Genomic DNA, 55,722 nt, shown 5'->3' on the forward strand with positions numbered 1-55,722 from the left:
GTGGGTGTAGGGGTCGAGGGCGAGGGGGGTGGCGGTGCGGAGGGTGAGGTGGCCGATGTCGTTGGCGGTGAGGTGTGGCTCTCCCCCGGCCCGGGCCGCCGCACGCGCCGTCGCGCGGTCCGGTGCCGACAGCGCGGCGCCCTCCGTACTCAGGTCCGCGGCGGCTGGTCGCCCGTGCCGTACTGCCCCTTCAGCTTGTCCTGCGCCTGGTCGACCTGGCCGCTGTACTTGCCCTGCGTCTTGGCATCGGCGGCGTCTCCCGCCTTGTCGACCGCCTTGTCGGCCTGGGCCTCGTGGCCCTTCAGCATCTGCTTGAGCTTGTCCATGACGGACATGGGGTCACCCTTTCGCCGCTTTGCTCCCCCGTCAGTTCCAGGGTCACCGCACCCGGCCGGATCCGCATGTCGACAGGACGACTCGGAGGGGAGCGGTGGGCGTCAGGGCTTGTGGGCGACGAGGGCGTAGAGGTTGATGTCCGCGTCCGTCACGTCGTCGATGCCCTGGTACTTGGTCCGGTCGACGTCCTCCAGACCGTCGACGTACGCCTGGTCCGCCTCCAGCACCTTGGCCCGGTCGACCAGGTCGGTCGGGCGCCAGCGGTGCACGGGGACGATGCCGGGCTCGGCCAGCTCCAGCCCGTTGTCGGCGACGAACCGCCCGATCTCGGCCCGGGGCCGCCGCACCATCGAGAAGCCCCGCTCCTTGAACGCCTTGGCGACGTTCCCGACCTGCACCGGGTTCAGGTCGTCCGTCAGATGGCTGAGCACCAGCGCGCTGCCGGACGGCAGGGCGTCCAGGAGCCCCGCCGTGACGGCGTGCGCCTCCTCGCCCGGCACGAAGTGCAGTACGGCGGCGAGCACCAGCGCCACCGGCCGGTCGAAGTCGATCGTCCGCGCGGCCTCCGCGAGGATCGCCTCCCAGTCGCGCAGGTCGTACTCCATGTAGTCGGTGCGGCCCTCCGGCCCGGTGGCGAGCAGGGCGCGGGCGTGCGCGAGGACGACGGGGTCGTTGTCCACGTACACCACCCGGGACTCGGGGGCGATGCGCTGTGCGATCTGGTGCACGTTCTCCTGCGTGGGCAGCCCGGTGCCGACGTCGAGGAACTGCCGGATGCCGGCCTGTGCCGTCAGGTACGTGACCGCGCGGCGCAGGAAGTCCCGGTTGTGCCGCACGTTCAGGAACCCGCGGGGCTCGGCGGCGAGCGCCGCCTTCGCCGCCTCCCGGTCGGCGGGGAAGTTGTCCTTCCCGCCGAGGAAGAAATCGTAGACACGGGCCGGATGGGCCCTGCTGGTGTCGATCCGGCCGATCCCCCCGGCCCCCTCGCGGCTCTGCTCGGCGGAGTCGACCTGGTGCGCGTCAGCGCTCATCGGACCGTCCTCGGGGTCGGGGCGCTCACGGCGCGCACGCGTGCTCGTACGGATCAGCACCCCGCATTAGACCATCCGGGGTCGCCACCGGACCGCCATCCCGGCCCCAAACGCCCCTCCACTGACGGAACTTGACGTGCCCCCTCAGCTCAGGACGTCGTCCTCGCGCCCCGCCACCCGCAGCGCGAGTCCCAGCTCCACGTGATCGCGGATGGCGGCGTTGCCCGTGCCGCGGAAGCCCCGCGGGCCGGCCCGCCCCCTGAAAGTCGGCTGGCAGCACTCCGGCCAGGGGCGGCGCCACGCCGTCCGCGTCCACACACCGTCCCCGTGGAATACATCGAAAGATGCACCCGACCTTGTACCTGGGAATGAAATTTCCAGGCACCACATCAAGGCCACCCCTCTCCCCCGCTTCTCACTTGTACGGTATTTCTGCAACCTTGGTGCGGCATGAGCAGTGAGGCGACATGGGGGGCGGGAACAGCGATGATTTCCCTGGGCATTGGATCCCTTGCCGTGAACACAAAGGGGAGGAATGCACCTTTCTCGACCGGCCTGCAAGCTATCAGCCACGAGCTGACCATCTGCCCGCCGGTGCCGGTTGCGCCCTAGCAGTGATTCACTGACACAGGGAGTTCAAGGGAAGATGACGAAGAGAGTTTTCACCTTTGGCGCCGCAATCATGGGAATGGTCATCATGACTGCCTGCGGCACAACCGATGGCGAGTCCGGCCCATCGGGCCGTGCAACGACCAGCGCCTCCAGCATCAATGAACTGATCGGAGCCAGACAAAAGATCTTCTTCGACCTCCTTGAGAACACCAGGAACAAGCCCTCCGAAGTCAGCGACGAGGAACTCGTCAGGCAGGGCAACGCGATCTGCACCGCCGATGACAACGGCGGTGTGGGCGGTGTCATCAGCGGCGTCTTAGATGTCACGCGAGAGACCAAGGAGAAGCTCAAGATCTCATACAAGGATGCGGTCGCCGTGGTCGGCGCAGCCCGCGCAGCCTGCAAGGCGGAACCTTAAAGGAATCATTCGCTTTCACGGGGCGGCCTGCCCAAATGGTGATCGCGAACACGGAAAGCTCCAGCGACCGGTCCCGCCCGCCGCATCAGCATGGAAGCACTTCGACCTGGGCTTACAGCACAGGAAGGTTCTTGCGCAGTTCGAACGCGGTGACCTCGGAGCGGTACTCCTCCCACTCCTGCTTCTTGTTGCGCAGGAAGAAGTCGAAGACGTGCTCGCCCAGCGTCTCGGCGACCAGCTCGCTGCGTTCCATCAGGGAGATCGCCTCGCCCAGGTTCTGCGGCAGCGGTTCGATGCCCATCGCGCGGCGTTCGGCGTCGGAGAGGGCCCAGACGTCGTCGTCGGCGCCGGGCGGCAGTTCGTAGCCCTCTTCGATGCCGCGCAGGCCGGCGGCGAGCAGCACCGCGTACGTCAGGTACGGGTTGGCGCCCGAGTCGATGGAGCGGACCTCGACGCGGGAGGAGCCCATCTTGCCCGGCTTGTACATGGGCACCCGGATCAGTGCGGAGCGGTTGTTGTGGCCCCAGCAGATGTACGAGGGGGCCTCGCCGCCCGCGCCGGCGCTGCGGGCGGAGCCGCCCCAGATGCGCTTGTACGAGTTGACCCACTGGTTGGTGACGGCGGAGATCTCGGCGGCGTGGCGCAGCAGTCCGGCGATGAAGGAGCGGCCGACCTTGGAGAGTTGGTACTCGGCGCCGGACTCGTAGAAGGCGTTGCGGTCGCCCTCGAAGAGGGAGAGGTGGGTGTGCATCCCGGAGCCGGGGTACTCGCTGAACGGCTTCGGCATGAACGTGGCCTGCACCCCCTGCTCCAGCGCGACCTGCTTCATCACCAGACGGAAGGTCATCACGTTGTCCGCGGTGGACAGCGCGTCCGCGTACCGCAGGTCGATCTCCTGCTGGCCGGGAGCACCCTCGTGGTGGCTGAACTCCACCGAGATGCCCATGGACTCCAGCATGGTGATGGCCTGGCGGCGGAAGTCCATGCCGACGTTCTGCGGGGTGTGGTCGAAGTAGCCGGAGTTGTCCGCGGGGACCGGGCGGCTGCCGTCGGTGGGCTTCTCCTTCAGCAGGAAGAACTCGATCTCGGGGTGGGTGTAGAAGGTGAAGCCCAGGTCCGAGGTCTTGGCGAGGATGCGCTTGAGGACGTAGCGGGGGTCGGCGAAGGAGGGCGAGCCGTCGGGCATCAGGATGTCGCAGAACATCCGGGCCGTGCCGGGGGCCTCCGCGCGCCACGGCAGGATCTGGAAGGTGCCGGGGTCGGGCTTGGCGATCATGTCGGACTCGTACACCCGGGCGAAGCCCTCGATGGCGGAGCCGTCGAAGCCGATCCCCTCATCGAACGCCTGTTCTAGCTCGGCGGGGGCGACGGCCACGGACTTCAGGAATCCGAGCACGTCGGTGAACCACAGGCGCACGAAGCGGATGTCGCGCTCCTCCAGCGTACGGAGGACGAATTCCTGCTGCTTGTCCATTTCCACTTCCACCCAATCCTTGCCGGCCGAGCCAGACCTGCTTCCCGGAGCATCGCATCCACGGGTTTCCGGCACGTTGCGAACCCCCGACTGAGCCCCATTGTGTGTCAGCGGGCACCGTGAGACGAGTCCGAGGCCCCTGCGTCGAGCAGTGCGACGAGCCGATTGCCGCCCCGTATGACGTACGGGGCGGATGCGCTCGCTACGATCTGCGGACATGGGGGGTCAACGGCTCGGCCGCCTCGCGCGCACCACGCGTCCCGTGGCACTGCTGAGTGCCGCGGCGACGCTCCTCGGCGCGCTCTTCCTCTGTCTGAGCGTCCCGGCCGACGAGCACGCGCCCGTCGCGGACCGCGCCGTGCCGACGTACTCCTGTCCGCACGACGGCGGCGCCTGCGGACTGCGGCCGGCGATCGGGCCCGCAGTCCTCACCGCGCCGCCGCTGGACGCCCCTCCCCTCGCCGGGGAACTGCCCGCGGAGCCGCAGGCACCCGCCGCCGTCGGCGGGCGCCCGCACTCGGACGCCCTGCCGCGCGCCCCCGGCCTGCACGTCCTTCAGGTGCTCCGGATCTAGGACGCGTCCTACGACCCGGCGCACCGCACCCTTGCCCCATCCCCCAGAAGGTCGCAGCCTCTTGGCAAGGCGATCACCCCACGACGAAGGACGCACTCCCATGGCTTCCCGTAAGACCTCCAGGCCCTCCTCGAAGAACGCCGCCGCCCACGACCGCCGCGCCCGAATAGAGGCGATGCGCAAGATCGAGGCGGCGCGCGAGCGGCGGAACCGCATCCTCACCATCGGCATCAGCGGCATCGTGGTGGCCGGTCTGGTCGGCTTCGGCGTCTACGTGATCAACAACGAGAACGAAGAGGACGCGAAGAAGGTCGCCGCGAGCAAGGACCCGATCACCGGCGTGAAGGAGTGGGACGCGAAGAAGCTCGGCCGCACCCACGTCGACGGCGCCGTCAGCTACCCGGACAAGCCCCCGGTCGGCGGCGACCACCACCAGGCGTGGATGGACTGCGACGCCAAGGTCTACAAGGAGGCCGTCCCCAACGAGAACGCGGTGCACTCGCTGGAGCACGGCGCGGTCTGGGTCACCTACACGGACAAGGCGTCCAAGGACGACGTCTCCACCCTGGAGAAGAAGGTCAAGAAGACCCCGTACTCCATGATCAGCCCCTACAAGGACCAGGCGGGCGCCATCATGCTGTCCGCGTGGGGCAAGCAGCTCACGGTCGACTCCGCGAAGGACGACCGGGTGGAGAAGTTCTTCGACAAGTACGTCCTCGGTGAGCAGACCCCCGAGAAGGGCGCCTCGTGCGCGGGCGGAGTGACCGGCAAGTGAACTCCCTGACCCGTACGCACTGGGTGGCGGTCGCCGCGGTCGTCCTGGCGCTGCTCTTCGCCGGCGCGGCGACGGTGGCCTCCGCGGGCGACGGCGGCGGGCCGAAGACCCCCTCCACCGACTCCGCGGACGCCGGATTCGCCCGCGACATGTCCGTCCACCACCAGCAGGCGGTGGAGATGTCGTTCATCGTGCGCGAACGCACGCGGGACGAGGACGTGCGCCGGCTGGCGTACGACATCATCAACACCCAGGCCAACCAGCGCGGCATGATGCAGGGCTGGCTGGACATGTGGGGCCTGTCGCAGATCGCCACGGACCGCGAGCCCATGGAGTGGATGGCGAAGGAGGGCGGCGACCACGCCGGCCACGGAGCCCCCGCGGGCGACGCGATGATGCCCGGCATGGCCACCTCCGAGCAGCTGGAGCAGCTCGGGAAGCTCAGCGGCAAGGCCGCGGAGATCGAGTACCTCCAGCTGATGATCACCCATCACAACGGCGGGGTCGCGATGGCCCAGGGCTGTGTGGACCTGTGCGAGCCCGGCGCGGAGCAGGAGCTGGCGAAGGGCATGGTGACCGGGCAGCAGTCCGAGGTGGAGCTGATGGTGAGCATGCTGAAGAAGCGGGGCGCGCAGCCCCGGACCTGAGGTCCCCGCGGGGGTTGTGGTGGGCTCCGCGCCCCCACAACCCGCGGGCGGGCGCCCGACGGCGTGCACGTTCACCCGTTTGGCCTACACCCGGTTCGCACCGGTCGCGCCCCCGCTGCCGGCCCCCGACCATGAAGTGGCGTACGGGTCCGGCCGTCACGTGGGCGTCGGGCCGCCGTCGGCCGTCAGGAGGACCGAACGCCATGACCACCGCGAAGGACATCATGCACGCCGGGGCGCAGTGGATCCCGGCGCACGAAACGCTCGACCGGGCCGCGCAGCTGATGCGTCAGCTGGACGTGGGCGCGCTGCCCATCGCGGACTCCCGGGAACGTCTCTGCGGCATCCTCACCGACCGCGACATCGTCGTCGGCTGCGTCGCGCTCGGCCATGACCCCGCGCAGGTCACGGCGGGCGACATGGCCCAGGGTACGCCCCGCTGGATAGACGCCGGCTCGGACGTGGACGAGGTGCTCCAGGAGATGGAGGTGCACCAGATCCGCCGGCTGCCGGTGATCGAGAACAAGCGGCTGATCGGGATGATCAGCGAGGCGGACCTCGCGCAGCACCTGTCGGACGAGCAGCTCGCGGCGTGGATGGAGCACGTGTACGCACGCGGCTGACGCGCTGCGGCTTGCGGTTGCTTGAGCGGGCGCGGTCACGCCGTGGTGGCCAAGCAGCCTTGGCGTCTGCGGCCCGTCTGTGGCTGGTCGCGTAGTTCCGCCCCTACGCCCCGAGGGCGTGGTGGCACCCCCCAGCGCCCCTGACAGCACCGCCGTAGCCATACGGGAGCGTTGGTCTCCGCGGGCCGGTGGGGCTTGTTCGCGCAGTTCCGCCCCCTACGCCCAGAGGGCGTGGGGGGACCCCCAGCGCCCCTGATGTGCTCCCCCTGCCGTTCCAAGTGCTGGCTGTTGAACCCAAGGGCCTCGGGCACGGGTACCCAGGGGCGCGGGGAACTGCGCGACCAGTCACCCACCGGGCCGCAGAGACCAGCGCAGCCGCAGGGCTACGGCGGTGTGGTCAGGGGCGCTGGAGTCCCCCGTGCCCGCAAGGGCAAGGGGGCGGAACTGCGCGAGCAAGCCACCACCGGGTCGCAGACGCCAAGGTTGCCAGGCCGCCACGGCGACGCCGCGCCCGCTAAGGCGCCCGCAGGGCTACCCGCAGCACCGCGCGGGCCACCGCCTCCGGGCGGTCCAGCATCAGGAGGTGGCCCGCGGCGGCGATGGCCTCGAAGCGGGCGCCGAGCAGGAGGGCGAGTTCTCGTTGGCGGGTCGTCCAGCGTCGGCCGCCGGCGGTCGCCGCGAGCACGGTGAGCGAGGCGTCCGCGGGCAGCGGGTGGCGCTGGCGCAGCGCCAGCAGCTGCGCCGCGACGTCCAGGTAGTGCGCGTTCTCCAGGAGCGCGCCGCGCAGGACGCGCGAGGTCCCGTAGACGCCGCGCACCAGCTCCGCGGGGGCGGGATCGGCCCCGTGGGCGCGGGAGAGCCGGACGGCGAGCCGTCGCGCCGGCGGCCCGAAGGTCGCGGGGACGCCGGCCGCGCTCAGCACCGCCGCCGCGGCGCGGGCCGCGGTCGTACGGGCGCGGGGCGCGGCGGGGGTGCGGGCCCGTTCCTCCACGCTGGAGTCGACGAGGACGACCCCGCTCGTACGGTCGGGGTACAGCCGGGCGAACGCCTCCGCGTGGAATCCGGCGACGGAGTGCCCGACGACGGTGACGGGACCCTCGCCGCAGCCGAGCGCGTCGAGCAGCCGGGCGATGCGACGGGCCTCCCCCGCCGCGGTGGGCGGTGCGTCCGCGGTCGCGCTGAGCCCGTGCCCGGGGCGGTCGAAGCGGACGACGGTGCGGTGCGGTGCGAGCAGCGGTACGACGGGGTCCCAGTCGAACCAGCCGAGCCCGAGCCCCGCGCTGAGCACGCAGACCGGCCCCGTGCCTTCGACGACCACGTGGTGCGCCACGCCGTCGACCCGTACGAACATCACCGTGCCACCGCCCTCGGCTCCTTCGCCGCCCGCGCCATCGACAGGGCGAGCAGACCCAACCAGACTGCCACGAGGAGGACTTGCAGCCGCTGTCCCGCACCGAGGGCCCAGGTGCCGCGCCCCGCTTCGAAGGCCGCGACGGACGCCAGGGTCCACCCGGTCGCGATCAGTTCCAGCGCGACCAGCGGGGGTCCGAAGCGGGCGAGTGCGGGCCACCAGCCGTACCGCCGCGCGGCGACGGTGAGCCCCACGATCCCTATCAGCGCACCCGTCATCGCCAGCGAGCTGCTCACGGCGTGCGCGGTGTGGGTGGCGGGCACGAGGCCCGCGGTCTCGCGGGCGGCGCACTCGGGGTCCGCGGTGGGGGTGCAGCTCAGGGGCAGTCGGGAGTCGACGGCGGTCGCGGCGCCGAAGAGCGCCACCCCGCCCCAGCCGATCAGCGCCCACGGTCTGCGCGGCGTCCGCGCCAGCGCCAGGACCGCCCCGACGAGGACGAGGGAGCCGGCGGCGAGGTCCGTGGCGCGGAAGAGGCCGCCGAGCGGTTGATCGGCCGCCGCGAGTTCGCTCACGTACGTCTGGATCGGGTCGAGCCCGGTCGACAGGACGACTTCGAGCACCCAGGCGGTGTAGGCGAGGGCGCCGATGGCTATGAGGGCGGCGGCGATCATCACCCCATGATCGCGCACCCGACACCGCCCCTCCCGGGACGGATACCCGGTGGGGGTAAGATGCGGATCATGGTGAAGCGTTCGGGCACGCGGAGGGGACAGCTCCTGCTGTTCCTCGCGCTGCTGTTCGGCATCACCACGATGCACACCGTCGGCCACCCCGCTTCGGGGCACTCGGGCCCGGGCGCAGTCGCCCACGCGGCGTCCACCGGACACGGCAGCGCCCCCGCGACCCACGTCGCGGACCGTGCCGCCCCGCCCCTCGTGCAGGACTCGACACCCGAGCCCGGTGTGATGGACCCCACGCTCGTGTGCCTCGCCGTCCTCGGCGCCTGGGGCCTGGCCCTGCTCGTGGCCGCCGCCGCGTGGCTGCGCCGGCGCGCCGGTCACCTCACCGCCCGCCTCAAGGCCGTCGGCGCCGCCCTGCCCCAAGTGCGGGCCGGTCCGCCCCCCGAGCGCATACGCCTCGCGCAGTTGTCGGTGCTGCGGATCTAGGGGCTTCTTTCGGATCAGGCTGGATCAGCGTGGGGGTCCCCCCACGCCCTCCGGGCGTAGGGGGAGGGGTCTGGTGCCGTGGATCTCAAGGCGGAGGAGGGAGTCGACGCGGAGCGTCGGCGACCGACGACAACGCGGCGAGGCGCGGCACCAGGGCACGGGAGCCCAGCAAGATCCGTAAGACAGCCCCTGGGAGCGTGCGTGCCGCCCGAGGGGCGGCAGGCGCGACGGATCCGCACGACTTCCAGCCGGTACGAGCCGGCTCTCACCGACTTCACACAGCACGAGGTGCTTGCATCATGACGACTCACATCACGCGCCGCTCCATCCTCGGGGCGTCGCTCGCCGTGGCCGGGACGGGCGTCCTGGCGGCCTGCTCCAGCTCCGACGGCGGCAGCGGCGGTCACGCCGGGCACACCGGCGGCGGGGGCGGCGCGAAGGCGCAGCCGGCCGGGTTCGTGGAGCCCGACGGCAAGGAGGTCCAGGACGCCGAGGCCAAGCGCCGCGGCGGCCCCGAGCGCAAGGTCAAGCTGACGGCCACCGCCGCCACGCTGGACCTGGGCGGCGGCCTGGCCGTGAAGACCTGGGCGTACGACGGCCGGCTGCCCGGCCAGGAGGTCCGGGTCACCGCGGGCGACACGCTCGCCCTCACCCTGGCCAACAACCTGCCCGAGACGACATCCCTGCACTGGCACGGGCTGGCCCTGCGCAACGACATGGACGGCGTCCCCGACCTCACGCAGAAGCCGATCAAGGCGGGCGGCACCTTCGAGTACCGCTTCGCCGTCCCGCACCCGGGCACGTACTGGTTCCACCCCCACTCGGGCGTCCAGCAGGACCGCGGCCTGTACGCCCCGCTGATCATCGAGGACCCCAAGGAGCCGCTGAAGTACGACAAGGAGTGGGTCATCGTCCTGGACGACTGGGTCGACGGCATCGAGGGCTCCACCCCGGACGCGGTGCTCAAGGAGCTGAGCAAGGGCATGTCCGGCGGCGGGCACGCGGGCCACGGCGGCATGAGCACGGTGTCCGCGAAGTCTGCGAAGTCGACTGCTTCCCCCGGCCCCCAGGGCCCGTCCCGGATGATGATGGGCGCGAAGAGCGACCTGCTGGGCGGGGACGCGGGTGACGTGGCGTACCCGCACTACCTGGTCAACGGTCGCACGCCGCAGGACCCGGCGTCCTTCGCGGCCAAGCCCGGCGAGCGGATCCGGCTGCGGATCATCAACGCGGGCGGGGACACCGCCTTCCGCATCGCCCTCGGCGGGCACGAGCTGACCGTGACCCACACCGACGGCTTCCCCGTCCAGCACGCGAAGACGGACGCCGTGCTGTTGGGCATGGGCGAGCGGTACGACGTGCTGGTGACGGCCGGCGACGGGGTCTTCCCGCTGGTCGCCCTGGCCGAGGGGAAGAACGCGACCGCGCTGGCGGTGCTGCGCACCGGGAGCGGGGCGGCGCCGGCGGCCACCGTGCGTCCCGCGGAGCTCACCAAGCGGGTGCTGACCGCGGACAAGCTGCGGGCGGACGCCTCCGTCGCGCTGCCGGCCAAGAAGCCCGACCGGGAGATCAAGATCAAGCTCTCGGGCGGGATGGCCAAGTACGACTGGGCCTTCGACGGCAAGCCGTACACGCCCGACCAGCGGCACGAGGTCCGGGCGGGCGAGCGGGTGCGGCTGGTCTTCAGCAACCCGACCGGGATGTGGCACCCGCTGCACCTGCACGGCCACACCTTCGGGCTGGCGAACGTGGCGAACGGGCCGCGCAAGGACACCGCGGTGATCCTGCCGAACGGCACGCTGACCGCGGACTTCGACGCCGACAACCCGGGCCTGTGGATGATCCACTGCCACAACGTGTACCACGCGGAGGCCGGCATGATGACCGTGCTGGGCTACCGCAAGTAGGACCCTGACGGGCCGGGTGCGGGGCGCCCCCGCAGCGCTCTCACGGGGCGTCCCGCACCCGCACCCCAGGACATCGCGTCAGAAAGACGATTAGACTGGGGACGTGCCCCAACTTCGTCTCGCCCTGAACCAGATCGACGCAACCGTCGGCGACCTCGCCCAGAACGCCGAGGCGATCGTGCGCTGGACCCGGCACGCCGCCGAGCAGGGCGCCCACCTGGTCGCCTTCCCCGAAATGGTGCTCACCGGCTACCCGGTCGAGGACCTCGCCCTGCGCTCCTCCTTCGTGCACGCGTCCCGGGCGGCCCTGCGCGAGCTGGCCGTGCGCCTGGCCGACGAGGGCTTCGGCGCGCTGCCGGTCGTCGTCGGCTACCTCGACCGCAGCGAGAGCGCCCGGCCGGCGTACGGCCAGCCCGCGGGCGCGCCCCGCAACGCGGCGGCGGTGCTGCACGGCGGCGAGGTGGTGCTCACCTTCGCCAAGCACCACCTGCCGAACTACGGCGTCTTCGACGAGTTCCGCTACTTCGTCCCCGGCGACACCCTGCCCGTGGTCCGGGTGCGCGGCGTGGACGTGGCGCTCGCGATCTGCGAGGACCTGTGGCAGGACGGCGGCCGGGTGCCGGCGACCCGGACCGCCGGGGCCGGGCTGCTGGTCTCCATCAACGCGTCCCCGTACGAGCTCAACAAGGACGACACCCGGCTGGAGCTGGTGCGCAAGCGCGCGCAGGAAGCCGGGTGCACGGTGGCGTACTGCGCGATGATCGGCGGCCAGGACGAACTCGTCTTCGACGGCGACTCGATCGTCGTGGACGCGGCCGGCGGGGTCGTCGCGCGGGCCCCGCAGTTCGCGGAGGGCTGCGTGGTGCTCGACCTGGAGCTGCCGGCCGCCGGCGAGGCGCCCTCCGGCATCGTCGACGACGGGCTGCGCGTCGACCACGTCGTGATCAGCGAGGAGCCGGTGCCGACGTACGACCCGGAGCTGACCGGCGGGTACGCCGAGCGGCTCGCCGACGACGAGGAGGTGTACTCGGCGCTCGTCGTGGGGCTGCGCGCCTACGTCGCGAAGAACGGCTTCCGCTCGGTGCTGGTCGGGCTCTCCGGCGGCATCGACTCGGCGCTGGTCGCCGCGATCGCCTGCGACGCGGTGGGGGCAGGGAACGTGTACGGAGTCTCCATGCCGTCGAAGTACTCCTCCGAGCACTCCAAGGACGACGCGGCGGAACTGGCCTGCCGCACCGGGCTGAACTACCGCACGGTGCCGATCGAGCCGATGTTCGACGCGTACATGAACGCGCTGGGCCTCACCGGGCTCGCCGAGGAGAACCTCCAGTCCCGGCTGCGCGGCACCCTGCTGATGGCGCTCTCCAACCAGGAGGGCCACCTCGTCCTCGCCCCGGGCAACAAGTCCGAGCTGGCGGTGGGCTACTCGACGCTGTACGGCGACTCCGTCGGCGCGTACGGCCCCATCAAGGACGTCTACAAGACGGCGGTGTACCGCCTCGCCGCGTGGCGCAACGCGGCGGCGCGGGACCGCGGCCAGACCCCGCCGATCCCGGAGGCGTCCCTCACCAAGCCCCCGAGCGCGGAACTCCGCCCCGGCCAGGTCGACACGGACTCCCTGCCGGACTACGACGTCCTGGACCGGCTGCTGGAGCTGTACGTGGACCGGGACCAGGGGAAGGAGGCGATCGTGGCGGCGGGGTTCGGGGAGGAGCTGGTGGTGCGGACGCTGCGGATGGTGGATGCGGCGGAGTACAAGAGGCGGCAGTATCCGCCGGGGGCGAAGATCTCGGCGAAGGGTTTCGGCAAGGACCGTCGCCTGCCGATCACCAACCACTGGCGCGAGCACGCCCCGTAACCCGCGCCTTGGCGCTCGCGCGCCTTGCGGGAATCCAGCGCCGTTCCCCTGCGGGAGCGTTGGTCTCTGCGGCCCGGTGGTGGGCTTGTCGCGCAGTTCCCCGCGCCCCTGTTTCGCTGCCCCCGTCGTCCCAAGTGCCGGCTGGTGGATCCAAGCACCTCGGGAACCTAGGGGCGCGGGGAACTGCGCGACGAGCCACAGACAGGCCGCAGAGACCAACGCTCCCGCAGGGGCACGGCGGACGGATCAGCCGCCGAGCCCGCCGCATGGCGAACCGTCAGAGCCGGATGCTCGCTGCCACCGGCAAGTGGTCGCTGTTCGTGCGAGGGAGGGTCCAGGAGGAGACCGGTTCGACATCCCGCACCAGGATCTGGTCGATCCGCGCCATCGGGAACGACGCCGGCCAGCTGAAGCCGAAGCCGTCCCCCGCAGCGCCCTGCGTCGACCGCATCTGCGACGTGACGGACTTGAGCGCGCGGTCGTTCATCGTGCCGTTGAGGTCGCCCAGCAGCACGACCCCCGCCACCCGCTCCCGCGAGATCGCCTCGCCGAGCGCGTCCGCGCTGCGGTCGCGTTCGCTCGCGGTGAAGCCCGCGCGCATCTTGACCCGTACGGACGGCATGTGGGCCACGTACACCGCGACCTCGCCCTGGGGCGTGACGACCGTGGAGCGCATCGCGCGGGTCCAGCCGAGGCGGATGTCGACGGGGGCGACGTCGGTGAGCGGGTACTTGCTCCACAGGCCCACCGTGCCCTGCACCGCGTGGTACTTGTACGTGTCCGCGAGCGCGTCGCGGTACGCGGAGACCTGGCCCTGGGCCAACTCCTGGAGCGCCAGGACGTCCGCGCCCGACGCGGCGACGTCCTTCGCGGTGCGCTCCGGATCGGGGTTGTCCGCGTTGACGTTGTGCGAAGCGACCGTCAGATCGCCGCCCCCGGTGGACTTGTCGGTGATCAGACCGCCGAAGAGGTTGAACCAGACGAGGACGGGCAGCAGCAGGGCGATCAGCGCGGTCGCCGACCGCCGCCACAGCGCCCCCAGCAGCAACAGCGGCACGGTCACCACCGTGAGCCACGGCAGGAACGTCTCGGAGAGGCTGCCCAGGTTGCCGATCCGGTTGGGCACGTGGGCGTGAAGCCCCGTCAGGAGGGCGACGAGGACAGCGCACACGCCGAGGACGACGCCGCGCCGCCAGATCCCCGGGTCCCCGCGCCAACTGCGGAACGGCCCCAGGCCACGGAGCCGGGATCGGGTTGGGGTGACCGGGTCCTTCGGGTCGCCGCTCTCCGTCTCAGCTTCGTACGCCTGCACCATAAGAGCTTTTCCTCACTGCCTTGCGCCGCCACACACCAGCTTCGGCCCCGACACTAGGCGATGACGGTACTTCCCGTGCCGCCCCGGGGCGGCCGTACGCTCCGGATGACGGTCGCGGGGCGCGTCCCGGTTCCTCGTATCGGCGCAGGTGGTGCCGGTGTGACGGACGCATCACACCGGGCCCGGACCCCATCGGGTGCGGGCGGGTCGGGCACATGACGTCACGGGGCGTCACCGAACGGCCCCCGGTCTTTTCACGGTGCGGCACGAAGTGCCACCATGGGAGGTGATCCGGGGACGCCGTCAGGGCGCCACGAGATGACGTTAGGAGCCGCAGCCATGACGCTTCAGGCTGCCCAGAAGCCCGCAGACAGCAGCAAGGCGCTGTACGGGGGCAAGGGCACTCGTCGCATCACCGTCCACGACATCGCCGCCGCCAAGGCCCGCGGCGAGAAGTGGCCCATGCTCACCGCCTACGACGCGATGACCGCGTCCGTCTTCGACGAGGCGGGCATCCCCGTCGTCCTCGTCGGCGACTCCATGGGCAACACCCACCTCGGGTACGACACCACCGTCCCGGTCACCATGGACGAGATGACGCTGCTGGCCGCCGCGGTGGTGCGCGGCACGCAGCGCGCCCTCGTCGTCGGCGACCTGCCGTTCGGTTCGTACCAGGAAGGGCCGGTGCAGGCCCTGCGCAACGCCACCCGGCTGGTCAAGGACGCCGGCGTCGGGGCCGTGAAGCTGGAGGGCGGCGAGCGCTCGCTGCCGCAGACCGAGCTGATCGTGCAGGCCGGCATCCCCGTCATGTCCCACCTGGGCCTGACCCCGCAGTCCGTGAACACCATGGGCTACCGGGTGCAGGGCCGCGACGACGAGGCCGCGCACCGGCTGCTGCGGGACGCCAAGGCCGCCCAGGACGCGGGCGCCTTCGCCCTCGTGCTGGAACTGGTCCCCGCCGAGCTGGCCGCCGAGGTCACCCGCTCGCTGCACATCCCGACGATCGGGATAGGCGCCGGCCCCGACACCGACGCCCAGGTCCTGGTCTGGACGGACATGGCGGGCCTGACCGGCGGCAAGGTGCCCCGGTTCACCAAGCAGTACGCCGATCTGCGCCGCACCCTGGGCGACGCCGCGAAGGCGTTCGCCGACGACGTCGTGGGCGGCGCCTTCCCGCAGGAAGAGCACACCTTCCACTGAGGCCCGCGGCTGAATCCCGCGGCACCCCGAGGCCACCCCCGGCACAGACGACAGCCCGCCGATCTTCCCCCGTCGGCGGGCTGTCGGCCGTCCACGGCCCCTGCCGGCGGCATGTCGGCGGGCTGTCGGTGAGCTGTCGGCGGCTGCCGGCACCGTGGACCACATGAAGCGAAACGACAAGAACCCGCACCGCACCGGGGGCTCCGCCGTCGAGGTGCGGGGGCTGGTCAAGCACTACGGGGAGACGAAGGCGCTGGACGGGGTGGACGTCGACGTCCGCGAGGGCACCGTGCTCGGTGTGCTCGGCCCCAACGGAGCCGGCAAGACCACCCTCGTGCGCTGCCTGTCCACCCTGATCGTCCCGGACGCCGGGACCGCGACCGTCGCCGGCTACGACGTGGTGCACCAGCCCCGGGCGCTGCGCCGCGTCATCGGGCTGACCGGCCAGTACGCCTCCGTCGACGAGAAGCTGTCCGGCTGGGAGAACCTGTACATGATCGGCCGGCTGCTCGACCTGTCGCGCAAGGACGCACGGGCCCGCAGCGACGCGATGCTGGAGCGCTTCTCCCTCACCGAGGCGGCGAGGCGGCCCGCCGCCCAGTACTCCGGCGGCATGCGGCGCCGGCTCGACCTGGCCGCGTCGATGATCGGGCGGCCCGCGGTGCTCTATCTCGACGAGCCGACCACCGGTCTCGACCCGCGGACCCGCAACGAGGTGTGGGACGAGGTCCGCTCCATGGTCTCCGAGGGCGCCACGGTGCTGCTGACCACGCAGTACATGGAGGAGGCGGAGCAGCTCGCGCACGAGCTGACCGTCATCGACCGGGGCCGGGTCGTCGCCAGCGGCGGCGTGGAGGAGCTGAAGGCCAAGGTCGGCGGACGGGCGCTGGTCGTCCGCCCGAGCGACCCGGCCGACCTGCCCGAGATGGCGCGGGCGCTGGCCGAGACCGGCCTCGACGGGATCGGCGGGGTGCGGACGGTGCCCGAAGAGCGCCAGCTGTACGTACCGATCCTGGCCGACGTGCAACTGACCGCGGTGATCGGTCTGCTGGCCGAGCGCGGCTTCGAGATCGCCCACATCGGCACGCACCTGCCGAGCCTGGACGAGGTGTTCCTGGCCATCACGGGAGAGAAGACGAGCGGGTCGCAGACGACCCTTGAGGAGGTCGCGGCGTGAGCGCCACCACCACCAGCAAGCCCGTGCGCCCCGAGGGCGGCGCGAAGGTGACCGGGGCGGCGCCCGCCGCGCCCCGCCCCAAGGGCGAGGGCCGCATCGGACTGCGCGCCAATCTGCGGCACATCGGAGCGCTGGCCCGCCGCAACACCATGCAGATCAAGCACGACCCGGAGTCGATGTTCGACGTCCTGCTGATGCCGATCATCCTCACGCTGCTGTTCGTGTACGTCTTCGGCGGCGCGATCTCCGGCGTGGGCAACCAGGAGGGCTACGTCAACTACGTCGTGCCCGGGCTGATGGCGATGATGGGCCTGACGATCGCCATGGCGGTCGGCTCGGGCGTCAACGACGACTTCAAGAAGGGCGTGATGGACCGCTTCCGGTCCATGCCGATCGCCCGTTCGTCCGTCCTGATCGCGAAGGTCGTGATCGAGGCCGGCCGGATGCTCGTCGCCATGGTCATCCTGCTGGGCATGGGCTTCCTGCTCGGTCTGGAGGTCGGGGGCTCCTTCCTCGCGCTGCTGGCCGCCATGGCGCTGTCGCTGCTCTTCGGGGCGTCGCTGATGTGGATCTTCATCCTGTTGGGGCTGACCCTGCGCACCGCGCAGGCCGTCCAAGGGATCGGGATGCTCATCCTGATGCCGCTCCAGTTCGGCTCGTCGATCTTCGCCCCGCCGGACACGATGCCCGGCTGGCTGGAGACGTTCACCGACTACAACCCGCTCTCCAACCTGGCGGACGCGGCCCGCGCCCTGATCAACGGCACCCCCGTCGGCAACTCGGTGTGGATGACGCTGGCCTGGACGGCGGTGATCACCGCGCTCACCGCACCGCTCGCGGTCCGCAAGTTCCGCACCAAGACGTGAGCGGCACCCCCGGCACGGGGGCCGGGGGGGGGAAGCTCACCCGAGGGCGACGGCCTCTTCGAGGGGGAGGCCGGCGCCCTCGGCGTGCGCGGCGGAGAACGCGTCGTCCCCGAGCAGGGCCCGCAGCCGCGCCACCACCGCCTCGTGCTGCTCCGCCTCGTGGCGCGGCATGGCGTAGTCCGGCATCCGCTGGGCGTCGGCCGCGCCGAGGATGCGGGCGGCGTCCGCGGCCCGCTCGGGGTGGAGCGCGGACAGCGCACCCGCGGTCGTGACGAGTTGGGGCGCGACCATGTGCGGGGCGACCACCCGGCACAGCGGTGTCAGCGCGCCGTCCAGGGCCCGGCGGGCGCCGGTCAGGGCCCGCTCGTGGTGGCCTTCGAGGTGGTCCAGCCAGGCGAGGAAGCCGCTCACCATGTCCTCGAAGGCGACGAGCACGCTGGCCTGGAACTGGCCCAGCACCTGGGTCATCAGCTCCCGTGACTCCGCGGTCCGGCCGGTCCTGCCGAGCCACAGCCCGAGCACGATCCGGGCCACGGCGCTGGCCTCGTGGAAGTCGACGTCGTGGCCGGCGACGACCTCGCGGAGGATCGCCTCGCCCCGGGCGCCCTCCTCGGGGCCGAGCTCCATCAGCGCGCCGCCGAGCCGGGCCCGCAACACCGCGACCTGGCCGCTGGCGCCGATCCGCTCGGCGCGCTCGACGGCGGCGGCGAAGTCGGCGGCGGCTTCGGCGTAGTCGCCGCGCCGCTCCCGTGCCTCCGCGCGGGCGGACAGCGCCTCGGCCAGGCCCCAGGAGTCGCCGAGCCGGTGGAAGATCTCCAGCGCCTCGTCCGCGTCGCGGATGGCGTCGCCGGCCCAACGGGTCCGGTTGGCGAGGACGTTGGCCCGGGTCTCCAGCGCCGACGCCAGCTCCCACTCGTGTCCGGGCAGGGCCCGGCAGGTCCGTACGGTGCCGTTGAGCACCGCTTCGAGGGCTGCCAGGTCCCCGGTGAGCAGGACGGCGAAGAACCACATGGACGCCGGGTGGCGGCAGATCTGCGGCAGGCCGTCGTGGTAGACGCGGGTGACCCGGCGCAGTCGGTCCATGCCGTCGGGCGAACTCCACACCTCCATGTCGCGGTTGATCACCACCATGCGCAGCATGTCGTTGCTGCGGCGGGCCTCGGCGAGCAGGTGGGGCGGCCACGGCGGGGGGAGGTCGGTGGGGCGTTCGTGGACGGGCTCGGCGGGGCCGCAGTCCGGGCCGAAGGGGTCGGGGCCCAGTTCGCGGGCGGCCCCGGTCCAGTGGCGGGTCTCGGTCCGCAGGTCCTTCATCTGCCAGTACCAGGTGAGGGACAGCACGAGGGAGAGGACTTCTTGTTCCTCGCGGGCGGCGACGGCGCGGCGCAGCGCGGTGCGCAGGTTCTCGTACTCCAGGTCGAGCAGGATGAGCGCGGCCTGCTGGTCGGGGCCGCGCAGCCGGGGGTCGGTGACGCGGGCCAGCTCCCGGTAGTGGACGAGGTGGCGGCGCTCCACCGGGGTGCGTTCGCCGGAGTGGTCGAGGTGTTCGGCGGCGTATTCGGCGACGGTCTCCAGGAGTCGGTAGCGCATGCCGGCCGCGTCGTCGGGCACCGCGACGACCAGCGACTTGTCGACCAGCGCCGCCAGTGCGTCCAGCACGTCGCTCGACGCGGGCAGGTCCGGGCCGCACACCGCCTCCGCGGCCGGCAGCGCACACCCGCCGGCGAACACGGACAGCCGCCGCAGCACGGTGCGTTCGGCCTCGTCCAGCAGGTCCCAGGACCAGTCGACGACGGCCCGCAGGGTCTGCTGCCGGGGCAGTACGGTACGGCTGCCGCTGGTCAGCAGCCGGAAGCGGTCGTCCAGCCGGTCCGCGATCTGGCGCGGCGCGAGCGCCCGCAGCCGCGCCGCGGCCAGCTCCACCGCCAGCGGCAGCCCGTCGAGGCGCCGGCAGATCTCCGCGCACGCCGCGGGATCGTCCGCCACCCGGAACCCCGGGCGCGCCGCCGCGCCCCGGTCCGCGAGCAGCTTCAGCGCCACGTCCTGCGGCAGCGGGTCGACGGGCCGCACCACCTCCCCCGGCACCCCCAACGGCTCACGACTGGTCGCGAGCACGGTGACGTCGGGGCAGTCGCTGAGGAGGCGTTCCACCAGGGCGGCCGTGGTGCCCACCACGTGCTCGCAGTTGTCGACGATCAGCAGCATCCTGCGTCGGACGCACAGCTCGACCAGCCGCCGCAGCGGTTCGTCCTTCGTCCCTTCGGCGACCCTGATCTCTTCGGCGCCCGCGCCGCGCAGGACGGGTCCGCGTGCGCCGAGCGCGGCGAGGACGGCTTCGGGCACGGTCTCCGGGTCGTTCACGGGCGCGAGTTCCACCAGCCACACGCCGTCGGGGTGGTCGGCCGCGACCCGCTCCCCGGCCTCCTGGGAGAGCCGGGTCTTGCCGGACCCGCCGGGGCCGAGCAGGGTCACGAGCCGGGCGCGGTGCAGATCGTCACGCAGGGCCGCGATGTCGTCCTCGCGGCCGACGAAGGACGTCAGCCGGGCACGGAGGTTGCCGCGCGGGACCGGGACCGGGGCAGGAGGCGCGGGGGTCCGTACGGGCGCGGGCGCCGGCTCCGCGGGCGCGAGCAGCTCGCGGTGCAGGGCGATCAGTTCCGGGCCCGGGTCGGTGCCCAGCCGCTCCGCGAGGGAGCGGCGCAGCGTCTCGTACGCGTCCAGGGCGCGGGCGGGCCGGCCGGCGGCGCGCAGGGCGCGGATGTGCAGGGCGTGCAGGGGTTCGTCGAGGGGGTGGGCGGCGCACAGGGACGCCAGCTCCGGCAGGGTCTCCTCGGCCCGCCCCAGGGCCGTGAGCGCGGTCAGCCGGGTGCGTACGGCCTCCAGCCTGCGGGCCTCCAGGCGGGCGGCGTCCGCACCGCCGTCCGGGAGGTCCGCGAGCGCGGGGCCGCGCCACAGCGCGAGCGCGTCGTCCAGGACGTCCAGCGCCTTCGCGGCGTCCCCGTCGTCCAGGGCGCGCCGACCTTCGCCCGCGAGCCGGGTGAAGCGGTGCAGGTCCACGTCGTCCGGGTCGGCGCCGAGGCGGTAGCCGCCGCCGTCGGAGCGGACGGCGTCCGCGCCGATGGTGCGCCGCAGCCGGCCCACGAGGGCCTGGAGGGCGCCGGTCGCGTCCGCGGGCGGGTCGCCGTCCCACACCTCGGCGACGAGCGACGCCACGGGCACCGCCCGGCCGGCACGCAGTGCCAACACGGCCAGTAGCGCCCGCAGCCGGGCGCCGCCGATCGCGACGGGCACGCCGTCGTCGTCATGGACCTCGATGGTGCCGAGCAGCGAGTAACGCACCCGTTCATTGTCCCTAACGGCTTCTCCGGCTCCGCCGGGGTACGGACGGCGCCGCGCCGCGCCGGGTACGGTCGGTGCGCACGCCGTCACGTCACAGGAGTCGCGCCCATGACCGACACCGCCTCCCGCCGCAACGGCCGGGGCATCAGCCCCGTCTTCCTCGGGATCGTCGCGATCGGAGCGGTCTCGGGGTGGGCCGTGTGGACGGACTTCGGGAAGACCGCCGGGGTCGCCGTCTTCTTCTTCGTCACCGCGGCGTGGGTCGTCTCGCTCTGTCTGCACGAGTACGCGCACGCCCGCGCTGCCCTGCACGGCGGGGACGTCACCATCGTCGACAAGGGCTATCTGACGCTCAACCCGCTGGCCTACACGCACGCGCTGACCAGCGTGATCCTGCCGGTCCTCTTCGTGATCCTGGGCGGCATCGGCCTGCCGGGCGGCGCGGTCTTCATCGAACGCGGCCGGATCCGGGGCCGCTGGCGGCACAGCCTGATCTCGGCGGCGGGCCCGCTGACGAACGCGCTGTTCGCGGCGGTGTGCACGGCGCCGTTCTGGCTGGGCGGGCTGGACGGCGTCCCGGTCCTCTTCCAGTTCGCGCTGGGCTTCCTGGCGCTGCTCCAGATCACCGCGGCGATCCTGAACCTGCTGCCGGTGCCGGGGCTGGACGGTTACGGGGTGGTCGAGCCGTGGCTGTCCCCCGGCGTCCGCCGCCGCGTGGAGCCGATCGCGCCGTACGGCCTGCTGGTGGTGTTCGCCCTGCTCTTCCTCGTCCCGGAGGTGAACCGGGCGTTCTTCGACGTGGTGGACGCGGTGTTGCGGGGGCTGGGCGTGAGCGACCTGGAGTCGGGCTGCGGCTACGAGTACTACCAGTTCTGGCGCGGCGAAAACCCGGCGTGCGCGTCCTGGCTGCGCTGAGCCGCGCCGGGCAGCGGGGTCCCGGGCCCGGCGCTGCTGCCGGCGCCCCTCGCAGGTGCGTTGCCGTCTACGGCTTGGTGGTCGCTCGTCGCGCAGTATCCCCGCGCCCCTTAACGCACCACCCGCCGTGGCCCCGCGGGAGCACTGGCGTCTGCGGCCCGTCTGTGGCTTGTCGCGCAGTTCCCCGCGCCCCTGACATGCTCGCCGTTCCTCCGCGGGAGCACTGGTCTCTGCGGCTGCTCGGTGGCTACACCCATAGTTCCGAGCGCTGGGGCCCCCGTGCCCGCAGGGCGGGGCTTTTCAGGGGCGCTGGGGGCGGAACTGCGCGACAAACCACAGACGGGCCGCAGGCGTGAAGCGCGCCGGTGGCGAAGGCGCGGGCTATAGGGGGGCGGCTTCCTTTTCCGCGCGGCGGCGTTGGGCGTCCGTGTCCGTGGACGCGTCGTACGCCACCAGCTTCGGCATCGCCGCAGCCAACGCACCCACCACCGCCACGCACGCCACGCCCCCCGCCCACACCGCCGGCCGCGTCCCCGTCCAGCCGGCCATCGCGCCCGCCCTGACCTGGCCCATCTGGGGGCCGACGCTGTAGGACAGCACCTCGATGCCCGCGAGGCGGCCCCGGAGGCCGTCCGGGATCGTCTGGTTCCAGATGGTGCTGCGGGCCAGGCCGCTGAGCATGTCCCCGGCCCCGGCGAACGCCAGCGCCAGCAGCACCAGCCACACGCTGTCCAGCACCCCCGCCGCCACGATCCCCAGCCCCCACGCCATCGCCCCGAAGATCAGCAACAGGCCGTGCCGCTGGACGCGCGAGGTCCAGCCGCTCGTCAGGCTGAGGGCGACCGAGCCCACCGAGATGGAGGCGTACATCAGGCCCAGCGACCACTCCGCGCCCAGGTCGTCCGCGAGGAACGGGAAGATCGCCATCGGCGCGGAGAGCACCATCGCCAGCAGGTCGACCGCGTACGTCCCCATCAGCACCGGCCGCGACCAGGCGTACCGCGCGCCCTCCGCGATGCCGCGCAGCGACGGCCGCTCCGCGTCGCGCGCCGCCGGCGCCGGCGCCAGCCGCAGGCACATCACGACGGAGACCGCGAAGGTGACGATGGTGATGCCGTACGCCGTGGCGTGGCCCGCGTACGCCACCACCACGCCCGCCAGCGACGGCCCGAGGATGCCGCCCGCCTGCCAGCGCAGGGCGTTCAGCGCGGCTGCCGCGGTGAGTTGGTCGTGCGGCACGATGCGGGCCATCAGCGAGTCCAGCGCCGGCCGCTGGAGTCCGGCGAGTGCGGAGACGCCCGCCGCGACCACGTACAGCGGCCACAGCATCGGATCGGGCAGCAGCGAGTTCACCAGCAACAGCAGCGCCAGCAGGCCCAGGCCCGCCTCCGTCCACAGGATCACCTTGCGGCGGTCCATCGCGTCCGCGAGCGCCCCGCCGTACAGGCCGAACACCATCAGCGGCACCAGCTCGACGGCGCCCATGGCGCCGACCGCGAGCGGCGACTCGGTGAGGTCCTTGATCTGGAGCGGCAGGGCGATCATCGCCATGAAGCTGCCGAAGTAGGTGATCAGGCCCTGGCCCCACAGCAGCCGGAAGTCCCGGGAGGAGTGCCAGGGGGAGAGGTCGGGGAGTATCGCGGAGAGCTTGGACGCCACAACCGCTCATCGTCATGGTGGTCGGATGGCGTGGGCAAACGATTTTCCCCACGGCGGTCGCGCGATGCGGTGCGCGATGCGGTGGAGCCGCTCACCAGCGTTCCGGCGGCGGCGACGTGAGCTGGTCCACCAGCCGGGACACCCGGTCCCGGAAGTGGCGGCTGCCGCGCGCCACCGGCAGCCCGTTCTCCCCCGCCGCCGCGCTCACCAGGTGCTGCACGGTGTCCAGGTCGACCTCGTCGCGCTCCGGGCAGACCGACAGCCACTCGTGCGCCAGCCCCTGCACGTCCGCGTCGCCGCCGTCCAGCGCGAGCACCGTCGCCCCGCCCCGCCGGGCGTCGTGGACCCGCTCCAGGAGGACCTCGCCCGGGCTGGCCGGGGCCACCAGCAACAGCGTTTCGCCGCGGCGCACGCCGTGCAGCCGGTCCAGGCCCACCGCCAGGTGCGGCGGGTCGCCGGGGCGGGTGCCGTGGCGCACCAGGGTCGGCGTCAGCTCGGGGCGGCCCGACCAGGCCGCCTCGTCCACCAGGTGCGCGGCCAGGTGCCACGGCTCGTACTCCTCCGTCCCCACCAGCAGCAGCCCGCCACCGCGCGGGACCACGGACGACCGGAGGACCCCGGCGAACCGTCGGGCGGCGGCGGGCCAGCGCGTGCCCGCCAGGACCTCGCGCAGCAGCGCGACGCGTACGGCATCCATGGCCCCGCATCCTGGGGCACGCGCCGCCGGGGCAGGGGGCGGTTCGGGCGGACTCACCCGTACGTGTACCTGCCAGTAGGGTCGGGCGCATGACTTCCACTGACAACACCGCAGGCGCCGCCGCATCCGCCCCCAAGGACCCCTGGGAGCTGCCGGACGTGTCCGGGCTCGTCGTCGGCGTCCTCGGCGGCACCGGCGACCAGGGCCGGGGGCTGGCGTACCGGCTCGCCAAGGCCGGCCAGAAGGTGATCATCGGCTCCCGCGCCGCGGAGCGCGCCGAGGCCGCCGCGGCCGAGCTGGGCCTCGGCATCGAGGGCGCGGACAACTCCGCGTGCGCGCGCCGCAGCGACGCGGTGATCGTCGCCGTGCCGTGGGACGGGCACGCCAAGACGCTCCAGGCGCTGCGGGACGACCTCGCGGGCAAGCTGGTGATCGACTGCGTCAACCCGCTCGGCTTCGACAAGAAGGGCGCGTACGCCCTCAAGCCGGACGAGGGCAGCGCCGCCGAGCAGGCCGCCGCCCTGCTGCCGGCGTCGCGGGTGACCGCGGCGTTCCACCACCTGTCCGCGGTCCTGCTCCAGGACGAGTCCATCGACGAGATCGACACGGACGTGATGGTGCTCGGCGAGTCCCGCGCCGACACGGACCTCGTCCAGGCGCTGGCGGGCCGCATCCCCGGCATGCGCGGCGTCTTCGCCGGCCGGCTGCGCAATGCGCACCAGGTGGAGTCGCTGGTGGCCAACCTGATCTCGGTGAACCGCCGCTACAAGGCGCACGCGGGGCTGCGGGTCACCGACGTGTGAGCGCGGACGGGGCATGGGGGACACTGGACCGGGCGTCCGACGCGTGCCGCGCCGCGCCGCCCCTCGAACCACCAGGACCCGACAGGAGCCGACCCCATGCCCCGCCTCGCCGTCTACTCCCTCGCCGTCTGCGCGCTCGCCGTGGCCGCGGCGGTGGTCTCCTTCGTCCAGGGCATGTGGCTCGGGGTGGTGTGGGTGCTGCTGGCGGGGTTGTCGTCGAACATGGCGTGGTACTACATCCGCCGCGGCAAGGTCCGACCGGACGCGGGCTGACCCCCTGCGGCCCCGCCGCGCGCGGCCCGGCGCCGCCTTCCCCGCACCGTGTCCCCGCGCCCCTGCGAGTGCGCTGTCCTCGCGGCCCGGTGGTGTGCTCGCCGCGCAGTGTCCCCGCGCCCCTGAAAAGCCCCGCCCTGCGGGTGTGGGCTCACTGCTCCTGCTGCCCGCCTGTCGGGCAACCCAGGGGCGCTGGGGGTTCCCCCACGCCCTCTGGGCGTAGGCGGGGGTATCCCCGTGCCCGCAGGGCACCGGGGGCGGAAACCGCGCGAACAGCCGCAGAGGGGCCGCAGAAGCCAACGCACCCGCACGGGAACCGCGGGCTCCAGGGGTGCAGGGGTGCAGGGGTGCAGGGTGGCGTGAGGGGGGCTACTTCGGTGGGGGCTCGTGCCAGCGGGGGTCGGTGTCCCACTCCGCGTTGCGTTCCTGCGCCGACTCCATCGCGTGGGCCGCCTCCTTCGGCGTCGCATAAGGCCCGAACCGGTCCTTCGCCGGACACTCCGGCCCCTCCTCCACCTTCTGGTGCTTCAGGCAGTAGTACCACTCGCCCGGCTTCCCGGCCGTCCGCCGCTTGAACAGCGCCATCGCCAACGCCTCCCTCTTCCCTCTCGCTCCCCATGCTGCCCCACCAGCCGTGGTTAGACTCGCTGACATGTCTGGCCAGTCACTGCTCGTGCCGGGTGAGCTCTCCCCCACCCGCTCCGTTCCCGCCGCCGTCAAGCGTCCCGAATACGTCGGAAAGCCCGCCCCGACGCCGTACACCGGGCCGGAGGTGCAGGACTCCGAGACGGTCGAGCGGATGCGCGTCGCGGGGCGCATCGCCGCCCGGGCGATGGCGGAGGCCGCGAAGCACATCGCGCCCGGCGTCACCACGGACGAACTGGACCGGGTCGCGCACGAGTTCCTGTGCGACCACGGGGCGTATCCGTCGACCCTGGGCTACCGGGGCTTCCCCAAGTCGCTGTGCACCTCGGTGAACGAGGTGATCTGCCACGGCATCCCGGACTCCACGGTGCTGCGCGACGGCGACATCGTGAACCTGGACGTGACGGCGTACGTCGGCGGCGTCCACGGCGACAACAACGCCACGTACCTCTGCGGTGACGTGGACGAGGAGTCCCGGCTGCTGGTGGAGCGCACCCGGGAGTCGCTGAACCGCGCGATCAAGGCGGTGAAGCCGGGGCGGCAGATCAACGTCATCGGGCGGGTCATCGAGTCGTACGCCAAGCGCTTCGGGTACGGCGTGGTCCGGGACTTCACGGGCCACGGGATCAATTCCTCGTTCCACTCCGGACTGATCGTCCCGCACTACGACGCCCCGCACGCCACCACCGTCATCCAGCCGGGGATGACGTTCACGATCGAGCCGATGCTGACGCTGGGGACGCACGAGTACGACATGTGGGACGACGGCTGGACCGTGGTCACGAAGGACCGGAAGCGGACCGCGCAGTTCGAGCACACACTGGTGGTGACGGAGACGGGCACCGAGATCCTGACGCTCCCCTGACCGTCGGGGGGCGGGAAGTCTCCGACGACGGAGACAGGACGGGTTTTACCGACAGCACGTCGGGAACACATTGACTTAGGTAAGCCTAAGTAGAGAGAATCGGTGCTGGCAACAGCCGTGGGCCGCTGCCGTCAGTCCTGCCTGTCTCCGCCCGTCCCATCGCCCCGGAGGTCCGCCGTGGACGCCACTGCCGCTCCCGCCCCCGCCCCCTTCTCCCAGCTGCTGCGCTCCGCCACGCACGACAAGCACGACGAGGCGAACGCCTCCCCCTTCATAGGCCATCTGCTCGCCGGGCAGCTGGGCATCGAGGCGTACGCGCGCTACACCGAGCAGCTGTGGTTCGTGTACCGGGCGCTGGAGGAGGCCGCTCAGGCGCTGCGGGACGACCCGGTCGCGGGCCCGTTCGTCCGCGACGAGCTGATGCGGACCGCCGAGCTGGAGCGCGACCTCGCGCACCTGCGGGGCGAGCGCTGGTGGGAGGGCGCCCGGCCGCTGCCGGCGACGGCGGCGTACGTCGCCCGGATCGAGGAGTGCGCGCGGACCTGGCCCGCGGGCTACGTGGCGCACCACTACACCCGGTACCTGGGCGACCTCTCCGGCGGCCAGGTCATCCGCGACCAGGCCGAGAAGACCTGGGGCTTCAGCCGCAAGGGCGACGGGGTGCGGTTCTACGTGTTCGAGCAGATATCCAACCCGGCCGCGTTCAAGCGGACGTACCGCGCCCTGCTGGACGCGGTGGATGCGGACGACCTGGAGAAGCAGCGGATCGTGGACGAGTGCCGCCTCGCCTTCGACTACAACAGCGCGCTCTTCTGGGAGCTGAACGAGGCGTACCCGCTCAGCGCCTGAGCCGTACCGCCGCCGTACGGGCCGGCCCCGGGCCGGCCCTAACCCAGCGCCCGCAGCGCCTCCGCGACGCTCAGCCGGCGCGCGGGCACCGCGGCCGGCGGGGGTACGGGCACCAGCACCGGCGCTTGGGAGACCAGGCGCACCCGCCCGCCGAGCTCCACCTCGCCACCCGGGCCGGGGGCCGTCAGGATCTGCGACCCCCGGCCCTGAGTGATGTTCAGGGCCCGGCCCAGCCGGTCGGTGAGCACGAGGGCGGCCGTACCCGTCGCCTCGTCCTCCTCCGCCGCGTCACCGCCCCCGTCGCCGTCCACGCCCCCGTCCGCCGTGGCGAGCGGGCGGAACGCCCTGGCCCGCACCCGGCCCGCGGCCTCCTCCTCCCAGGCCCAGGCGTACCACCACTCCCCCGTCGCCGCTCCGGCCGGCGGCCCGGCGAGCGCGTCGACCTCGGCGGGTGACGCGTACTGCGCGAGCTCGCACGGCGGTGCCCAGTCGGCGCGGACCGTGATCCAGGTGAACTCCCCGTCGCTGCGCCCCCACACGGGCCCGGGCGGCGGGTTCAGCTCTTCCAGGTCGAGCAGCCAGGCGGCGCCGATCAGGGCGGCGACGGCGAAGGGCAGGGGTCGGCCGGGGGCGTGAACGTCGACGGATCCCCGCTCGGGGTCGTCGACGAACACGGTCTCGCCGCGGCCCACTTCGGCGGCGAGCGCCTGCCGGGCCTCGGGGCCGCGGAGGCGGCGGGCGTCGCGGAGGACCGAGACGGCGTTCCCGTGCCGGCCCTCGGCGGAGCAGAAGACGTGCAGCACGTCCAGCTGGTCGCGTTCGTTCACCCCGGCATTGAAGCACCGGAGGGCGGCGGTGTGCACACGCGCCAACGGCGGGACGGCGCCGGCCCGTTGGGTGCCGGCCCCGTCCCGCCGTCGTGCGGCGGGGTGCGGATCAGCCGGTGGCGTCGCGCTGTCCGCGGCGGCGGGCCAGGACGACGGCGCCCGCGCCGGCCGCGGCGACGCCCGCTGCGGCGGCCAGCAGTCCGGTCACCGGGACGTCGGCGCCGGTGTTGGCGAGGGCACCGCCCGTACCGCCGCCGACCGCGCCGCCCACGGAACCGTCCACCGCGCCTGAGACGGCACCGCCGACCGAGCCGCCGCCGACGGAGCCGCCCACGGAGCCTCCGCCGGTGCTTCCGCCCGTGCTGTCGCCGGCGCCGCCGCCGGTCGTGCCGCCGGACGAGGATCCGCCGGAGGAGGAGCCGCCGGACGTGGCGTCGGGCAGTTTCACCGACGTGTCGAGGGCGACCGCGACGTTCACCTTGTCCAGTTCCTCGCCCGGCTGGTACATGCCGCTGAACGCCTTGCTGCCGTCCGCGGTGAGCTTCGCCGGCACGCCGGTCAGCCGCACCAGCTTGTCCTTGGCCGTCAGCGCGTTCGCGGGGACGGTGAGGGCGGCGAGGCCGAGGTCGTTGTGGGTGGAGACCTTGCCGGTGGTCTTGTCCTTGGTGGACACGTCGGCGAGCAGCGTGCCCTTGGCGCCCTGCACCCGGACCTTGAGGTCGCTGAGCTTGAGGTCGAGCAGGTGGGTGCCCTGGATCTCGTGGCCGAGGAAGCGCACGGCGCCGTCGAAGGACGCGTCGAGGGACTTCTTGGCCGGGTCGAAGGTGCCCTTGCCCTTGGGGAAGCGGAACCCGGCGGCGTTGGTCTTGGCGCCGCCGGAGACCTCGATCCTGCCCTTGGCCATGCCGGTGGTGACGTACGAGCGGAAGCGCTCCTTGACGCCCCAGTCGAGGTTGCCGTCGACGATCGTGCCGTCGGGCGCCGCGGGCGGGTTGCTCGGCTTGCCCGACGGGTCGGGCGAGGGCTTCGTCGGCTCGGGGTCGGGGTCGGGCGAGGGGCGGTTCGGCATCTCGGCCTTCACCGTGAGGGTGGCCGCGTCCAGTTCCTCGCCCGCCTTGTACATCCCGAGGGCCGCGGCGCCCTCGGCGGTGAGGGTCGCCGGGATGTCCTTGAAGACCATGGCGCCGCCGGCGCCCTGCCCGGGGGACTTGTCCGTCAGGTCGAGCGCGGCGACCTGCACGTCCTGCTGCGTCTTGCCCTTGGCGGTGACGTCCGCGGAGATGAAGCCGCTGGTGCGGTTGGTGGTCAGCTTCAGGTCGGCGAGGCCGATCGTGTAGCCGTACTTGGTGGCGTCGAACGTGACGGAGCCCTTGAAGGCGGTCCGCACGCCGTGCTTGGACATGTCGTACGTGCCCGTGCCGCCGGTGAAGGCGAACGGGCCGTTGCCGGCGGCCTGTCGGGCGCCGCCGGCGACCGTGATGCTTCCCTCCGCGCGCTCGACGACGTGCTTGCGGAAGGATTCCTTGAAGCCCCAGTCGAGCGTGCCCTCCTTCAGCTCGTACGTGGGCGCGGCGGCGGGCCGCGCGTCGTCGCCGGCGGCGAAGGCCGGCAGGCTCAGGGCGGTGGCCCCGAGCGCGACCGCGGTGGCGGTCGCGGCGGCCACGGCCAGGGGGCGCCTTGTTGCTGACATCGGGTTCTGCTCCTGCGTGTCGGGGGATGGGGTTCAGGGGGGTGGCGCCGGCCGGGGTGGCCGGTCGGGCGCGGCTGACCGGGGGGTTCAGCCGGCTGCGGTGTCGGTCGTGGTGCCGTCGGTCGCGCGCCGACGGCGTACGACCACGAAGGCGAGGGCGAGGGCGGCGACCAACACGCCCGCGCCGATGGCGAGGTACGTCGCCGTGGTGGACCAGGACGACGACTCCGACGAAGAAGCGGCCGGGGCGGCGTCGGAGGCGGCCGGGACCGGCGTGGACGCGGACGGGGTCGCGGTGCCCGCGTCGCTGCCCAGGTCGGGCAGGGCGGGCAGTTGGGCCTTGGCGTCGACGGCGACCGCGAGCGACACCGGGTCCATCTCGGTGCCGGCCTTGTACATGTTCCCGAACGCCTTGGCGCCGTCGGCGGTGAGCGTCGCCGGGGCTTCGGTGAGGGTCGCGAGGCCCTCCTTCGGCGCGAAGTCCTTCGCCGCGAAGGTGATCAGGGGCACCGCCTTGGTGGTGACGCCGGCGCTGACGACGTCGGCGCGCAGGGTGCCGGTGCCGCCCGTGACCTTCGCGGTGACCTTGCTGAGGGTCAGGTCCAGGTTCTCCCCGGTGAAGCGGACGGAGCCGACGAAGGAGGCGTCGAGGCTCTGCTTCTGCGCGTCGTACGCCCCGGTGCCCTTGGGGAAGCGGAAGAGGGCCCCGCCGTCCTGCGCGCCGTCGGCGAGGGTCCACTTGCCCTGGGCGATCGAGCCGGTGACGTACTCGCGGAAGGTGCGGCGCACGCCCCAGTCGACGGCGGCGTCGCGGACCGCGCCCTGCGCTGCGTCCTTGCTGTCCTTGGTGTCCTTGGAGTCCTTGGTGTCCTTGGCCCCGCTGCTGGCCGACGGCTGCGGCTGCTTCGGCTGCTCCTGCTTCGGGGGCGCGTTCACGAGGTCGACGCTGAGGCTGATCGGGTCCAGCGCGGTGCCGGCGGTGTAGAAGCCGGCGAAGGCGGTGGCGCCCTGGGTGGTGAGGGTGGCGGGGACGTTGGCGAGCCGGATCGGTCCGCTGCCCCCCTTCATGTTGATGCCGGAGAGGTTGAGGGAGGCGAAGGGGACCTGGGAGGTCGAGGTGACCTTCCCGGTGCCCCTGGCCTTGCTGACCATGTCGACGTGGAGGGTGCCGCGACCGCCCGCGATCCGCACGGTGGGGCGGCTCACCGACAGGTCCAGCTCGTGACTGCCGCTCGACGTGCGGTGGCCGGTGAAGTGGACCCCGCCGCCGAAGCGGGCTTCGAAGGCGCCGGTGGCCGGGTCGTAGGACCCCTTGGCGGAGTGGAAGCGGAACTGTCCGGCGCCGACCGTGGCCGCGCCGGACGTCAGCCGGTAACCGCCGTTGGCGATGGGCCCGGTGACGTACGTCTGGAAGGACTTCTTGATGCCCCAGTCGAGCCTGCCGCCCTGCACCGTGCTCTGCGCCGCGTGGGCGGCGGTGGCCGGGAGCAGGGCTCCGAGCAGGGCCGCGAGCAACGCCACGGCGAAGGCTCGGGCCGTTCGGTACGGCGGCATGGGATCCCTCCAGGGGTACGGCGCCGTGCGCTCGGGCGCGCGGCAGAAGTCGGGTGCGGGGAGACGGGTTCGGGTACGGGCCGGTGGACGCCTGCGGGCCGCGCGGGAACGCACGCCGGAGACGGACGGCCCGTCGCCCGGGCACGGAACGGGCACGGGTCGGGCAACCGGCACCCACCCACCCTGGCCAGCAAGGTAAGGCTAACCTAAGCTATCTCCAGCCTGGGCCGGTAGTCCCCGTACCGCCCGATTCGCGGCCCCGACCCTGGTGACCGCAGCTGACGACGGACAGACAGGACGGTGCCCCCGTGCCCTCGGACCGCAGAACCCCCTTGGTGCGTACGGCACTCGCCGCGCTCGCCCTCGCCATCGGTCTCACGGCGACCGGCTGCGGCGGCGACACCACCGCGAAACCGGACAGGGGCGGCTCCGCCGAGGCCCCCGCCGACCGGGTCGAACCGCTCGCCGGCAAGCCGACGCCGAAGCTCCCGGTGACCGTCCCCTCCGCGGACGGCAAGCAGGTCACGGTGGCCTCCGCCGAGCGGATCGTGCCGCTCTCCGGCTCCCTCAGCGAGATCGTGTACACCCTCGGGCTCGGGGACCGCGTCGTCGCCCGCGACGTCACCGCCACCTTCGAACAGGCCGCGGAACTCCCGGTGGTGACCCGGGGCCACGACGTCTCCGCGGAGAGCGTGCTGTCCCTGAGGCCCACCCTCGTCCTCGCGGACACCACCACCGGCCCCGACGAGGCCGTGGCGCAGATCCGCGACGCCGGTGTGCCGCTCGTCACCGTGGAGGCCGCGAAGGGCCTCGACGACGTGCGGACCCGGATCGAGGCGGTCGCCGGCGCGCTCGGCGTTCCGGCCGCCGGTGCCGAACTCGTCGAGCGCACCGAGTCCCGCATCGCCGCCGTCCAGAAGACGATCCCGAAGCCCGCCGAGGGCAAGCAGCCGCGCGTCGCCTTCCTCTACCTGCGCGGCTCCGCCTCCGTCTACCTCCTCGGCGGCGCCGACTCCGGCGCGTCGTCCCTGTTGGAAGCGGCCGGCGCGATCGACGCCGGCAAGGAGTCCGGACTCACCAAGGACTTCACCGCCATCACCAGCGAGGCGCTGGCGAAGGCCGCGCCGGACGCGATCCTCGTGATGAGCAAGGGCCTGGCCTCCGTCGACGGCGTCGACGGGCTGGTGAAGATCCCCGGCGTCGCCCAGACCCCGGCCGGCATGGACCGCCGGGTCGTCTCCGTCGACGACGGCGTCCTGCTGAACTACGGGCCGCGCACCGACCAGGTCCTCGCCTCGCTCGTCGACCAGCTCCACGGGCAGGGGAAGGTCGCGTGACGGCGCCGACCGACTCCCGGCCGCGCACCGCGGTGCCACCGCCGGCGGCCGAATCCCCCGCGCCGCGCCGCCGCCGCTCCGCCTCAGCGCTGCTGACGGTGGGGCTGCTCACCGCGCTCGTCGCCGTCGCCCTCGTCTCGGCAGGGTACGGCGCGTACGACATCCCGCTGGGCGACGTGATCACCTCCGTGCAGCACCGCATCGGGCTCGGCGGGCAGGCGCTCGACCGGGTCGGCGAGAGCGTGCTGTGGAACGTACGGCTGCCGCGGGTCGTCCTCGCGCTGCTGGTGGGTGCCTCGCTGGGGTGCGCCGGAGCCCTGATGCAGGGCGTCTTCGGCAATCCCCTGGCCGAACCCGGGATCATCGGGATCTCCGCGGGCGCCGCGGTGGGCGCGGTCGGCTCCATCGCGCTCGGCCTGAGCTTCTTCGGCAACTGGACCATCACCGCGTGCGCGTTCGTCGCCGGCCTGGCGACGGTGCTGCTGGTGTACGCGATGTCCCGGTCGGGCGGGCGTACGGAGGTGGTCACGCTCATCCTCACCGGGGTCGCCGTGAACGCCTTCGCCGGCGCGCTCATCGGGCTGTTCATCTTCTTCGCCGACAACGCCCAGATCACCCAGATCACCTTCTGGCAGCTCGGCTCGCTCTCCCAGGCGACCTGGCCCAAGGTGCTCGCCGTGCTGCCGTGCACCCTGCTCGGGCTGCTCGTCGCGCCCTTCTACGCGCGCAAGTTGGACCTGCTGGCCCTCGGCGAGCGGCCGGCGCGGCACCTCGGCGTCGACGTGGAGCGGCTGCGGCTGACCCTGATCCTGGTCGTGGCGCTGCTGACGGCCGCGGCGGTCGCCGTCGCCGGGATCATCACCTTCGTCGGCCTGCTGGTGCCGCACCTGCTGCGGATGGCGAACGGGCCGGGGCATCGCTTCCTGGTGCCCGGCAGCGCGCTCGGCGGCGCGCTGATGCTGGCCGCGGGGGACTTGGCGGCCCGTACGGTCGCCGAGCCGGCGGAGCTGCCGCTCGGGGTGCTCACCGCGCTCTTCGGCAGCCCGTTCTTCTTCTGGTTGTTGCGCAGGACCCGTCGTCGGCAAGGAGGCTGGGCATGAGGGGGCTGTTCTCCGTACGCGAGCGGGAGCTGCCGGGGCGGCCGGCGCCCGGTGACGTCCTCGCTCAGGCGCACGGGCTGCGGCTGCGGCTCGGCGACCGCGAAGTGCTGTCGGGCGTGGACCTGGAAGCCCGCGCCGGCGAGGTGCTCGCGCTGGTGGGCCCCAACGGGGCGGGCAAGTCCACGCTGTTCGCCGCGCTCGCCGCGGATCTGGCGCCGGACGCGGGAACGGTACGGATCGCGGGCCGCCCCGCCGGCGACTGGACGCCGCGCGACCTCGCCCTGCGGCGCGCCGTGCTCCCCCAGTCCTCCTCGCTCTCCTTCCCGTTCCCGGTGGCGGAGGTCGTCCGGATGGGGCGCGCGCCGTGGGCGGGGACGGCGCGGGAGGACGAGGACGAGGCGGCGGTGACGGAGGCGCTGCGGGCGACGGAGACGGAGGGCTTCGCGGACCGCGCCTTCTCCGACCTGTCCGGCGGCGAACGCGCCCGGGTCGCACTGGCCCGCGTCCTCGCGCAGCGGACGCCGCTGTTGCTGCTCGACGAGCCGACGGCGGCGTTGGACCTACGGCACCAGGAGTTGGTGCTGCGGATCTGCCGGGGGCGGGCGGAGGCGGGGGACGCGGTGGTCGTCGTCCTGCACGACCTCGGCCTGGCGGCGGCGTACGCGGACCGGGTGGCGGTCCTGGACGGGGGCGGGGTGGAGGCGGTGGGTGCGCCGGCGGAGGTGCTGGAGCCGTCGCTGCTGACCCGCGTGTACCGGGAGCCGGTGGAGGTCTTCCCCCACCCCCGCCACGGCACCCCCGTGATCCTCCCCACGCGCGGAGCCGCGGAGCACTTGGCGTGAGCGCTCCCGCCTGCGGGCCTGCCCGCGCCTGCGTTGGTCTCTGCGGCCGGGCGGCGGGCTTGTCGCGCAGTTCCGCCCCCTACGCCCAGAGGGCGTGGGGGGACCCCCAGCGCCCCTAGACAACCCCGCCGCTTCCCCGCGAGAGCGTTGTTGCCCGCGGCTGGTCTGTGGTTGATCGCGCAGTTCCTCCCCCTACGCCGAGGGGCGTGGGGGGAGGAATTGCACGAACAACCGCAGTCACTCCCGCACAGAACCGCGCGGTAGCGCAGAAGCGTCCACGCAGGGAGGGGCGAGGACGCCCCAGCTCGCACGAGGGGGACGGGTTTGGACGGGACGTACTTGTACGGGCTGCGCGTCGGGCTCGCCGTCGGGGCCGGCATCGCCCTGCAACTCGCCCTCGTCGCGCGGACGAAACACACCCGCCCCGTGTGGATCACCACCGCCACCACCACCGCCCTCTTCCTCGGACTCGGCGGGCTCCTCGAATTCGGCTCCCGACAGCCCACGCCCGAAACCCGCAGCCTCGTCACCGGCACCCTCGCCCTCGCCGCCGTCGCCGCCGTGACCTGGTTCGTCGTCCGCCTCCGCACCCGCAGGCCCGCCCCCGCACCCCTCCTCGTCGCCGTCACCGCACTCCTCATCGGACGCGAAGGGCTGGAGGGCGCCCTGTACTTCTGGTCCGCCGCCCGCGCCGCGACCGGGGTCAGTGCCAGCGCACAGCCCCTGCTCGGGCTGGCGCTGGGGCTCGCGAACGCGCTGCTCGCGGCGTGGGGGCTGTACGCGGGCGCCCGCCGCGCCGGACCGGACCGGACCGCCCGCTGGACCGCCGCCGCGCTCAGCGTGATCGCCGCGGGGATGCTGGTGCAGGGCGTCAGCGCGCTCCAGGACGCCGGCGCCACCGGCAGCGCCGCGCAGCCCGCGGCGTACGACCTCACCGCCACCGTCCCGCCGGACAGTTGGTACGGCACGACCCTCAACGGCCTCGTCCACTTCCTGCCCGATCCGACCGTCCTCCAGGTCACCGTCTGGTTCCTGTACGCGGTCCCGGCGCTCCTCTTCGCCCTCGCCCCGATAGGGTTCGGTCGTTCAGTCGGGGGCGCGGGTGTCAAGGAGAAGACGACCGATGGGTAGGCCGATTCGGGTGGGTGCGCGAGGCCGTAGCGGCAGTCGCAGCGGGAACCACGTCCGCAACCGCAACCTCGCGGCGGCGACCGCCGCACTCGCGCTGACCGCGACGGGCTGCGTGACCGTCCACGGCGAGCGGGAGGTCGTGCCGACGGCGACGCAGGCGGAGGCGGAGCGGGCGCTGGAGGAGTTCACCGCCGCGTACAACGACCGCTTCAGGACGTACGATCCGACGCTGCACGCCGACCGGCTCGCCGGCCCGCTGAGCGCGGTCAACCGGGCCGGCATGACGTCGCAGCGGGCGAAGTCCCCGGGCGGCAACCCCAACCACCGGGCCCTGGAGCTGACGGACGCCTCGTACTCCATACCGAAGAAGGCGGGTTGGCCGCGGTACTTCCTCGCGGACGCGGACGCCAACTGGGACGGGGGCCGCCAGCAGGACGAGCGCTGGCTGCTGGTGTTCCTGCGCGAGGGCCCGGCCGAGAAGTGGCGGGTGGCCTACCTCAACACCTTGGCCCCGGACCGGGTGCCGGAGTTGAAGACCGACGGCGACGGCTTCGCCGTGCCGGTCCCCGTCGACACGGCGTCCCTGGTGAGCGCGCCGTCCGCGCTGGCGAAGAACTACTCCTCGTACCTCCAGTCCGGCGCTCCCCCGCTCTTCAAGGACGGGCCGGACACCTCCCAGTGGCGCGACGCGCGCCGTGGGCCGTCCGCGCCGGGCACCACGACGCAGTGGATCGACCAGCCGGTGAACTCCTGGGACTCCGCCCCGCTCGGGTTCGCCACGGAGGACGGCGGGGCGCTCGTCTTCTTCACCGCCCGGACGTACGAGCGCCAGACCGCGGCGAAGGGCGTGCAGCTCAGCGTGCACCCGGACCTGAAGCCGCTGCTGACGGGCGAGGTGAAGAAGTCGGTGACGAAGGAGCGCGTCTCGGGCCTGGCCGCCCACGTCCCGGCCGCGGCGGGCGGCGCCGACGGCAAGGTCGACGTACTCAACCGGATGTCCGGCCTCACGTCCGTGAAGGGCGAGTGAGGGCGGGCCGGGCAGGGGACCCGACGGGGTGTGACGGGAGCCGGGCCGCGGCTCAGCGGTGCAGCGGCCAGGGTTCCTCGTGGTGCAGCGCGTACCGCGCGCACGCGTCCGTCAGCGCGCCGAGCAGTGTGAGCGGCTCCGGGAGCAAGTGTTCGGGGCCGCGGACCCAGGTGACGGCGTGGTCACCGGGCAGCAGCGCGGGCGGCACCAGGACGTAGCTGCCGCGGCAGTGCCACCGCAGGCCCGGGTGCTCGTCCATCGTCTCGGGGTGGCAGTCCAGCTCGCAGGGCCACCACTCGTCCTCGTCCTCCGGGGTGCCGCGGGTGGCGGTGAAGAACAGCGCCCGGGCCTCCTCGCCCTCGCCCCCGGACTCGGCGACCGGCCCGACCTCGACGCCCTGCTCCAACAGCCGCTCCAGCGCGTTGCGGCCGGCTTCCAGGGGGACGTCGAGCACGTCGTGGACCATGCCCGTGGCGGTGATGAAGTTCGCCCGCGGCTCGCCCTGCGCCCAGCGCTGGATCTGTACGGGGTCGGTCGTGGCCTGGGTCTGCCAGGCGAAGGAGACCGGGTGCCGGCCGGGGGTGGGACAGCCGATGCGCTCGCAGGAACAGCGGTACGCGACGGGGTAGGCGGCGGGTGCCAGCGGCAGCCCCGCGGCAGCGGCGGCGAGCAGCAGGTCCTCGCGTCGGGCTTCGGAGACGGCGCCGTGGTCGGGGGCGGAGTCCTTCGAGCGCCTGCGCAGCCACTGCGCGAGGCGGCTCTCCCCGGGGAGTCTCTCCGTGCCGCGGTATCGACCTTTACCGTCGCCCATCTATCCCCTCACACATCACGCTCGCCCCTCGCGGTCCCTGCCATGGTCCCACCATCCTGCTCCGCGGGTGTCCACTGTCCCCAACCGGGGGGCCTCTCGACTCATTCCAGGGCGCACGGAAGCGGGGTGCGGGATACTGCGCGACCGGCGCGCGTTCCGGCGCACCGCCCGGCGCACGCCCGGTTTCTGCACGGTTCCGACGAAGGAACGGTGGGTGGAGTTTCGTAGGAAACCGCGAAACCTCCCGGAAAACCACGGAAAAGGGCCGCCCGCGCCGATGTCCCGCCGCACGGTCGGCACGCTTCGGGCGGGGCGGCCCCACCATGGCTCCACGCACACCCGCGTACCCGACGTCTCCGTGTGAGGAGCCTTCTTTGCGCTCATCGCTTCGTGACGCATCGCCGCGCCGCTACCTGATGTGCCCACCCGCGCACTTCAGGGTGACGTACTCCATCAACCCGTGGATGGACCCGGCGAAACCCGTCGACCTGCCCCTGGCCATGACCCAGTGGGAGGACCTGCGCGACCGCTACCGCGCCCTCGGCCACACCGTGGAGCTGTTGGCTCCGCGGCCGGGCCTGCCCGACATGGTCTACGCCGCGAACGGCGCGACCGTCATCGACGGCCGGGTGCTCGGCGCCCGGTTCGCCCATCCGGAACGCCGGCCGGAGGCCGCGGTCCACCTGGAGTGGTTCCGTACCGCCGGGTTCACCGAGGTCCACGAGCCGGCGCACGTCAACGAGGGCGAGGGGGACTTCGCGGTCACCTCGTCGTACGTGCTGGCGGGGCGGGGCTTCAGGTCGTCCCCGCTCTCCCACGACGAGGCGCAGGAGTTCTTCGGCCGGCCCGTGATCGGTCTCGACCTGGTCGATCCGCGCTACTACCACCTCGACACCGCGCTGTGCGTGCTGGACGGGGCGGCGGACGAGGTCATGTACTACCCGGGCGCTTTCTCGCCGGGCAGTCGGTCGGTGCTGGCCCGGCTGTTCCCCGACGCGCTGGTGGCCGGGGAGCCCGACGCGGCGGCGCTGGGGCTGAACGCGGTCAGCGACGGGCGGCACGTGCTGTTGCCGCAGGCGGCGGTGGGGCTGTTCGAGCCGCTGCGGGACCGGGGCTTCGAGCCGATCGGGATGGATCTGGGCGAGCTTTTGAAGGGCGGCGGCAGCGTGAAGTGCTGCACGCAGGAGTTGCGGCCCTGAGCGGCCTCAGGAGGTGCCGGGGCCGCGGACGACGACCACCGGACAGGGGGCGTGTTGGGTGCAGTGCTGGGCGACCGAGCCCAGGACGGCCCCGACGAAGCCGCCGTGGCCCCGGCTGCCGACGACGAGCAGTTCCGCGTCGACTGCGGCGCTCAGCAGCGCGTCCGCGGCCGTGCTGTGGACGACGTGGGCGCGTACGGGCACGGCCGGGCTCGGGCCCGCCACCTCGGCCACCGAGTCCTTGAGCACCTTCTCGGCGACGGCGGCGGGGTCGTAGTCCCCGGTTGGCGGGGTCCAGCCGAGGGATCCGTAGTACGGCGGGAACTGCCAGGACATCACGGCGTCGACCCCGCCGTGGACGAGTGCGGCCTGGCGCAGGGCCCAGCGGAGCGCCTCCTTGGAGGAGGGGGAGCCGTCGACGCCGACGACGACGCGGCGGTTCGGCTCGGTCGGGCCGGGGGCCTCGGGATCGGTGGGGAAGGTCGCGGTTTCCTCGGACACCTCTGCCTCCGTCGTGACGTCGTGACCTCGGCGGGCCCGGTGGGCGTGCACCCGGTGCCGGGGCGGGCCCGGGCGGCGGGCGCTCCTCGTCCCATCGTCGGTCAGGCTTCCGGCGCCGGCCACTCCTCGCCCCAGTCGGCGGCGCGGGCGGCCTTGTAGGTGGCGCCCTGTCGTTTGGTGACGGTGACCCGGTCGAGGCCGTCGGCCGCGGTGCACAGGTCCAGCAGGACCAGGCCCTTGCGGATCTGGGGCCGGCGGGTGATCCGGGCGGCGGCGGGGCGCACGGGGAAGCGGGTGGCGACGACGTAGCTGAACTTCTCGTCCTCCCACGCCAGCGATCCGCCCTTGATCCGGCGGTGCAGCGAGGAGCGGCTGACGCGGGCGGAGAAGTGGCACCAGTCCGTGCCGGGGGCGATGGGGCAGGCGTCGCTGTGGGGGCAGGGGGCCGCGACGGTGAAGCCGGCGGCGACGAGCCGGTCCCGGGCGGCGATGATCCGCTGGTAGCCGTCGGGGGTGCCGGGCTCGACGATCACGACGGCGCGGGCGGCGCGGGCGGCCTCGGCGACGACGGCCGCGCGGTCGTCCTCGGTGAGTTCCTTGAGGACGTACGACACCGTGACGAGATCGGTGCTCTCGATGTGGAGCGCCGCACTGATGCGGGAGCGCTGCCAGCGGGCGGTGCGCAGCCCCGGCACGTCCGAGCCGGCCGCCAGCTCCCGCCCCAGCGCCAGCGCCGGCTCGGCCCAGTCCAGGACGGTGGTGGCGACGGGGGCGGCCCCGCCGCTCCCCCACGCGCCCGCGACCGCCCAGCTCGCCGCGCCCGTGCCGCCGCCGACGTCGGTGTGGGTGGCGGGCGCCCAGTCGGGGGCGGCGTCCCGCAGCGCGTCCAGCGCCGCCCGTACCGCCTCGTACGTCGCCGGCATCCGGTACGCCGCGTACGCCAGCACGTCGGCGCGGTCGCGCAGCACGGGTGCGTCGGTGGGCGTCTGGCCGCGGTAGCTGGCGATCAGCCGGTCGACGGCCTGCGCGGCCCGGGTCGGGGGCAGTTCGTCGATCAGCCCGGCGAGGGCGGCGCGCAGCGCGTCGGTGGTGGAGGGGGTGTCGCTCACCGATCGATTCTAGGTCCCCCCGCAAGCTCGTTCTCCTTGCCTCCCGGGCGCCCCCAGGGGCGGCACAGGAGCAGGAAGCAGCAGACCGCCGCCAGGGCGCAGCCGAGCTGGACGACGGCCATGGGGACCGCCGTGGCCTCGCCCGCGATGCCGACGAAGGGCGAGGCGAGCGCGCCCAGGAGGAAGGAGGACGTGCCGATCAGCGCGGACGCGGAGCCTGCCGCGTGCGGGGTGCGCATCAGGGCGAGGGCGTTGGTGTTCGGCATGATCAGGCCCTGCGCGGCCATCATCACGAAGAGTCCGCTGGCGATCCCCACCAGCCCGACGTCGCCGAAGGCGCCCGCCGTCATCAGGACCAGGGCGACGCCGGCGAGGACGATCACGGCGAGGCCGACGCCGAGCGCCTTGTCCAGGCTGACCCGGCCGGCGAGGACCCGGCCGTTGAGCTGGCCGACGGCGATCAGGCCGATCGAGTTGAGGCCGAAGAGCAGGCTGTAGGTCTGGGTGGAGGCGCCGTGGATCTCCTGGATGACGAAGGGGGACGCGGTGATGTAGGCGAACAGCACCGCGAAGGAGAGCCCGCCGGTGAGCACGTAGCCGGTGAAGACCCGGTCGCCGAGCAGTCCGCGCATGGTGCGCAGGGCGGGTCGCACGCCGCCGCCGTGCCGGCGTTCGCGCGGCAGGGTCTCGGGGAGCCAGGTGAAGGCGACCGCGGTCAGCAGGACGCCGACGACGGTGAGGACGACGAAGATGCCGCGCCAGTCCGTGAAGCGCAGCACCTGCGCGCCGATCAGCGGGGCGACGATCGGGGCGACGCCGGAGACCAGCATCAGGGTCGAGAAGAACCGGGCCATCTCGACGCCCTCGTACAGGTCGCGGACGACGGCGCGGGCGATCACGATGCCCGCGGCGCCGGACAGCCCCTGGAGGAGGCGGAAGACGACGAGCAGCGTGGCGTCCGGGGCGACGGCGCACAGCGCGGTGGCGACGACGTACACGACCATGCCGACCAGCAGCGGGCCCCGTCGGCCCCACTTGTCACTCATGGGACCCACCACGAGCTGGCCGAGCGCGAGGCCGGCGATGCAGGTGGTGAGGGTGAGTTGGACGGTCGAGGCCGGCGCTGCCAGCGCGTCGGTGACGGCGGGCAGCGCCGGGAGGTACATGTCCATGGAGAGCGGCGGGAGGGCGGTGAGCCCGCCGAGCACCAGGGTGACCAGCAGACCGACGCGACGGGCGGCGACGCCCCCTTGGACGTGTCGGAGCGGGGGGTCCTCCGGCGACCGGGCCGGCCCCGGGACCACGGCCTCGTCGACCGTGGGAACCGGGACCACGGGGTCCGGAGCCGCGGGGGCCGGGACCGCGGCGACCGGGGCAGCGGGGGCCGGGCCCCCGTCGGGTATGTCGCCTTCGTTCCCCGCCGTGCCGGTCGGGCCGCTCTCCGGCCTGGTCATGGATCCTCCGCTGGGTAGGTGTGCCGCCCATGTTCTCAGCCCGCCGGGGGCGAAGGGGGCACGGGCGTCACGCCGGATGCAGGCCCGGGTCCCCGGCGAGCGTCACGAACGACGCCGCGGTGCCGATCGGCGCGCCCGGCACCGTCACGGCGGGCACCGTGCGGAAGTCCGCCCGCGCCGCCTCCTCGCCGAGCGTGACGGTGAGATAGCCGCGGCGACCGTTGTAGTACCGCAGGTGCGGATTGGCCCGGGTCAGGGTCTCCCAGTTGGCGGGCCGGTCCGCGCCGTCCCGGCCGCTGCTGATGGAGGTGGCGACGAGTTCGGTGCCGAGGGTGCGCGAGGTGGGGTCGTCCCAGTCCTCCTTGAGGTCGAAGCCGTAGCCGACGTGCACGTCGCCCGTGAGGACCACCAGGTTCTCCACGCCGGCCGCCCGCGCCCCGGCGAGCACCCGGTCCCGCGACGCCGGATAGCCGTCCCAGGCGTCCATGCTCAGCCGGTGCGCGTCCGACGGCACGTCGCGCCTGCGGGCGAACACGACCTGCTGCGGCACCACGTTCCAGCGGGCGTCGGAGCGCTGCCAGCCGTCGAACAGCCAGCGCTCCTGGCGCTCGCCGGTCATGGTCCGCGCCGGGTCCTGCGACTCGGGTCCCGGCACCTGCCAGCCGTCGCCGTACGCCTGGTTGGAGCGGTACTGCCGGGTGTCGAGGACGTCGAACTGCGCCAGCCGCCCGAAGTGCAGCCGCCGGTACAGCTTCATGTCCGGGCCGGTGGGCCGCTGCGGCATCCGCAGCGGCTGGTTCTCCCAGTACGCGCGGTAGGCGGCGGCGCGGCGCAGCAGGAACTCCTCCGGGGGCACGTCGTTCTCCGGGTCGCCGCCCGCGTAGTTGTTCTCCGTCTCGTGGTCGTCCCAGGTCAGGACGAAGGGGTGGGCGGCGTGCGCGGCCTGCAGATCGGGGTCGGTCCGGTAGAGGCCGTAGCGCAGCCGGTAGTCCTCCAGGGTCGTCGTCTCGCGGTTGAAGCGGGTGGGCAGCCGGCGGTCGGTGTAGGCGCGGGCGCCGCCGGTGGCGTTCACGGCGTACTCGTACAGGTAGTCGCCGAGGTGGAAGACGGCGTCGAGCTCCTCGGCGGCGAGGTGCGCGTAGGGGGTGAAGTAGCCGTCGTGGTACGCCTGGCAGGAGACGGCGGCGAACCGCAGCTCCCGGACGCGGGCGTCGCGGGCGGGCGCGGTCCTGGTGCGGCCGACGGGGCTGAGCCACGTCCCGGTGCGGAAGCGGTAGTAGTACACCCGGTCCGGGTCGAGCCCGGTCACCTCGACGTGCAGGCTGTGGTGCACCTCGGGGTGCGCGGTGGCGGTGCCGCGCCGCGCGACCCTGGTGAAGCGGGCGTCGTGCGCCACCTCCCAACGGACGGTGTACGTGCCGCGCGGCAGCCCGCTGCCGGGTTCGTACGGGCGCGGCGCGAGCCGGGTCCACAGCAGGACGGAGCTGGGCTGCGGGTCCCCCGAGGCGACGCCCAGCGTGAAGGGGTCGGCCTTCAGCGCGGCGGCGTCGGCCGCGGCGGCGTGCGCGCTGCCCGGCAGGTTGGTGGTGAAGGCGAGGACGGCGGCGGCGCCCGCGGCGGTGAGGATCCGACGGCGGCCGATCGCGGCCCCGATGTGTCGTGCGGCTGCGCGGAGTTCGTCCGGATGCGTGGGTCTCATGGGTGGTGGCCCCTCCCCTTGCGGCGGTTGTCCTTCCGCATGGGAGTGGCAGCGGGCGTCCCGGTGCCGTCGAACACGGGGCCGGCGGATGACGGCCCGATGACGTCCCGGCGCGCGTGCGGGGCGGCGGGGTACGGGGCTACGCTCCGGCCCCATGAACACTCAGCCCACGGGGGCGAAGGTCGCGGTGGTGACGGGCGGCGGCTCCGGGATCGGCCGGAGCGTGGCCCTGGCGCTGGCGGGCGCGGGTTGGTCGGTCGCGGTGGCCGGACGGCGGGCGGACGCGCTGGCGCAGACGGCGTCGTTGGCGGGCGGGAACGTGCTGTGCGTTCCCACGGATGTGACGTCACCCGCAGATGTGACCACGCTCTTCACCACCGTCAGCCGGGATTGCGGACGTGTCGACCTGCTGTTCAACAACGCGGGTGCGTCGGGGCCGCGCGGGGTCGCCTTCGCGGACCTGACGCACGAGGACTGGCTCCGCGTCGTCGACGTGAACCTGACGGGCTCGTTCCTGTGCGCACAGGCCGCGTTCCGGATGATGCGCGACCAGTCCCCACAGGGCGGTCGGATCATCAACAACGGCTCGATCTCCGCGCACGTGCCGCGCCCGCACTCCGCGCCGTACACCGCGACGAAGCACGCGGTCACCGGCCTGACGCGCTCCCTGTCCCTGGACGGCCGCCCGTACTCCATCGCCTGCGGGCAGATCGACGTCGGGAACGCGGCGACCGAGATGACGGAGCGCATGACGGCCGGGATCCTCCAGGCCAACGGGGAGACGGCGGCAGAACCGGTGATGGACGTGGCGGACGTGGCCCGCACGGTGCTGCACATGGCGGAGCTGCCGCTGTCGGCGAACGTGCAGTTCGCAACGGTGATGGCGACGACGATGCCGTACGTCGGGCGGGGTTGACGGCGCCGTGGCAGTCTTGCCGCCCATGGACGAGATCGATGCCCCCGACGCCATCTGGCCCACCGTCGAACGCCTGCGCGCCTGGCTGGACGCGGCGAACGACCGCCCCGCCGAGCAGGAGGTGCTGCTGCGGGTGCTGAAGCTGGCGGAGGAGGTCGGGGAGACGGCCCAGGCGGTCATCGGCGCGACGGGGCAGAACCCGCGGAAGGGGCACTCGCACACGTGGCGGGACGTGGAGTCGGAGTTGTGCGACGTGATCCTCACGGCGATGGTGGCGCTGCGGACGCTGACGCCGGACGCGGAGGCGGTGTTCCACCGCCACGTCGACGAGGTGTCCCACCGCGCCTTCTCGTGACCGCGAGCCCGTTGCACGGCCTCCAGCGCCACGTGACGTACCCGCCGTAGCACTGCGGCGCGTTGGTCGCTACGGGCCGTCCGCACGGACGGCCCGCAGACGTCAATGCCTTCCGCAGGGAAACGGCGGGTGGAGTAGCTGGGGGGGGGCACAGCTGCGCGGGAAGCTTCCGCAGAGCGTGCTCCTTTGGTCGCGGCCCGGCGGCCGAACGCTCATCCCTTCGTCACCCGACCGCAGACCATCGACCGACCCGCAACCCCCTTCCCCCGCCCCAGACTTGGGGCGGCAACCAACCCAGGGGAGGGCACATCGTGAGCCACGGAAGCACGGCGCACAACCGTCGCGGCGGGATCAGCAGGGCGCAGTTCCTGGCGGCGGCGGGGGCCGTGGGGGCCGCCGTCCCGCTGGGGGCGGCCGGTGGGACGGCCGCCGCCGCACCCCCTCCCCGGCGCGGCGTGCGCTACCGCAGCGTCTGCTACACCCTCGTCCCCGGCGAAACCCCCGGCACCGCCTGGAGCGCCCGCCGCATGCGCAGCGACCTGCGGGCCATCGCCCGGGACCTGCACGCGAACTCCGTGAAGGTGACGGGCGACGGCGTGGACCGGCTGACCGCGACCGCGTCCGAGGCGGTCGAGCGCGGCCTCCACGTCTGGCTGGAGCCCACCCTCAGCGACCGCCCGCAGCAGGAGACGCTGGACCACCTCGCGGAGACGGGGCGGCACGCGGAGCGGCTGCGTCGGCAGGGCGCGGACGTCCACCTCAGCGTGGGCTGCGAGTTCTGGCTGCTCGTACCGGGGATCGTGCCGGGCGAGACCGTGCTGGACCGGATCAAGAACCTCCAGGACGGCACCGTCGACTTCGTCGACATGCAGCGCAAGCTGGACGCCTTCACGGCCCGCGCCGCGGCCGTCGGCCGGTCCGTCTTCCGCGGGCCGCTCGGCTACGCCGCGGCCCAGGACGACCGGGTCGACTGGAACCTCTTCGACGTCGTCGGCATCGACTACTACTCGGCCTTCCCGCGCCGCGAGAGCCATGTGCGCGAGTTGCGGAAGCACCTGCGGTGGGGCAAGCCGCTGGCGATCACGGAGTTCGGGACGTGCGCGTACGAGGGGGCGCCGCAGACCGGCGGCATGGGGTGGGACGTGGTCGACCACACCAAGCAGCCGCCCGAGATCGTGGGGAACCCGGTGCGCAGCGAGCGCACCCAGGCCGCGTACGTGAGCGAACTGCTGGACGTCTTCGAGGAGATGGGACTGTACGCGGCGATGGCCTTCGAGTTCCTCACGGCGGACGCCCCGCACCGCGCCGACTCCCCGCGGCACGACCTCGACCTGGCGTCGTACGCGATCGTGAAGCCGATCAAGGACGAACCGGCCGACCCGGCGTCGGACTGGCACTGGGAGCCGAAGGAGGCGTTCCACGCGCTGGCCCGGCGCTACGCCCGCTACGACCGCGACCGACGCACCTGAAAACCGCCTCCACGGGCCGTCCACAAGGGCGTCACAACCGGAGGGGAACGACGTCCGGGCCGGCGGTGGGGCGTCATGGGCACCACCTAGGGTGTTCCCCATGAACGCACCGGGGGACGTGGTCGACGACCGGTTCGAGTTGGTCGAGCCACTGGGCAGCGGCGGCATGGGGACGGTCTGGCGGGCGTGGGACAGCGCGCTGCACCGCGAGGTCGCCCTGAAGGCCGTGCGCCCCGATGCCGCCGCGTCCGACGCCGTACGGGAGCGGGTGCTGCGCGAGGCCCGGGCGCTGGCCCGGCTGAGCCATCCGCACGTGGTGACCGTGCACCACATCGTGGTCGCCGATCCGCACCCCTGGATCGTGATGGAGCTGGTGCCGGGCGGCTCGCTCCAACAGCGCCTGCACGAGGGGACCCTGTCCCCCGTGGAGGCCGCGCGGGTCGGCCGGCAGATGCTGTCGGCGCTGCACGCGGCGCACGCGGCCGGCATCCAGCACCGGGACGTGAAGCCGGCGAACGTGCTGCTGCGGCCCGACGGGGTCGCGGTGCTCACGGACTTCGGCATCGCGGCCCTCCAGGGGAGCAGTTCGCTGACGCAGACCGGTGAGCTGGTCGGCACGGTGGAGTACATGGCGCCGGAGCGGATCCGCGGCCAGAACGACGACCCGGCGTCGGACCTGTGGTCCCTGGGCCTGGTGCTGTACGCCTGTGTGGAGGGCGTCTCACCGCTCCGGCGCGACAACACCTTCGCCACCCTGGCGGCGGTCCTCGACGATCCGATACCGGCGCCCGTGCGGTCGGGGCCGCTGGCGCCGGCGCTCGGGGCGCTGCTGGTGCGGGACCCGGCGCAACGGCCGGACGCGGCCCGGCTGGACGCACTGCTCGTGCAGGTGGAGTCCGGAGCGGCCACGCTGGCTGGGGCCCCGCAGGGATGGGCGCGGTCCGCGGCACCGGCGCCGGTGCAGAGCGCGTACCCGGCGCACCACGGCGTCGCGCACCCGGGCGCTTCGGCCCGTACGCACGTCGGACACCGCGCCCCGGCTCCGGCCCCGGTTCCCGTCCCGGCGCAGGGGCCGCCACCGACCTCCGGGCGCGCTGCTGCGGCGTCCGCTCCGCCTGCGCGGCGCGCCCGTAGCCGTATGCCCCTGATCGTCGCCGCGGTCTCCACGGTCGTGGCGGTCGCGCTGGGGACGGCGCTGGTCCTGACGCTGCGCCAGGACGACAAGGGGGCGGACGGCGCCTCCGGTGCGCCGGACGTCGGGGCGTCCACGTCGACGGGGGCCACGTCGTCGCCGCGGCCGTCCGAGGAGAACCCCTCGCCGTTGCAGCCGCCCGGATCCGGCCCCGGGAACAGCCCGGCGAACCCCGTCCCCCCGGCCAGACCGCCGGCCGGCGGGCAGTGGATCGCCCAGGTGCTGTCGGAGCCGACGTCCACGGGCCCGGCCTCCCGGGACGAGAAGCTGGCACGGATCCGGCAGATCGTGCCGGACGTGAAGTACGTGCGCAGCGACGACTACGCGTCCCTGCGCCCGGGTTACTGGATCTTCTACGCGCCCGGCCCGTTCAAGAACGGCAAGGCGGCGCTGGCGTACTGCGAGGACCGCGGCATGCCGTCGGCGAACGACTGCTTCGGGCGCTTCTTGAGCAAGCGTCCGGGGGACTTCCCCCTCCAGTGCCGTCCGCCGTTGGACGAGCCCAAGGGCCGCTGCACCCGCGCCTAGGGCCTCGTCACAAGCCCGGTCAGTCGGCCGTCAGATGGGCCAACGGCGTACGGCCGGGAGCCCAGCGTCACCAGGCGGAAGAGGCGGGCGGCCCAGCGGTGCGCCCCGCGTCCCCGCCCCGCGCCCAGTTGTGTTTACTTCCCGGACACCGCGCCGTACCGTGCATCGAAACCACATGTTCGGACATGGAACGGATGCAATCCCACATGTACGCACCGGAGCGGCAGCAAGAGATCCTGCGGCTCGCCCGCGCGGGCGGACGTGTCGACGTGCTCTCGCTCGCCGAGGAGTTCCAGGTCACCGCGGAGACCATCCGACGCGATCTGAAGGCGCTGGACCGCTCCGGACTCGTCCGCCGGGTCCACGGCGGCGCCATCCCCACCGGCCGGCTGGACTTCGAACCGGACCTCTCCGAACGCGAGGCCACCGCGGCGGACGAGAAGGACCGCATCGCCCGCGCCGCCCTCGCCGAACTCCCCGAGGACGGCAGCGTGGTCCTCGACGCGGGGTCCACGGTCGGCCGGCTCGCCGCCGCCTTCCCGCTGGAGCGCTCGCTGACCGTCGTCACCCACGCGCTGCCGCTGGCCGTGCGCCTCGCCGACCACCCCGGGATCGATCTGCACCTGGTCGGCGGCCGGGTCCGGCACCGCACGCGCGCCGCGGTCGACGCCTGGGCGCTGCGCGCGTACGGCGAGGTCCGCGCCGACGTCGTCTTCCTCGGCGCCAACGGCTTCTCCACCGCGCACGGCCTCACCACCCCCGACCTCGCCGAGGCCGCCGTCAAGCGGGCGCTGCTGACCGCCGCCCGGCGGGTGGTGCTGCTGGCCGACTCCACCAAGCACGGGGCGGAGCACTTCGCCCGCTTCGGCGACCTCGCGGACGTGGACCTGCTGATCACCGACACCGGCCTCTCCCCCGAGGACGCGGCGGGCATCGCGGCCGGCGGCACGGAGGTCGTCCGCGCGTGATCGTCACCGTCACCCCGAACCCGTCCCTGGACCGTACGTACGAGGTGCCCGCGCTGGCGCGCGGCGCGGTGCTGCGGGCGGCGACCGAGCGCATGGACCCCGGGGGCAAGGGCGTGAACGTCTCCCGGGCCGTGGCCGCCGCCGGCCGTCGCACCGTTGCCGTCATGCCGCTCGGCGGGGCCCCCGGCGCGCTCGTCGCCCGCCTCCTCGTCGAGCAGGGCATCGCGGTGGCGAGCGTGCCCGTCACCGGCGTGACCCGGTCGAACGTCGCGCTCGCCGAGCCCGACGGCACCCTGACGAAGATCAACGCGCCCGGTCCCGAGCTGTCGGCGACCGAGGCGGACGCCCTGCTGACCGAGGTGCTGTCCCTGGCGTCGGCGTCACGCGCCTGGGTCGCCTGCTGCGGCAGCCTGCCGCGCGGGGTGCGCCCCGAGTGGTACGCCACCCTCGTCGCGCGCGCCCGCGCGGCCGGCGCCCGCGTCGCCGTCGACACCTCAGGACCGGCGCTGCTCGCGGCCCTCCGCGCGCGCCCCGAGGTGGTCAAGCCGAACGTCCACGAACTCGCCGAGGCCGTCGGCCGCACCCTGCGCACCGTCGGGGACGTCGTCACCGCGGCCGATGAGGTGCGCGCGCTGGGCGCGGGCGCGGTGCTCGCCAGCCTCGGCGCGGACGGCCAGGTCCTGGTCACCGAGGACGGCGTCCGGTACGGGCACGCCGCGGTGGGCGCCGTGCGCAGCGACGTCGGCGCGGGCGACGCCTCGCTCGCCGGCTTCCTCGCCGCGGGCGGGGAGGGCGCAGCGGCGCTGGCGGCGGCCGTCGCGCACGGCGCCGCGGCCGTCCAGCTCGCCGGCAGCCTGATGCCGACCCCGGCCGACCTCGCGCCCAAGGCCGTCACCGTGACCCGGGACGCCCCGCTGACCAAGGCACTCACGGAGCAAGGGAGCCCGCGATGAGCGAGATGATCACCGCGGACCTGGTCGACCTCGACCTGGCCGCCACCACGAGGGAGGCGGCGGTCCGCTCCCTGACCGAACGCATGGCGGCGCGCGGCCGGATCACCGACGTCGAGGGCTTCCTCGCGGACGTGGCGGCGCGCGAGGCCCGGCTGCCGACGGGTCTGGAGGGCGGCATCGGCGTACCGCACGCCCGCAGCGCCCACGTCACCGAGCCGACGCTGGCGTTCGGCCGGCGCGTGACGTCCTTCGGCCGCACCGGTTCGGGCATCGACTTCGGGGCGCCGGACGGGCCCGCCGACCTGATCTTCCTCATCGCGGCGCCGGCGGGCGCGGACGACGCCCATCTGACGATCCTGTCGGGGCTGGCCCGCCGCCTGGTGGACGGGGCCTTCACGGACGCGCTGCGCCGGGTGGCCGACCCGGCAGCCGCGGCTGCCCTGCTGCGCGGCGACGCCGAAGGCTCCACGAAGGGCGCCGACGGACCGTCGGACACCCGGCACGACTTCGCGTCGGACCGCGTGCCCACCGCCGTCTGCACCGACTCCCCCGACGACGCGAGCGACGACGCCGCCAGCCGACCGGTCGACGCGCCGTCGTTCCGGATCGTGGCGGTCACCTCCTGCCCCACCGGCATCGCACACACCTATCTGGCCGCCGAGGCGCTCCAGCGCGCCGCCGAGGACCGGGGCGTGCACCTGGACGTCGAGACCCAGGGCTCGGCCGGCTTCACCCGGCTGGACCCCGCTCTCATCAAGGCGGCCGACGGGGTCGTCTTCGCACACGACGTGCCCGTACGGGAGCGGGCGCGCTTCGCCGGCAAGCCCGCCGTCGACGTCGGCGTGAAGGCCGGCATCGACCGGCCCGGCCAGCTGATCGACGAGGTGCGGGCCAGGGCGGAGCGCGGCGAGGTGGCCGAGCCGACCGCCACCGCGGGCGCTCCGGTGGATGCGGCCGGCGAGCCCGGCGACGGCTACGGCACCCGGCTGCGCACCTGGCTGATGAGCGGCGTCAGCTACATGGTCCCGTTCGTCGCGGCCGGCGGTCTGCTGATCGCCCTCGCCTTCGCGATCGGCGGCCACGAGATCAACGGGGCGAAGTCCGTCGCCGAGCACTTCGCCTGGACGGAGAGCGCCAGTTGGGCCGCGCTGCTGTTCCAGACGGGCGGGCTGGCCTTCGGCTTCCTGGTGCCGGTGCTCGCCGGCTACATCGCGTACGGCATGGCCGACCGGCCCGGTCTCGCCCCCGGCTTCGTCGGCGGCGCCGTCGCGCTCACCATCGAGGCGGGCTTCCTCGGCGGGCTGATCGCCGGCCTGATCGCGGGCGGCGTCGTGCTGGCGGTGAGACGGGTGCGGGTGCCGGCCCCGCTGCGGGGCGTCATGCCGGTCGTCGTGATCCCGCTCGTGTCGTCCGCCGCCGTCGGCTTCCTGATGTTCCTGGTCGTGGGCAGGCCGGTGGCCGAGTTGCAGGAGGCGCTCACCGACTGGCTGTCGGGGCTCTCCGGCGAGGGCGCGGTGACCCTGGGCGTGGTGCTGGGCCTGATGATGTGCTTCGACCTCGGCGGCCCGCTGAACAAGGTGGCGTACGCCTTCGCCGTCGGCGGGCTCGCCGCCCCGAACGAGGGCTCCTTGAAGGTCATGGCGGCGGTGATGGCCGCGGGCATGGTGCCGCCGCTGGCGATGGCGCTGGCGACGGTGGTGCGGGCCCGGCTGTTCACCCGGGCCGAGCGGGAGAACGGGAAGGCGGCGTGGGTGCTGGGCTCCTCGTTCATCACCGAGGGCGCGATCCCGTTCGCCGCGGGCGATCCGCTGCGGGTGATCCCGGCGGCCATGGCGGGCGGCGCGGTGACCGGCGGGCTGTCCATGGCGTTCGACTGCACCCTGCGCGCACCGCACGGCGGCGTGTTCGTGGTGCCGCTGATCGGCAACCCCTGGCTGTACCTGGTCGCGATCGTGGCCGGCACGCTGGTGAGCACGGCCCTGGTGGTGCTGCTGAAGAGCCTGCGGACCGAGCCGGCCCGGGGCGTGCCCGCCGAGGAGGCGCTGGCGCCCGCGTAGGACGACGGCGACGCGCGCGTGCCGCACCCCGTCGCGGGGGCGCGGCACGCGCGCCGCGGTGCCTGCCTCGTACGTCAGCGGGTGGGCGTCGTCTCCGGGGAGTCGAGCGGTGCGACCTGACCCTCCTCCGGGGTCGGCCGGCCGTCCTCCGCCCCGTCCATGTGCAGCTCGGGCGGCTGCCGGGTGAAGAAGCGGGTGGTGATCGCGAGGATGACGAGCCCCGCGCCCATCCACACCAGGCCGACGACGAAGGTCGTGCCCGTCAGGCTGGTCCACAGCCACACCGTGGTGGCGAAGCCGAGGCCCGGCAGGACTCCGTTGACCAGCAGGGACCTCGCGGTGAGCGGGCCGCGGCCGGCGCCGAAGAGGTAGTGCTTGACGACGCTCAGGTTGACCATGGAGAACGCCGCCAGCGCACCGAAGTTGATCATGACGACGGCCTGATCGAGGGTGAGGACCACGGAGAGGCAGGCGACGGCCGAGACCATCACGAGCGCACCGACGGGGGTGCCGAAGCGCGGGTGCAGCCGTCCGAAGACGCGCCGCGGCAGCAGCCCGTCGCGCCCCATGGAGAAGATGATCCGGGAGACGCTCGCCTGCGAGACCATCGCGGAGCCGAAGCAGCCCAGCACGTAGACCGCGGTGAACGCGGCGCTCAGCCCGCTGCCGCCGATCGTCTCCATCAGTTCGGCGCCCGCCGAGTCCGGGTCGGTGAACTGCCCGTCGGGGCGGACCAGGGAGCCGATCCAGGCGACGAGGATGAACAGCCCGCCGCCGATCGCCGTGGTCAGGATGATGCCGAGGGGCACGGTCCGCCGCGGCTCGTGGGCCTCCTCCGCGAGCGTGGACACCGCGTCGAAGCCGAGGAAGCTCAGCGCCAGGATCGCCGCGCCGCCGGCGAGCAGCGACCACTGGTCGGACGCCGGCACGAAGGACTGGAACAGGTCCCCCGCCGCCACCTCGGACTTCGCACCGCCGACGAAGACGAACACGGCCAGCAGCAGCCCCGTCACACCCATGATCAGTGCGGTGATCCGGCTGACGAACTTCACGCCCAGCACGTTGAACACCAGCACCACGAGGAGCACGAGCACGCTCCAGACGCCCTGCGGCACCCCGGGGAACTGCGCGTGCAGATAGATGCCGGCGAGCAGGAAGGACACCATCGGCAGGAAGAGGTAGTCCAGCATCAGCGTCCAGCCGGTGAGGAAGCCGACGTGGCCGCCGAAGACCTTCTGCGAGTACTTGTAGGCCGATCCCGCCGTCGGATAGCTGCGCACCATCCGCCCGTAACTGTGTGCCGTCAGCAGCATCACGCCGAGTGCCAGCACATAGGCCGCGGGCAGGTGTCCGCCCGTTTCGTCATTCACGATGCCGTAAGTGGTGAAGACCGCGACGGGCGACATGTAGGTGAGGCCGAACAGGACGATCGCGGGCAACCGCAGTACGCGCGTCAGCCGAGGCGCATTTTCAGTGGTGGTACTGGACACCGGCTCTTTTCCTCTCCGCGCCCGTCGGGTTCAACGGGGGATCCATCGATTCCCGAAGAGTGGCAAACCCCAGGCCAGGACGGACATACGTAATCTTACGGAGTTCGCCGAAGGTGCCCTCGCCGTTACCGTGGCCCAGATCCCCGCAATGGAGAGAGGACCCCTATGTGGCCTGCTGGCTGTAGCGCGGCAATGGCGTTGACGGTCGACTTCGACGCCGAGGAATTGTGGCTCGCCGAGGACCCCGCGAACGCGGCCCGCCCGGGAGTCCTTTCCCAGGCCCGATACGGCGCGGAAATCGCCGTACCTGCGCTGCTGGACATGTTGGACCGGCTCTCGCTGCCCGCCACTTTCTTCGTCTGCGGTCGCGATGCCGAAAGGCATCCGCGGATCATCGAATCCATCGTCGCCCGGGGCCATGAAATCGGGCACCATGGATACAGCCACCGCTCCCCGCATCTGATGGCGCGGGACGAGGAGGCCGAGGAGCTGTCCCGGGGCCTTGCGGTCCTGCGGTCCTTCGCCGAGCGGATCGAAGGGTACCGCTCGCCCTCCTGGGACATCAGTCCCCACACGCTCGACCTGCTGGTCGAGAACGACTTCAGCTATTCGTCGAACATGATGGACGCGATCAATCCCTACATCCACGCGACCCACGATCTGGTCGAAGTCCCGGTCCACTGGTCGCTGGACGACGCACCGCACTTCTGGTTCGACGCGACCAGTTGGGACCGGACCATCCGCTCCTCGCGGGAGGTCATGGAGTTGTGGAGCGAAGAGGCGTCCGCGATCCACGAGGCCGGCGGGCTGGTCACGCTCACCGTCCATCCGCAGATCATCGGGCGGCCGGGGCGGCTGCGGATGCTGGAGAAGTTCCTGATGGCGACGGGGGCGTACGACCGGGACCGGATCTGGTTCGCCACCGGCTCCGAGGTCGCCGCCGCCACCCGCGCGGCCACGGGCGTCGCCCAAGGCGCGGAGGTGCCGTCGTGACAACGCGTACCGCCGTGGTCACCGGTGCCGCCCGCGGCATCGGCCACGACGTCGCCCGCCGACTCCTCGACGAGGGGTGGCAGGTCGTCCTCACCGACGTGGACGCCGACGTCGCCCGGGTCGCGGACGCCCTCGGCGGCGAACGGGCCCTCGGACTCGTGGCCGACGCAGCCGACCCCGCGGACGCTGCGGCCGTCGTCGAGGCCGCGCTCGGCGCCTTCGGCCGTATCGACGCCTTCGTCGCCAACGCCGCGGTCGGCGGGCCCGAGACCCCGCTGCTGGACACCCCGGACGCGCAGGTCCAGCAGGTCCTCGACGTCAACTTCTTCGGGGTGCTGCACGGCGTCCGGGCCGTACGGGCCGCGCTCGCGCGCTCCGACCGGCCCCGGATCGTCGTCATCGGCTCGCTCTTCGCCCAGCAGCCGACGCCCGGCGCCGGCGCCTACAGCGCCGCCAAGGCGGCGGTCGGCTCCCTGATGCGCACGCTGTCGGTGGAGTTGGCGCAGGAGATCCCGGGCCTCACCGTCAACGCGGTCGCCCCCGGCTACGTGATGACCGAGATGCACCGCGAGGAGCTGCGCTCCCGCGCCCGGCGCACCGGCCGGACCTTCGACGAGGAGCGCGCCCGGGTCGTCGCCCAGGTGCCGCTCGGCCGGCACGGCACCGGCGCGGACGTCGCCGACGCCGTCCACCACCTGCTGTCCGGCGCGGCGTACGTGACCGGGCAGACCGTCAACGTCAACGGAGGGGTGCTCACCTCATGAAGCGACTCGTCGTCACCGGGGCCCGCTCGGGCATCGGCCGGGCCACCGCCGCCCTCGCGCTCCAGCGGGGCTGGACCGTCATCGGACTGGACCTGATGCCCGAGGCCACCGCGGCGGCCGACGGCACCGGCGCCGTCACCTTCCCCTGCGACGTCACGGACGGGGACTCCGTGCGCGACGCCTTCCGCCGCGTCGACGAGGCGTGGGGCTCGCGCGCCCCGGACGCCGTGGTGCACTGCGCCGGGATCTACCGCTTCAAGGAGGCCACCGCGACCGCCGCGGCCGACTGGGACGGTGTGATGGACGTCAACGGGCGCGGCTCGCTGCTGGTCGCCGCCGCTGCGGCGGAGCGGATGCGGACCTCCGCGACCGGCGGCAGCATCA

52 protein-coding genes (1 of these 52 only partly in view) are annotated in these 55,722 nt (G+C 73.2%); 32 read left to right on the forward strand and 20 right to left on the reverse strand.

Translation table 11 applies throughout. The features are described from left to right. Window positions 1-149: 149 nt before the first annotated feature. The 3 genes from AB0E05_RS27305 to AB0E05_RS27315 all read right to left on the reverse strand — a co-directional run bounded on the left by AB0E05_RS27305 (window position 150) and on the right by AB0E05_RS27315 (window position 1,685). The gene (locus tag AB0E05_RS27305) at window positions 150-335 is read right to left on the reverse strand and encodes an antitoxin (protein ID WP_361968117.1); all 186 of its coding nucleotides are present in this window, start codon (window positions 333-335) and stop codon (window positions 150-152) included. A 102-nt stretch (window positions 336-437) separates the two neighbouring features. Next, on the reverse strand, window positions 438-1,367 hold the full coding sequence (locus AB0E05_RS27310; protein ID WP_361968119.1) for an SAM-dependent methyltransferase: 930 nt from the start codon (window positions 1,365-1,367) through the stop codon (window positions 438-440). 144 nt (window positions 1,368-1,511) lie between these two features. Then, entirely contained in the window at window positions 1,512-1,685 is a 174-nt protein-coding gene (locus tag AB0E05_RS27315; protein WP_361968121.1) for a hypothetical protein, read from the reverse strand. Window positions 1,686-2,013: 328 nt separating this feature from the next. On the opposite strand from AB0E05_RS27315, the gene AB0E05_RS27320 reads away from it, so the two are divergent. Beyond that, complete coding sequence (locus AB0E05_RS27320; protein WP_361968123.1) at window positions 2,014-2,397, forward strand: hypothetical protein; 384 nt, start codon at window positions 2,014-2,016, stop codon at window positions 2,395-2,397. 112 nt (window positions 2,398-2,509) lie between these two features. Here the strand turns inward: AB0E05_RS27320 and glnA are convergent, their stop codons facing one another. Further along, window positions 2,510-3,871: a type I glutamate--ammonia ligase gene (gene glnA / locus AB0E05_RS27325; protein ID WP_361542947.1), complete on the reverse strand. Its 1,362-nt coding sequence runs from the start codon at window positions 3,869-3,871 to the stop codon at window positions 2,510-2,512. 217 nt (window positions 3,872-4,088) lie between these two features. Here glnA and AB0E05_RS27330 point away from each other — a divergent pair, with 217 nt between their 5' ends. From AB0E05_RS27330 to AB0E05_RS27345, 4 genes are all read left to right on the forward strand, one after another. Then, window positions 4,089-4,445 (forward strand): hypothetical protein, encoded by a 357-nt coding sequence (locus tag AB0E05_RS27330; protein WP_361968125.1) that lies wholly within the window; start codon window positions 4,089-4,091, stop codon window positions 4,443-4,445. Between the two features lie 100 nt (window positions 4,446-4,545). Further along, window positions 4,546-5,220 (forward strand): DUF3105 domain-containing protein, encoded by a 675-nt coding sequence (locus tag AB0E05_RS27335; RefSeq protein WP_361968127.1) that lies wholly within the window; start codon window positions 4,546-4,548, stop codon window positions 5,218-5,220. Further along, on the forward strand, window positions 5,217-5,867 hold the full coding sequence (locus AB0E05_RS27340; protein WP_361968129.1) for a DUF305 domain-containing protein: 651 nt from the start codon (window positions 5,217-5,219) through the stop codon (window positions 5,865-5,867). The genes AB0E05_RS27335 and AB0E05_RS27340 overlap by 4 nt, the downstream gene beginning before the upstream one ends. Window positions 5,868-6,070: 203 nt before the next feature. Next, window positions 6,071-6,490: a CBS domain-containing protein gene (locus AB0E05_RS27345; protein WP_361968132.1), complete on the forward strand. Its 420-nt coding sequence runs from the start codon at window positions 6,071-6,073 to the stop codon at window positions 6,488-6,490. Between the two features lie 514 nt (window positions 6,491-7,004). Here AB0E05_RS27345 and AB0E05_RS27350 read toward each other — a convergent pair. Together AB0E05_RS27350 and AB0E05_RS27355 are read right to left on the reverse strand one after the other, a co-directional pair. Continuing rightward, on the reverse strand, window positions 7,005-7,841 hold the full coding sequence (locus tag AB0E05_RS27350; RefSeq protein ID WP_361968134.1) for an alpha/beta hydrolase: 837 nt from the start codon (window positions 7,839-7,841) through the stop codon (window positions 7,005-7,007). Next, window positions 7,841-8,512 carry a DUF998 domain-containing protein gene (locus AB0E05_RS27355; RefSeq protein ID WP_361968136.1) on the reverse strand — a complete coding sequence of 224 codons (672 nt, stop codon included), beginning with the start codon at window positions 8,510-8,512 and terminating at the stop codon, window positions 7,841-7,843. The genes AB0E05_RS27350 and AB0E05_RS27355 overlap by 1 nt, the downstream gene beginning before the upstream one ends. Window positions 8,513-8,581: 69 nt before the next feature. Between AB0E05_RS27355 and AB0E05_RS27360 the strand changes: the two genes are divergently transcribed. The 3 genes from AB0E05_RS27360 (at window position 8,582) to AB0E05_RS27370 (ending at window position 12,772) form a co-directional block, all read left to right on the forward strand. Next, window positions 8,582-9,007 (forward strand): DUF6153 family protein, encoded by a 426-nt coding sequence (locus tag AB0E05_RS27360; RefSeq protein WP_361968138.1) that lies wholly within the window; start codon window positions 8,582-8,584, stop codon window positions 9,005-9,007. Window positions 9,008-9,306: 299 nt separating this feature from the next. Further along, complete coding sequence (locus tag AB0E05_RS27365) at window positions 9,307-10,914, forward strand: multicopper oxidase family protein (RefSeq protein ID WP_361968140.1); 1,608 nt, start codon at window positions 9,307-9,309, stop codon at window positions 10,912-10,914. Between the two features lie 103 nt (window positions 10,915-11,017). Continuing rightward, on the forward strand, window positions 11,018-12,772 hold the full coding sequence (locus AB0E05_RS27370; RefSeq protein WP_361968142.1) for an NAD+ synthase: 1,755 nt from the start codon (window positions 11,018-11,020) through the stop codon (window positions 12,770-12,772). Window positions 12,773-13,049: 277 nt separating this feature from the next. On the opposite strand, the gene AB0E05_RS27375 is transcribed toward AB0E05_RS27370, so the two are convergent. Beyond that, the gene (locus AB0E05_RS27375; protein WP_361968144.1) at window positions 13,050-14,087 is read right to left on the reverse strand and encodes an endonuclease/exonuclease/phosphatase family protein; all 1,038 of its coding nucleotides are present in this window, start codon (window positions 14,085-14,087) and stop codon (window positions 13,050-13,052) included. A gap of 339 nt (window positions 14,088-14,426) precedes the next feature. Here AB0E05_RS27375 and panB point away from each other — a divergent pair, with 339 nt between their 5' ends. The 3 genes from panB (at window position 14,427) to AB0E05_RS27390 (ending at window position 17,330) form a co-directional block, all read left to right on the forward strand. Next, complete coding sequence (gene panB / locus AB0E05_RS27380) at window positions 14,427-15,287, forward strand: 3-methyl-2-oxobutanoate hydroxymethyltransferase (RefSeq protein WP_361968146.1); 861 nt, start codon at window positions 14,427-14,429, stop codon at window positions 15,285-15,287. A 163-nt stretch (window positions 15,288-15,450) separates the two neighbouring features. Beyond that, the gene (locus AB0E05_RS27385) at window positions 15,451-16,464 is read left to right on the forward strand and encodes an ATP-binding cassette domain-containing protein (RefSeq protein WP_361968148.1); all 1,014 of its coding nucleotides are present in this window, start codon (window positions 15,451-15,453) and stop codon (window positions 16,462-16,464) included. A 47-nt stretch (window positions 16,465-16,511) separates the two neighbouring features. Next, window positions 16,512-17,330, forward strand: a complete 819-nt coding sequence (locus tag AB0E05_RS27390; RefSeq protein WP_361968336.1) for an ABC transporter permease — start codon at window positions 16,512-16,514, stop codon at window positions 17,328-17,330. 36 nt (window positions 17,331-17,366) lie between these two features. On the opposite strand, the gene AB0E05_RS27395 is transcribed toward AB0E05_RS27390, so the two are convergent. After that, window positions 17,367-20,666 carry a BTAD domain-containing putative transcriptional regulator gene (locus AB0E05_RS27395; RefSeq protein ID WP_361968150.1) on the reverse strand — a complete coding sequence of 1,100 codons (3,300 nt, stop codon included), beginning with the start codon at window positions 20,664-20,666 and terminating at the stop codon, window positions 17,367-17,369. 108 nt (window positions 20,667-20,774) lie between these two features. On the opposite strand from AB0E05_RS27395, the gene AB0E05_RS27400 reads away from it, so the two are divergent. Beyond that, complete coding sequence (locus AB0E05_RS27400) at window positions 20,775-21,581, forward strand: site-2 protease family protein (RefSeq protein WP_361968152.1); 807 nt, start codon at window positions 20,775-20,777, stop codon at window positions 21,579-21,581. 381 nt (window positions 21,582-21,962) lie between these two features. Here the strand turns inward: AB0E05_RS27400 and AB0E05_RS27405 are convergent, their stop codons facing one another. Together AB0E05_RS27405 and AB0E05_RS27410 are read right to left on the reverse strand one after the other, a co-directional pair. Continuing rightward, window positions 21,963-23,240 (reverse strand): MFS transporter, encoded by a 1,278-nt coding sequence (locus AB0E05_RS27405; RefSeq protein WP_361968154.1) that lies wholly within the window; start codon window positions 23,238-23,240, stop codon window positions 21,963-21,965. A 91-nt stretch (window positions 23,241-23,331) separates the two neighbouring features. Further along, window positions 23,332-23,937 carry a hypothetical protein gene (locus AB0E05_RS27410; RefSeq protein WP_361968156.1) on the reverse strand — a complete coding sequence of 202 codons (606 nt, stop codon included), beginning with the start codon at window positions 23,935-23,937 and terminating at the stop codon, window positions 23,332-23,334. Window positions 23,938-24,026: 89 nt separating this feature from the next. On the opposite strand from AB0E05_RS27410, the gene npdG reads away from it, so the two are divergent. Together npdG and AB0E05_RS27420 are read left to right on the forward strand one after the other, a co-directional pair. Then, on the forward strand, window positions 24,027-24,740 hold the full coding sequence (gene npdG / locus AB0E05_RS27415) for an NADPH-dependent F420 reductase (RefSeq protein WP_361968158.1): 714 nt from the start codon (window positions 24,027-24,029) through the stop codon (window positions 24,738-24,740). A 96-nt stretch (window positions 24,741-24,836) separates the two neighbouring features. Further along, complete coding sequence (locus AB0E05_RS27420; protein WP_361968160.1) at window positions 24,837-25,013, forward strand: hypothetical protein; 177 nt, start codon at window positions 24,837-24,839, stop codon at window positions 25,011-25,013. Window positions 25,014-25,382: 369 nt separating this feature from the next. Here AB0E05_RS27420 and AB0E05_RS27425 read toward each other — a convergent pair whose 3' ends face one another. Further along, window positions 25,383-25,598, reverse strand: coding sequence for a hypothetical protein (locus AB0E05_RS27425; RefSeq protein ID WP_361968162.1), 216 nt, complete (start codon window positions 25,596-25,598; stop codon window positions 25,383-25,385). A 67-nt stretch (window positions 25,599-25,665) separates the two neighbouring features. Between AB0E05_RS27425 and map the strand changes: the two genes are divergently transcribed. Together map and AB0E05_RS27435 are read left to right on the forward strand one after the other, a co-directional pair. Next, window positions 25,666-26,523 (forward strand): type I methionyl aminopeptidase, encoded by an 858-nt coding sequence (gene map / locus AB0E05_RS27430; RefSeq protein WP_361968164.1) that lies wholly within the window; start codon window positions 25,666-25,668, stop codon window positions 26,521-26,523. A 177-nt stretch (window positions 26,524-26,700) separates the two neighbouring features. Beyond that, on the forward strand, window positions 26,701-27,372 hold the full coding sequence (locus AB0E05_RS27435) for a biliverdin-producing heme oxygenase (protein WP_361968166.1): 672 nt from the start codon (window positions 26,701-26,703) through the stop codon (window positions 27,370-27,372). Window positions 27,373-27,410: 38 nt separating this feature from the next. On the opposite strand, the gene AB0E05_RS27440 is transcribed toward AB0E05_RS27435, so the two are convergent. The 3 genes from AB0E05_RS27440 to AB0E05_RS27450 all read right to left on the reverse strand — a co-directional run bounded on the left by AB0E05_RS27440 (window position 27,411) and on the right by AB0E05_RS27450 (window position 31,443). Next, the gene (locus AB0E05_RS27440; RefSeq protein WP_361968168.1) at window positions 27,411-28,199 is read right to left on the reverse strand and encodes a PhzF family phenazine biosynthesis protein; all 789 of its coding nucleotides are present in this window, start codon (window positions 28,197-28,199) and stop codon (window positions 27,411-27,413) included. A gap of 109 nt (window positions 28,200-28,308) precedes the next feature. Beyond that, window positions 28,309-29,889, reverse strand: a complete 1,581-nt coding sequence (locus AB0E05_RS27445; protein ID WP_361968170.1) for an HtaA domain-containing protein — start codon at window positions 29,887-29,889, stop codon at window positions 28,309-28,311. Between the two features lie 87 nt (window positions 29,890-29,976). Further along, window positions 29,977-31,443, reverse strand: coding sequence for an HtaA domain-containing protein (locus tag AB0E05_RS27450; protein WP_361968172.1), 1,467 nt, complete (start codon window positions 31,441-31,443; stop codon window positions 29,977-29,979). 335 nt (window positions 31,444-31,778) lie between these two features. Here AB0E05_RS27450 and AB0E05_RS27455 point away from each other — a divergent pair, with 335 nt between their 5' ends. The 5 genes from AB0E05_RS27455 to AB0E05_RS27475 all read left to right on the forward strand — a co-directional run bounded on the left by AB0E05_RS27455 (window position 31,779) and on the right by AB0E05_RS27475 (window position 36,880). Next, on the forward strand, window positions 31,779-32,780 hold the full coding sequence (locus AB0E05_RS27455) for an ABC transporter substrate-binding protein (RefSeq protein ID WP_361968174.1): 1,002 nt from the start codon (window positions 31,779-31,781) through the stop codon (window positions 32,778-32,780). 32 nt (window positions 32,781-32,812) lie between these two features. Beyond that, window positions 32,813-33,880, forward strand: a complete 1,068-nt coding sequence (locus AB0E05_RS27460) for an iron ABC transporter permease (RefSeq protein ID WP_361968338.1) — start codon at window positions 32,813-32,815, stop codon at window positions 33,878-33,880. Beyond that, window positions 33,877-34,722, forward strand: a complete 846-nt coding sequence (locus tag AB0E05_RS27465; protein WP_361968176.1) for a heme ABC transporter ATP-binding protein — start codon at window positions 33,877-33,879, stop codon at window positions 34,720-34,722. The genes AB0E05_RS27460 and AB0E05_RS27465 overlap by 4 nt, the downstream gene beginning before the upstream one ends. 324 nt (window positions 34,723-35,046) lie before the next feature. Continuing rightward, a complete protein-coding gene (locus tag AB0E05_RS27470) occupies window positions 35,047-35,853 on the forward strand; it encodes an FTR1 family protein (protein ID WP_361968178.1) in 807 nt (268 codons plus the stop codon). After that, window positions 35,846-36,880 carry a hypothetical protein gene (locus AB0E05_RS27475; protein WP_361968180.1) on the forward strand — a complete coding sequence of 345 codons (1,035 nt, stop codon included), beginning with the start codon at window positions 35,846-35,848 and terminating at the stop codon, window positions 36,878-36,880. Before AB0E05_RS27470 ends, AB0E05_RS27475 begins: the two co-directional genes overlap by 8 nt. Before the next feature lie 52 nt (window positions 36,881-36,932). On the opposite strand, the gene AB0E05_RS27480 is transcribed toward AB0E05_RS27475, so the two are convergent. After that, complete coding sequence (locus AB0E05_RS27480) at window positions 36,933-37,691, reverse strand: bifunctional DNA primase/polymerase (protein ID WP_361968182.1); 759 nt, start codon at window positions 37,689-37,691, stop codon at window positions 36,933-36,935. 374 nt (window positions 37,692-38,065) lie between these two features. On the opposite strand from AB0E05_RS27480, the gene ddaH reads away from it, so the two are divergent. Next, window positions 38,066-38,890, forward strand: a complete 825-nt coding sequence (ddaH, locus tag AB0E05_RS27485) for a dimethylargininase (RefSeq protein ID WP_361968184.1) — start codon at window positions 38,066-38,068, stop codon at window positions 38,888-38,890. A gap of 6 nt (window positions 38,891-38,896) precedes the next feature. On the opposite strand, the gene AB0E05_RS27490 is transcribed toward ddaH, so the two are convergent. From AB0E05_RS27490 to AB0E05_RS27505, 4 genes are all read right to left on the reverse strand, one after another. Then, entirely contained in the window at window positions 38,897-39,391 is a 495-nt protein-coding gene (locus AB0E05_RS27490) for a universal stress protein (RefSeq protein ID WP_361968186.1), read from the reverse strand. Window positions 39,392-39,492: 101 nt separating this feature from the next. Further along, a complete protein-coding gene (locus AB0E05_RS27495; RefSeq protein ID WP_361968188.1) occupies window positions 39,493-40,500 on the reverse strand; it encodes a small ribosomal subunit Rsm22 family protein in 1,008 nt (335 codons plus the stop codon). Next, a complete protein-coding gene (locus AB0E05_RS27500; RefSeq protein WP_361968190.1) occupies window positions 40,497-41,954 on the reverse strand; it encodes a multidrug effflux MFS transporter in 1,458 nt (485 codons plus the stop codon). Before AB0E05_RS27500 ends, AB0E05_RS27495 begins: the two co-directional genes overlap by 4 nt. 67 nt (window positions 41,955-42,021) lie before the next feature. Then, window positions 42,022-43,653, reverse strand: coding sequence for an alkaline phosphatase D family protein (locus AB0E05_RS27505; RefSeq protein ID WP_361968192.1), 1,632 nt, complete (start codon window positions 43,651-43,653; stop codon window positions 42,022-42,024). Between the two features lie 154 nt (window positions 43,654-43,807). Here AB0E05_RS27505 and AB0E05_RS27510 point away from each other — a divergent pair, with 154 nt between their 5' ends. From AB0E05_RS27510 to AB0E05_RS27540, 7 genes are all read left to right on the forward strand, one after another. Further along, window positions 43,808-44,569 (forward strand): SDR family oxidoreductase, encoded by a 762-nt coding sequence (locus AB0E05_RS27510; protein ID WP_361968194.1) that lies wholly within the window; start codon window positions 43,808-43,810, stop codon window positions 44,567-44,569. Window positions 44,570-44,594: 25 nt separating this feature from the next. Next, window positions 44,595-44,924 (forward strand): MazG-like family protein, encoded by a 330-nt coding sequence (locus tag AB0E05_RS27515; protein ID WP_361968196.1) that lies wholly within the window; start codon window positions 44,595-44,597, stop codon window positions 44,922-44,924. A 311-nt stretch (window positions 44,925-45,235) separates the two neighbouring features. Next, complete coding sequence (locus AB0E05_RS27520; RefSeq protein WP_361968198.1) at window positions 45,236-46,393, forward strand: abortive phage infection protein; 1,158 nt, start codon at window positions 45,236-45,238, stop codon at window positions 46,391-46,393. A gap of 100 nt (window positions 46,394-46,493) precedes the next feature. Beyond that, window positions 46,494-48,113 (forward strand): protein kinase, encoded by a 1,620-nt coding sequence (locus tag AB0E05_RS27525; protein WP_361968200.1) that lies wholly within the window; start codon window positions 46,494-46,496, stop codon window positions 48,111-48,113. A 206-nt stretch (window positions 48,114-48,319) separates the two neighbouring features. Beyond that, complete coding sequence (locus AB0E05_RS27530; protein WP_361968340.1) at window positions 48,320-49,081, forward strand: DeoR/GlpR family DNA-binding transcription regulator; 762 nt, start codon at window positions 48,320-48,322, stop codon at window positions 49,079-49,081. After that, window positions 49,078-50,034, forward strand: coding sequence for a 1-phosphofructokinase (gene pfkB, locus AB0E05_RS27535; RefSeq protein WP_361968202.1), 957 nt, complete (start codon window positions 49,078-49,080; stop codon window positions 50,032-50,034). Before AB0E05_RS27530 ends, pfkB begins: the two co-directional genes overlap by 4 nt. Further along, window positions 50,031-52,091 carry a fructose-specific PTS transporter subunit EIIC gene (locus tag AB0E05_RS27540; RefSeq protein ID WP_361968204.1) on the forward strand — a complete coding sequence of 687 codons (2,061 nt, stop codon included), beginning with the start codon at window positions 50,031-50,033 and terminating at the stop codon, window positions 52,089-52,091. Before pfkB ends, AB0E05_RS27540 begins: the two co-directional genes overlap by 4 nt. Before the next feature lie 74 nt (window positions 52,092-52,165). Here the strand turns inward: AB0E05_RS27540 and AB0E05_RS27545 are convergent, their stop codons facing one another. Next, window positions 52,166-53,581 (reverse strand): APC family permease, encoded by a 1,416-nt coding sequence (locus AB0E05_RS27545; protein WP_361968206.1) that lies wholly within the window; start codon window positions 53,579-53,581, stop codon window positions 52,166-52,168. 192 nt (window positions 53,582-53,773) lie between these two features. Between AB0E05_RS27545 and AB0E05_RS27550 the strand changes: the two genes are divergently transcribed. The 3 genes in view from AB0E05_RS27550 to AB0E05_RS27560 are tightly spaced (each overlapping or abutting the next) and all read left to right on the forward strand, a layout consistent with a single transcriptional unit that may run on beyond the window. Further along, window positions 53,774-54,574 carry a polysaccharide deacetylase gene (locus AB0E05_RS27550; RefSeq protein ID WP_361968208.1) on the forward strand — a complete coding sequence of 267 codons (801 nt, stop codon included), beginning with the start codon at window positions 53,774-53,776 and terminating at the stop codon, window positions 54,572-54,574. Further along, window positions 54,571-55,338: an SDR family oxidoreductase gene (locus tag AB0E05_RS27555; protein WP_361968210.1), complete on the forward strand. Its 768-nt coding sequence runs from the start codon at window positions 54,571-54,573 to the stop codon at window positions 55,336-55,338. Before AB0E05_RS27550 ends, AB0E05_RS27555 begins: the two co-directional genes overlap by 4 nt. After that, window positions 55,335-55,722: the 5' portion of an SDR family NAD(P)-dependent oxidoreductase gene (locus AB0E05_RS27560; protein WP_361968212.1), read on the forward strand. The gene runs 344 nt beyond the window's last position; the window shows 388 of its 732 coding nt (coding positions 1-388); its start codon is at window positions 55,335-55,337; its stop codon lies beyond the right edge, outside the window. The genes AB0E05_RS27555 and AB0E05_RS27560 overlap by 4 nt, the downstream gene beginning before the upstream one ends.

This window comes from Streptomyces sp. NPDC048057, assembly GCF_040653095.1.
Classification (GTDB): Bacteria; Actinomycetota; Actinomycetes; order Streptomycetales; family Streptomycetaceae; genus Streptomyces.

Excerpts from the sequence above, each read along its gene's own strand:
- AB0E05_RS27505 (WP_361968192.1), bottom strand. The coding sequence starts at position 43,653 with ATGAGACCCACGCATCCGGACGAACTCCGCGCAGCCGCACGACACATC.
- AB0E05_RS27385 (WP_361968148.1), top strand. The coding sequence starts at position 15,451 with ATGAAGCGAAACGACAAGAACCCGCACCGCACCGGGGGCTCCGCCGTC.
- map (WP_361968164.1), top strand. The coding sequence starts at position 25,666 with ATGTCTGGCCAGTCACTGCTCGTGCCGGGTGAGCTCTCCCCCACCCGC.
- AB0E05_RS27305 (WP_361968117.1), bottom strand. The coding sequence starts at position 335 with ATGTCCGTCATGGACAAGCTCAAGCAGATGCTGAAGGGCCACGAGGCC.
- npdG (WP_361968158.1), top strand. The coding sequence starts at position 24,027 with ATGACTTCCACTGACAACACCGCAGGCGCCGCCGCATCCGCCCCCAAG.
- AB0E05_RS27510 (WP_361968194.1), top strand. The coding sequence starts at position 43,808 with ATGAACACTCAGCCCACGGGGGCGAAGGTCGCGGTGGTGACGGGCGGC.
- AB0E05_RS27465 (WP_361968176.1), top strand. The coding sequence starts at position 33,877 with ATGAGGGGGCTGTTCTCCGTACGCGAGCGGGAGCTGCCGGGGCGGCCG.
- AB0E05_RS27500 (WP_361968190.1), bottom strand. The coding sequence starts at position 41,954 with ATGACCAGGCCGGAGAGCGGCCCGACCGGCACGGCGGGGAACGAAGGC.
- AB0E05_RS27310 (WP_361968119.1), bottom strand. The coding sequence starts at position 1,367 with ATGAGCGCTGACGCGCACCAGGTCGACTCCGCCGAGCAGAGCCGCGAG.
- AB0E05_RS27365 (WP_361968140.1), top strand. The coding sequence starts at position 9,307 with ATGACGACTCACATCACGCGCCGCTCCATCCTCGGGGCGTCGCTCGCC.
- AB0E05_RS27375 (WP_361968144.1), bottom strand. The coding sequence starts at position 14,087 with ATGGTGCAGGCGTACGAAGCTGAGACGGAGAGCGGCGACCCGAAGGAC.
- AB0E05_RS27320 (WP_361968123.1), top strand. The coding sequence starts at position 2,014 with ATGACGAAGAGAGTTTTCACCTTTGGCGCCGCAATCATGGGAATGGTC.
- AB0E05_RS27335 (WP_361968127.1), top strand. The coding sequence starts at position 4,546 with ATGGCTTCCCGTAAGACCTCCAGGCCCTCCTCGAAGAACGCCGCCGCC.
- AB0E05_RS27360 (WP_361968138.1), top strand. The coding sequence starts at position 8,582 with ATGGTGAAGCGTTCGGGCACGCGGAGGGGACAGCTCCTGCTGTTCCTC.
- AB0E05_RS27400 (WP_361968152.1), top strand. The coding sequence starts at position 20,775 with ATGACCGACACCGCCTCCCGCCGCAACGGCCGGGGCATCAGCCCCGTC.
- AB0E05_RS27475 (WP_361968180.1), top strand. The coding sequence starts at position 35,846 with ATGGGTAGGCCGATTCGGGTGGGTGCGCGAGGCCGTAGCGGCAGTCGC.
- AB0E05_RS27530 (WP_361968340.1), top strand. The coding sequence starts at position 48,320 with ATGTACGCACCGGAGCGGCAGCAAGAGATCCTGCGGCTCGCCCGCGCG.
- AB0E05_RS27350 (WP_361968134.1), bottom strand. The coding sequence starts at position 7,841 with ATGTTCGTACGGGTCGACGGCGTGGCGCACCACGTGGTCGTCGAAGGC.
- AB0E05_RS27445 (WP_361968170.1), bottom strand. The coding sequence starts at position 29,889 with ATGTCAGCAACAAGGCGCCCCCTGGCCGTGGCCGCCGCGACCGCCACC.
- AB0E05_RS27330 (WP_361968125.1), top strand. The coding sequence starts at position 4,089 with ATGGGGGGTCAACGGCTCGGCCGCCTCGCGCGCACCACGCGTCCCGTG.
- glnA (WP_361542947.1), bottom strand. The coding sequence starts at position 3,871 with ATGGACAAGCAGCAGGAATTCGTCCTCCGTACGCTGGAGGAGCGCGAC.
- AB0E05_RS27450 (WP_361968172.1), bottom strand. The coding sequence starts at position 31,443 with ATGCCGCCGTACCGAACGGCCCGAGCCTTCGCCGTGGCGTTGCTCGCG.
- AB0E05_RS27480 (WP_361968182.1), bottom strand. The coding sequence starts at position 37,691 with ATGGGCGACGGTAAAGGTCGATACCGCGGCACGGAGAGACTCCCCGGG.
- AB0E05_RS27410 (WP_361968156.1), bottom strand. The coding sequence starts at position 23,937 with ATGGATGCCGTACGCGTCGCGCTGCTGCGCGAGGTCCTGGCGGGCACG.
- AB0E05_RS27355 (WP_361968136.1), bottom strand. The coding sequence starts at position 8,512 with ATGATCGCCGCCGCCCTCATAGCCATCGGCGCCCTCGCCTACACCGCC.
- AB0E05_RS27425 (WP_361968162.1), bottom strand. The coding sequence starts at position 25,598 with ATGGCGCTGTTCAAGCGGCGGACGGCCGGGAAGCCGGGCGAGTGGTAC.
- AB0E05_RS27540 (WP_361968204.1), top strand. The coding sequence starts at position 50,031 with ATGAGCGAGATGATCACCGCGGACCTGGTCGACCTCGACCTGGCCGCC.
- panB (WP_361968146.1), top strand. The coding sequence starts at position 14,427 with ATGACGCTTCAGGCTGCCCAGAAGCCCGCAGACAGCAGCAAGGCGCTG.
- AB0E05_RS27420 (WP_361968160.1), top strand. The coding sequence starts at position 24,837 with ATGCCCCGCCTCGCCGTCTACTCCCTCGCCGTCTGCGCGCTCGCCGTG.
- AB0E05_RS27525 (WP_361968200.1), top strand. The coding sequence starts at position 46,494 with ATGAACGCACCGGGGGACGTGGTCGACGACCGGTTCGAGTTGGTCGAG.
- AB0E05_RS27550 (WP_361968208.1), top strand. The coding sequence starts at position 53,774 with ATGGCGTTGACGGTCGACTTCGACGCCGAGGAATTGTGGCTCGCCGAG.
- AB0E05_RS27515 (WP_361968196.1), top strand. The coding sequence starts at position 44,595 with ATGGACGAGATCGATGCCCCCGACGCCATCTGGCCCACCGTCGAACGC.
- AB0E05_RS27345 (WP_361968132.1), top strand. The coding sequence starts at position 6,071 with ATGACCACCGCGAAGGACATCATGCACGCCGGGGCGCAGTGGATCCCG.